Genomic DNA, 57671 nt, shown 5'->3' on the forward strand with positions numbered 1-57671 from the left:
GAGATTTCTGCCTGTCTCGTGGGCTCGGAGATGTGTATAAGAGACAGGTGTGCAGGGGTGCTGTACCGGGGGGGGAAGGACACGGTGCGCGGAAACGGAGTGCACGAGCACACCGGGTGCACGAGCACACCGGGTGCACGAGCACACCGGGTGCACGGAGACTCGGTGTGCGGGGCCCGACGCATGGGTCCCGGTATGTATATGGCCCCGGTGTGTGTATGGGGAGCCTCAGCCGCCGGTACGACCGCCCCGCCCGGCGCGCTCGGCCCGTTCGGCTTCGCCGGCACCGAAGGCGCCGTCGAGGGAGAGGCCACGGGCCGGGTCACGCCGCCCACGCTCGATCAACTGCCGTACGAGAGTGATGAGTTCGGAAGGCTCGAAGGGCTTGGCGAGAAACGCGTCGACCCCGACGTCGAGCCCGCTCTCGACCTCGTACTGAGTGCAGGCGCTGACGATGGCGAGGGGCAGATCACGGGTACGGGGATCGCTGCGGAGCCGAGCGGCAGTCCGCAGCCCGTCCAGCCGAGGCATGACGACATCCAGGGTCACCACATCGGGCCGCACCTGATGAATGACGTCCAGACACTCGGCACCATCGGCCGCGGTCACGACCTCGAGACCCTCCAGCTCGAGATTGACCCTGATCAACTGCCGGATGACCTTGTTGTCGTCCACAACAAGCACCCGACCCGACGCGCCTGGCACAACTCGAGAGTAGGTCCGGACCGGCCACCGCGTCCGGGTTTTCCCCACTTCCACCCCCTGCGAGCGACCCGGCACACTTCCCCGACCGCCTCCCTGACCACCGAGAAACCCGTTCATGAACACCGGTATGGAGCTGGTAGGGTTCTACCCGTCGCCGCGAACACCGCGACCGATACGCCCCCGTAGCTCAGGGGATAGAGCAACGGCCTCCGGAGCCGTGTGCGCAGGTTCGAATCCTGCCGGGGGCACCTTGGATTAGGTGCCTAAAGACCCCGCCATCAGCGCTTTAGCTGAAGACGGGGTCTTCGCGTGTGCGCAGGCGGATGCCGCCGAAAGCAGCCGTTTGCCAGTGATCACGTTGTAATAGCGTGTTGATCTTGAGGGGCTTCGCGGCAGGTCAGCGCGTGTTCGGCGCCCCTTCAACGTACCCCTGTAGACCAACCGTCCGCCGGTCGTGCGAGTCAGATCAGACGTTGTCGCCGTTGGGGTGGAGGACGGCCTCAGCGATCTCACGTACGCGGTCCTGGGTGATGCCGGCGCGCTGCTCGACGGCGAGGGAATGGTCGGTGGGTTCCAGCTCGACGAAGGGACGCCGACCGAGTGGACGGGTGTGTGCGTTCGTCTTCAGGTTGAGTGTGCTGGGCGAGTAAAGGCTCAACTCAGTGTTCAACCAGCCGAAGTACGGCTTCTCAGCTTCACGACCGGGGGTGTTCCACATGTCCAGAGCTCGGGCGAAATTGTCCCGGCTCAAGGAGACCCAGACGCCCCAGGAGAAGAGGTCTTCGCTGCCGATCACCGGTATCTCGATCAGGCCCTTGATGAAGTAATGCTGACCCTTGATGACGCACTGGTCGGAGGACAGCATGCTGTCGGCATCGTCTGCGAAGTTCTGGTCCCAGACGTCAGGAGCCATGGTGGAGTAGCTCATCGGAAGCTCCGCGTGGTACTCCCCGCAGCATGAGCATGTGAAGCCGAGATCGTTAGCCATGGCGGGGAGCTTAACCAGCCACTGATCACGCGCGATCGTCCACATATACGCAGACAGACCGGAGCCCCGGGCTAGGCAGCCCGGGGCTCCGGTTCGTCGGTCTTGCGGTCGTGTCAGTCAGTGAGGCCATCCACCTCCCCCAGGCCCTGCATGATGCGCTCGTTCATCTCCTGCTCTTGGCCGTCGATGCACTTGGCGTAGATCTTGAGCAGCACGTCGACCGAGTGGCCGGCGCGTGCCGCCACTTCCGGTGCGGGCACACCGGAGTTGAGCCACTGGGACACGCCCGCGTGCCGCAGGTCGTAGGGCCGGAAAGCGAGCGCTGAGGAGACCTGTTCGGGCAGGAACGCCAGCTCTCGCGTCTGCTTCCAAACGCGCGAGTACGACGAGGCCGCTACGACGTTGCCCCGCTCACTGGCGAAGAGCCGGCCGTCCTTGGCAGTACCGAACTCCTTCAGATGCTCACGGAGCAGGCGCACCAACGGAGGCGGGATGGGCACGATGCGCACGTCACCCTCCGCACGCTGCTTCAGGCCCCGCCGGTCGTGCGCCTCCCCGGAATCCGTCCACGCCTTGCCTGCCGTCGGACGTGTCTCGGCCAGCTCGATACGTCCCCAACCCGACGCCGGGAGCACGCAGTCCGACCGACGCAGGCCGAGCGCTTCACCGGGGCGCATGGCGGCGTAGTACAAGCACCCGAAGAAGGCGCGCAGCCGTCGACCGCTCGCCCGCTCGTAGCCGCCGACGTACGTCACCGCAGCCAGCAACTCCCGCGCCTGCCGCGGATTAACCACGACTCGGCGGTCGACCTCTTGCACCGCGCGCTTGCCACGCTTGCGGCGCACTCGGCTCAGCGGGTTGGACTGTAGAAGCTCCAACTCGACTGCGTACTCAAGCGAGTTGAACACAACTGCCCGCCGCCGCCGATACGTCTGCGTTGCCGCAGGCTTGCCGTCCAACTTGCGCCCGAGACCGTCGATCAGCTCATGCACGCGAGCGATCTCCAGCAACTCCGCCACGGGCAGAGAGGCCCGCTCGATCCAGCGCACCGCCGAAGCAATCTCCTCCGGCCGATCCTGCTTCCTCCGTGACAAAGGAAGGAGGTACGAGCGCAGCGCACGCCGCACTATCTGTGGAGTTGGCCGTCCCCGAACCGGCTTGACCAGTACAGGGACGACCGTCGCCAACGCGTCGGTCATGCTGTCACGTTGCTTCGCCGACGCCTCAGCCCAGCGCGCATCGATGTACTTGAGCGCCAACTCCAGGTACGTCAGCGCCGCCTTGCCACCACGCAGCGAGTCGGGCAGCCCCGACACCGTGTCGAAGGGCTCGCCCTTGTCGACGGCTCGCAACAGCTTGGCCCTGAAGCGGTCGGCGAGTGCCGTCGTCTTATAGGACTCGCTGAACGCCTGCCCATCAACGACCCAGCGGACAAGGTGAGTTGGCTTTTTGGTCGTCTTGTTGACCGAGAGCTTCCACACGGAGACCTTGTACGACTTCACGACGCGGCCCCCTCCGCACGCTCCGCCAACCAGTCGTTGAGTACGTCACGGCGAACCCTCAACTCCCCGTTGGGTAAACGGATGCAGGCCGGCGCGAGGCGCAGTTCGCGCCAGCGGTAGAAGGTGCGCCGGGAGATCCCGCCCAGCTCTTCGAGCACCTGCCGCACTGTGAGCAGTTCGGCCGTCTTCTCACGCGCCATGAAGACCACCGCCCTCCCGCACGGAGGCCGCCAGGAGAGCCGCCTCCGGCGAGTAACCACGCCCGGCGTAGCGCCACTGCCCGACGGTGACGGTTGTCCGCCCGCCGATACCGAGGGCGGTTCGCTGCTCCTCCGCACGGTGTTCTGCACGCGCCTCACGGAGAGCGGTCAGAGTCGTCGAGTAGCGCCGTGACTTGGTGGAGAAGTGGCCGCCGTAGCCGAGCATGTGGGCCCAACGGCGCAGCCCCAGAGACTCGAAGGGGGGTAGACCGCCGAGCCACCAGCACGTACTGATCATGCGGAGGACGTGGGCCCGTACCGGCAGCATGACCAGTTCTCGCGCCTGGTGAATCCGGCCGTCGACCGCGCCGGCGGACTCAGCTCCCTTCGTGGCGTACTTCGCGATGTAGCCCGCAACGGCCGCGGAGGTCAGCCGCTCCCCCGCTCCGAACGCCGCGATGGGCCGCACGTCGACCTGTTCGCCGAACCGCAGCACGCGAGTGCCGACGACATCCACGCCAGGAGCGATGAGCCGCACGCGACCGACGACCGCCTGTACCGCGTCCATCAGCAGAGCCGTTGTGGCCCAACCGGGCGGAGCCGAGGCCGGTCCATCCGGCCCGTCGAGGCGGACCACGGCATGGAAGTGGACCAGGCCCCGCCGCTGGTACTCGGCTACCTTCGCGTACGACAACCGGGCCACGTCCGCGAGTTCGGTACGGGACAGCCCAACGCGCCGGGCGATCTCGCGACGCAACTCCAGCGCGAACCGGTGCCAGAGTTGACCCGCGTACGCCTGCCAGAGGACAGCCCCGGCGTAGTCGTAGCAGCGCGGGCACAGGGGCTCGCCGAGACGGGGCTCACCCTCCAAGTGCCGCTCATGGCATCCGACGGGCGAGCCGTGCGGGCAGCACTCCCCCACCTTCCGGGGACGACATGCCCGTACATGGCCCGCACGCTCACGACTGGTATGAACTGGCCCGAAGCCGGGAGCGGTGAGGGTGGCGAACACCCGAGGGTGCCCGCTCACCGACTCCGTGACGTTCTTGCCGCCGACCAGTCCAGCCCGAATCAGTTGGTAGGTGTCGGCTCGATAGAGGCGGGAGCAGGACGGGCAGACCGTCGCACGCCGGTTGCCGCATGCGGTCAGGAGTCGACCGCCGTAGACGTCCGACGCGTACGAGAACAGGGCCTCGCCCGTGTTCGTGTCGACGACGGTTGCCCCGCCGACCAGGTGGATCGGGTTGGTGCAGCCGGCGAGGCTGACGATGTTGCGCCGCCAGGCTGCGAACTCCGGCTCTGCTGCCCTGGTGAGCAGGGCAGCAACGTTCTTCGGCATGGACGCGGTCATTGCCGACCACCGCCTCCGAACGCATGCCACATCACGGCAGCGATTGCTTCCGTACGGGTCTTGGCGCTGAACCGGAGCGTCGGGTCCGTGAGCCAGAGTGCGGCGGCATGCGCCGGGCACAGATGACGCTCGAAGCCGTCGAGCCCGACGAGGACGATCGGTTCCCGTCCGTCGCAGGTCGACACTTCGGAGTCGACGACCCTCAATTCGCACTCGGGCAGAGGGGATTTGCGCGATCGATGCGCGGTGGACAAAGTGTGAGTACTCCTTTCACTGCTCACGTGGCGGATGGAGTGGGTTCCTGACGGGGTCGGGTTTGGCGACTTCGCGCCCCGTCGGGAGCCCGTCATACGGGCGATCACTGCGGTTCCTTGGGCGGGATCGCGACGACGCTGTACGCGATCGGTCCGAAGGCGCGACGTGCGTCGTAGTAGCCCTCGCCGAGGTCCTCCACCGGGACGCCGAGCGGAGCAGCGACGTGTTCCGTGCCCTCCCTGCGAGCGGTGGAGTCGGCCGCGTCGACGAAGACGCCGAACGACGCATTGCGCGGTACGAGGACACTGGGGTTCGCGGCGAGGAAGTCCGCCAGCTCCCGCAGGCCGGCGATGAACGCAGCCCGGTCGCCAGAGCGGATTTCGTACGTGGACATGGCTCGCCCACCTCTCTGTTGAACGAACATCGGGTGAGGTCGCTTCAGAAGCGGAGTTGGCCGAGGAAGCCGCTGACCGCGACGAGGACCGCCTGAACCACCGGCGCGGCCACGGTCTTTGCCACCAGAAAGCCGAAGGTCCCGCAGAGCAATGTGTCCGCCCAGCGCAGGTAGCGGATGCGCAGCAGGAACCAGATGAACAGGCCGAGCAGCAACACGGCCGACATGGACACCAGCACGACAGCCCCCTCTCACTTGGCCGCGGTGAGCAATTCGGGCAGGACCGGGGCGAGGTGCGCGTACTCAGCCGCGATGGCTTCCGCGTCCACCTCGGTGACCAGGTGCGAGCGGGCCCGTTCCCAGCCGTCGCCGGAGGCCAGCACGGCCGTACCGGCCTGTTCCGGTGTGATGGCTTGTGCGGCCTTGAGCGCGTCGGGATTGAGATCCCCGAGCGCCATTTCCGCCGTACCGGGATCGGCCACCCGGTGGCACACGCGTCCGCCGAGTTGGGCACGCAGTGCCGTGACGCCCGGCCCCAAGTCGGAGCCCACCCGTTGGCCGGCCACGACGAGGAACACCCCAAGCGCGGCGCCGAGTTGGGCGAGTCGGATCAACGCCGTACCGGCCGCGTGTGCTTCGTCCTTCTCGTTGCGACTCGCGATGAGAAAGAGTTCTGCGATCTCGTCGACAATCACGACGACGGGGACCGGGCGTTCCTTCTCCGACAGACCCCAGATGTTGCGTACGCGAGCCGCCCGACAGACGGTCATGCGGTCGAGGGTCAGGTCGACGAGCGCCGTCAGGAGTCGAACCGCTTGTTCGCGGTTGGTCGCCAGGGCGGACAACCGGGGCTCGTAGAGCGATAGTTCCATGCCGCCCTTGCAGTCGATGCCGACCAGGGCGACCGGTTGCGGAGCCAGGCCCGCTACGAGTGCGTTGATCAACGTCGACTTGCCGGACCGTGTGGCACCGACGATCAGCCAGTGCGGCACACGCCGCAGGTCGATGACCCAACCGGCACCGGTTTCCAGAACGCCCACAGCGACCCGGAGCAGTTGAGCGGGCCCGCGCTGTTTCGGCAGTCGAGGAGCGGCGAGCGGATCGGCCACGGAGGCGGCGATCCGTACGACTCCCGGCCTCCAAGAGGTGACCCGCACCCCATGGACCTGCCAGTCCTCCGCCATGGCGGGCCCCGCCTTGACGAAGTCCTCGGGCACCTGCCCCGGCAACAGCCGTACCAGCAGCCAGAATCCGCCGCCCGTCGGGCGTATGAGCCCGTGCCGCGGGACACGCGGTTGAGGGGGAGGTGCCCCGTTGCCAACGAGCCCGGACACCACGGTCAGCGCCGGCCGACGGCTCACGGCGAGTCCGCACCCGGCCATCAACGGCCGCCAGGTGCGCACCACTTGGACGACCATGACCGGGAAGCCGAGTAACAGCCACCAGGCCACGGGGTAGCGGCGGCGCAGGGCCGGGCCTGCGAGGAGCAGGCCCGACACCAGCACTGCGGCCACCACCAGAACCCAACTCGGCCAGACCGTCCCGGCCGAGGAAGTGGAGGAGGCCAGGGTCATCACTGCCCAGCCCCCTTCCCCGCCGGAGCGCTCAGGGGCCGGATCTCCGCCGCACGGAATGCGATCCCGTGCCGCCCATCGTTCTCCCAGGGCGTGGCGACCAAGTCCCGTACGGCCACGGGCATACCGAGCTGCACGCTGGCCGGCTCACCGGCGACGCTCACGTTCACCACGTCCGCCGATGACCCGGCCATCAGGCAAAGACCGACCTGGAACACGGTCTTACCGGTGTCACGGTCAACACGAAGCTGACCGGTCTCACGATTCGCAACCCGCGGAGCCGGGGGTACGGCACAGATGATCCCCGTGAACTTCGCGGTGTCGATCGGAAGGCTTGCCACTGATCTGAACTCCTCATCCCTGGCACCCGGAGGCCGATCCTTCGGGTTGCTAGACCACCCGTAGTACGGGTGACCGGAGTCCAGAGTGCGACCCGTAGTACGGGTTGTCAACCGTCTTGTGATGAGAGAGGCTGTCTACGCACGTGGACGAACTGTCCACGCAGACGCACAGCCGAGAGACGATCACGGCCACGGAGGGCCCGCATGCCGCCGAAGAACACGCAGCCGAAGTATCGGCAGATCGCCGACTACCTGCGCGAAGGCATCCTGGACGGCACCTTCCCCGCCGGCCAACCGCTCCCCTCAGAGGAGACGTTGGCTAAGCAGTTCGGCGTGACGCGTCCCACAGTCCGTCAGGGCCTCACAGAGCTACGGGCATCCGGCCTGGTCGAGGTGATCATGGGCCGAGGCACATTCGCCCGCTCACCCCAGAGCCGCCCAAGCCTCACGCGCCCGCGCGGCGTCCGCCTGGCCCCCGACGGCCGGTACATGGAGGCCGACGGCATCCAGTGGACGAACTCCGAGCCACCGGTAGCCACTCGCACGGACGCCCCCTTGGCGTTGGCGGATCTCCTCCGCATCCCACCAGGCGAGCCGATGTTCACGTACGACGCCTTGCAGACCGCCGACCACGGCCGCCTCCGCCAACTCCACCGCACGTACGTGCCGTTCTCCGTCCTGGTCGACACGAAGTACGAGGAGGAAGCACCGCCGTCAGCGCCGGGACTCTACGTCGCGCTTGCTGCGCTGGGCCACGAACTTCACTTCACGGAGTACATCCGCACTCGCATGCCCCTACCGGACCAGGCCCAGGCCCTCCGCCTTCCCGAAGGCGTCCCGCTCCTTCATGTCATCCGCGTGACGCTTACCGAGGGAGACAAGCCGCTAGCCCTGGAGGAGTTCCACCTTCCCGGCGACGATCTGGAACTGTCCTTCAAGCTGTAGCCGAACCTCAGTTGGCTCAGATTTTCTCCACGTCATCAAGTGCCCGCGCAGGCGCGGGCTGGCCCCAGGGCTCCGGCCCCTCTGCGCCTTCGGCGCCGGGGCCAAGCCCTGGGGCCGCAGCAAGTTACGGCCCCGAGTAGAGACCTGGACATGCAGTAGCCACGGCCAGAACATGCCTCCGGCGGGGGATCAGCCGGCACCGGGATGGAGGGGGCGCCGTACGCGACTGCGGACCCGTAGGGGTGGGCGTGGGGTGCTTCCATCCCGACCACCATCGACCCAGGCAGAGCCGAGCAGACGCGGCCCATGGCGTCCAGGTCGTTCGTACAGTGGCGCGCTCCACCTGGACGCCATGAACCACGCCCGCTCCACGGTGTGTGGGTCGACGGCGGACGGGATGGAAGCTGGGGAGGCTGGTGGGAGGCGGCTGCGATGCGTCCTTGCTGAATAACTGAGGCTCGCCGATCCTGCATGCGAAGCAGTAGAGACGTTGGGGGGAACGGGGATGAAATCACAACGAGCACAGTGGTTGTCGTGGTGCATGGTGGCCATAGGTCTTCTGATACTGATCTTCCTGACGCCATTGGCCCTCGAACAAGTAGCTCCGACCCACAAGGATTGGGGTCGGCTGAGCGCTGTAAGCCAGACTTACGGAGCGCTATCAGTTCCCCTCTCGGCGATCGCTCTCCTAGGCGTAGCCGCTTCACTGGCCTACCAGGCACATCAGACGAAGATTGCTAACGAGGAAGCGGAGCGCTCATCACACCGGCAACTACTGATGTACACCTTGGACCACCCGGAGTTCCTAGTGTGTTGGGAGCCCGTGGCCAGCATGCCGTCGGCAGACGAGAGGCGTCACCTGATCTTCATAAACCTGATCATAAGTAACTGGCACGCAGACTACGTGCTGCGGAGGTGGAACGATCAACAGGCCCGAGCGGTACTGAACGTCCACTTCCAAGGAGCGCTCGCTCGCAAGCACTGGGAGCAGTCTGCCTCCGTCTGGCGACGAACCGCTGAGGCCGCAGGCGATCGTCGAAAGACTCGCTTCGTTGACCTGGCGGACGAGAGCTACGCGATAGCCGAGGCGACCGGGCCCGGTGTACCTCCTGAGGCCTACTTTGCTGATCCCTCGTGACGCTCGTAACCGTGTCAAGGGCGCCGGTTGAGCCTGGCATCAACAGTGGCGGTCGGTTTCAGACGATGGTGGACAACAGATCCAGTTAGGCATCGAGTTAACCAGCCTTACAGCGCAAGTCGCCGCCGAATTAGGCCAAATCGCGCCCTACTGAGATCCGGTCAGATTCGCTCACACTCGAACACATGGGGGCGATTCGGGATCGTGACCAGCTGGCATGCCATCGCTGCGGGGAGACCAGCCCCAGCGTGCGTGAGCGCGGACGGTTCGGCCTCATGGCGAGCTACTGCGAGAGGTGCTGGAACACCTACGCCAACGAGATGGCCGAAGCCGATGGCGCCACAGCCCCGCCCAGACCGAGCCCCGACCCCGACGACGTGACATGGATCGAGCCGCCACGTTGCCCGGAATGCGGTGCTTTGGTTCGCTTGTTCCCGACTAACTACGATCGATGGGTCAGCCTCGCCATGGTGGAGTTGCCCGCGAAAGACGTCCCAGCGGCCTTCAGGTGGCGTTTGACGAGGGTTCCGGACCGATCCCCCGTCCCCACGGATATCGTGGCCGTACGGGTCCGTGGAATCGATCCGCTACCGAGCGAACCCGTCGTGCCGGCTCATCGCATGATGTGCGTCCCCGAGTGAGGTGCGCCGTAGATCGCGCGGCAGCGAGCCGGAGGCCCGACCCGTGTCCTCCACGTGCCCGATCGAGCGGCGACCGGCGGGGAGTAGCGGGGAACGCCGGCGAGCGACCCGAGAACCGGCAGGTCAGGGTCTCAGCAGGTCAGCCTCGGTCCGCATACGCGATCTTCCAAACTGGGTGCTCCAGGGCTCCCCACGCAGCGGCGCTTGACTGGGTCATTGAGACTCAGTCGCTCTCAATCAACTAGTTCCCTAGAGCCACTTCATCACAGCTGCCCAAGTACCTTGAGGGTGGTCCAAATCCCGCACGTCTTCACCATCGTCCACCTTGGCATACTTCAGTGGGGTGGAAGAATCCAAAGCGCTCCGGCCACGACGCACACCGTCGAACTGAAAACAACGGGTCGAGCTCTCTGCGGTCCGCGCGATAAGCCAAGGTTCCAGAGACAGCGGCGAAACGCCAGGAGCAAATAGCACTACTTGACCAGTTACTTGCGGGCTATCCGACTGGAGAAGATCGGGAATCGGCTTACCGACACCCCTGAAAGCCAGAATCTCCACCCCATACTTGGCACCATCGAAAGTCATGGAGGTGGTCACTCCGACCGAGAATCTCCAAAACGCAAAAGCTCGATGGGCAAAGATGCGGAGAAGGCGGTCTACTCGCCGATGAGCAGAAGGATCAGGCATTGCTCTACCATGTGCAATATCATTCCGAAGATTAACGAGATCCTGCACTAGTTGACGATCGGCACGTTCCGGCGCCAACCATGAGAACAAGTCATTGAATGCGGGCACTGGATCCGAACCGCGAGCCAGAGCTACTGACAAGGCAAACCAAGTGCCCATACTTGGCTGCATGAGACGCTCAGCAGCGATCCCAGACAGTAGTGACGGCGCCGGATTACTCAATCCAATTTGAGCCGCCAAGCGCAAGATAGCCTCAAGCGCGTGCAGCCCTTCAATTACTTTCTTTTCCGGATCAATAGTCCGCGTGTAGCGAGCAAAACGTAGTGCCAGTGGAGTGGGAAGGCACCCACTTGCAGCATCCAGTGAGCTTTCTAGAGAATCGTCAAGTATTTGCTCACAGCGCGCTAGCAGCTCAGTGTCCGCCGCGTCCTTATCAATCCAGTCGGTCGCACCAAGACGCAGAGACTCGATAACCTGCTGTTTTGATCCTTCACCGGAGAGCACAAGCACGGGAACGCGCCAACCACAAGAGTTAAGCTGCCGCAGGAGCCATAGCCCTCCCCATTCATCAGGAGGCATCTTCATGTCGACCACTACGAGATCAAATGGCCAGGATGTCATATCCCGCATGGCAGCATTGCCGTCTGGAGCGAATCGCAATTTCGCTCCAGCCTTTCGCAGAGGACTACAGATTGTTCGAGCCACATCTACTTGATCGTCTGCAACCAGAATCCGAGCACCATTCAGAGGAGATGTCACGAGCCCTCCTGTGTCAGATCAGAAGATAGCGGGAGAGTAATGAGCCATGCTGTACCTGAGTTGGATGGCACGAGCGTAAGTTCCCCTCCAACACGACCCAGTAGAGAACGGACACCCAGAAGACCGAGGCCATTACCACCGGGTTTGGTACTGCGTACCCGCTCACCCGATGAGAGCGCCTCAATTACTTGCCCTGGAAGGCCCGGCCCGTCATCGGCTACTTCAATCACGGCTTCGTTGTCATCGGAGGTCCAATCAAGCATAATCGCTCCCCCCTCCGAGAGGGCTTCAATAGAGTTTCCCACTAGATTGTCCAAGACAGCTATGAGTCCGCGCTCGCTCAGCGCCACACGTACTGTCTGGCGCGCGTCTGGCACTGAGAGGGAGATGTGTCTCGGAAGTCGCGAAAGCATGGTAGACGCGTAGGAGCGAAGGAAGGATCCAAGCTCAGTATTTTCCGCGTCTACGGGTTTCAGAAGCGAAGTAGTTGCCCGAAGGCGGACAGCCAAAGCTTGCGCTTGGTCAAGGTGACGACTTGCCGCAAGTTGCTGTTCGAGTCTCGCGGTACGTGTATCCGCAGGAGAAGACGTCGCCAACCGAGCCGCAACCAGCTGATTCTTTAGATCATGTAGCAAGTCGGCTACTGCGGCTTGGTAGGGATGGGCGATCGGTTCCATCGCAGCCAGTGCCGCTCGAGTAATAGGGCCCGGTGAATCAGGAACAGTCGCACCGACTACCGTAGCTTGAATTCCGTTCTCAGTCGCTTCTACCTTAACTGTCCTGCTGACCCTTGACCACAACGAACACGTGTGTTCGAGAGTCGCACGATCCAATGGATGAGTAGTTGCGAAATCCAGACGCAAAGGCTGACTACTCGCGACTTCTACCACTACCTTGGAACGGGATGTCATAACCGAGTTCATCGCTGCATCCAAAATTGCCCGCTCTCGTCCGGTGACTCTTACGAGGGGCAAAGCTTGCGGAATCTCTAGCCGACCACGATGCAAGAGCTGCCAGTCAGCGGCCAGTTCTCCGACTGAGATGTCAGGGTCTCTACTTCCTAGACACCGGTAGACGTTACAAAGTTGCACAAGAACGTCTAACTGGTCGCGGCTTATGCTTTCAGCATTATCCACGCTTTCCAAGACATCAAGCGTGGCGGTTAGCTCCGACTCAATATCATCAACCGAGTCGGAAATCGCCTCGTTAGCAGCCCGGAATGCTTGTTCAAACCTACTAGCGCTAGGTCGAAAGTCGACTACGCGCGTAACAAGATCATCCGCATCTTGAGACCATTCGAGCAGCTTACGCGGCGATGAAGCCCAGTGAAGACCAAATAGCTTGGAATCGACCCAGCGCTGCACTGGTATGTGTTGCTCTGAAATGATTGCTGCTTGGTGAGTCAGGACAAATCTAGCCAGGGAGAGAGCACCCTTGCTTTTCGCCAATGATTGCTTAGGGTGCTCACTGGCAAGGTGTGCAATAACATCGAGAATGATCTGGGAAACGACTTGCCTGGCGTGCGTTTTTCCCGCGACATCAGCACCAGGTACCTTTGTTTGCACCCCCAGTTCCTGACTGCCTAGAACAGCTACAGCCTTGTATTTCCTGGCATGATCAGGACCCGAAGCAACGAAATCGAGATCAAAGTGCAGTTTCATCGCTGATGCTATTTGAGCAAGCAGGGTCGACGGGTCTGCATCTTGGCTTTCCTGTACCACCATTCGCCAGATGGGTTCCCACTCAATTGGCCATTCTGGACGCATGGCAGCCGGAAATGACTTACTGACGAAAACGGCTCCTATCACGGCTTGGAAAGTATTCGCTCCCAACTCCTGAGGTATGCCCAGTGACGCCTGCCCAGCGCCCAAAAGAAGGCCTTGAGCTAGTCCGGCGTATCGGAATGCCTTGTCAAGAACTCGGTTCGGAGGTGATGAAAGTGACAGCAGCTCTTGGAGTGGGTATTCTGCAGCCTGTCGAGCGCACGAAAGCGAGAACTCATAATTTAGAACTTGGGAGCCAATGTACCCCAATATTAGATTGTCTCGCTGACGACACTCTTTCATTTTTGGTCGGTTCTCATAGGCCCATGATGAGTGAATGAGCGCTTGCGATAGCAGCGGACGAGCTGCCGGCGACAAGCTGAACAGATCCTGCAGGCGCCCTACCATCCGCCCATGAGGCAGCTCTTCAGGAATCTCTACAGCGTTAGTCCCGAGTTCCGGATCTGGTTCCTTTCTGGAGACCTTCGGGACATACTTACGTAGAAATTCTTCAGCCGCTCCCCGGGATGCCGCCTTCTTATTCGGACCTTCACCCATTCCTTGGCGACCGTCTTGGCTTGTCACCGTTGCCTGAAACGCCGCAGCATGGTCGGGGCCACTTCGACGGTACTCGTAGGTAAGTGGCTGCTTTATTTGTTCCTGCAACAGGGTCTTGGGGTCTCGAATACCTGCAGATTGATCCGAGTACGCTAATACGTCACTGACGAGTGAAGCAGCTGTTTCATCCTCGCCAGCAAGGCAGAGAACACCTACCACCTGATAGAAAAAGTCAGCAACTACTCGCCAAGGTAGTGAATTCCTACTCAGGCTACGTCCGATTGAGCAAGAGCTCAGGATCCAGGCCTGCTGTGGCACCCAACGTTGAAGGGAACTGGAGACCTGGGCTACCTCTCCACTTAAAAAGCCGACGTTGGGTATTGACTCTCGACGAAATATTTCAACTGCGACTTGCTTCCTTAGGTAGGACTTGCCGAGCTCTTGCAATGGAGAAAATACACCACGAATAGCCGCAGGAAAGAGCGAGTCGTTCTCGTAAACATAAGAAGTGTGAGTAAGAGCAACTTGAAGGGCCTTGCGTAGCGGAGGGTTTGGATCGGATAGACCAAAGTCACGCAATCCCTGCAAGGCTTCGTCACTACCGAATCCCTCGGGACTGGCTACCTTGCCCAACAATCCTAGGCTGTGAATCTTCTGCTGGTGCATCAAGTCCGGCTCCACGCTCACCCGACCTTTCAGGTCCTCCTACGCAGTCCACGAGGGACTATATAGGCAGTTGTGGCCGCTGGTGAGGTCTATGGCCAATGCCAACCGACCTGCCAGTACTCGACCGTCAGCTGTAGCCGGGCCAGCCCAGCACCACAAGCGCACCAGATCGAGCGGGAGCAGGAAATCACGGCACCGGCAGCCAAGACTGCTGAGAGCACAACTCGGCTGTTCGTCTAGGTCAATCCGCAGCTTCCCAAGCTGATGGCCCACGGTCGGCCTTGACCCCCATCGGCCAGTCCTGATCGGCTGTGCCCATGGCCACGGACCCCGGCGAGTACGAGAAGGCAATGCCGATCGTGGCAGCGTACCTCGCGAAGATCGAGCGGGCGGTTGACCGAACCCGTGCCTCGCATGCCGGACAACCGTATGCAGCAGTCCATCAAGCACTTGTCGAAGCGCTGCAAGACGAGGACGTTCAGCGTGTCGTGCCCCAGGTCGTCGAGGAGTTGGCGCGCCAAATCTCTGGGACACCGACCATGCACCGAGGGGCGGCGGGGTGAGTGTCTAACTGCGTGACAACGCCGACGAACACCAGCGGACACCCACGCACTCCTACGGACCGTACCGGCAGTTCAGAGCCACACCACCCCAAGGCAGCGCCCCCACCCCAGTTGCTTCGGGACGAAGAGGTCATGGGTTCAAGTCCCGCAACCTCAAGGGCGAAGTAGCCGGCTCAGGGCGATGGGGCAGCTGGTCTACGAAGTGGGCTGGCTCTCCAGCAGAGTTTCCACCGTCAGGGTTCCTGCCAGCGTGCCCGTCAGCCATTCCGCGAGATTCACGCCCTGGGGCCAGCACGCGCCTTCATGGTTGCACCACATGTCGCCCGCAGGATCGCGGAAGTCGACCAGCGACCAGATAGTGCAGCCCCAGTCGTAGATCAGCACCAGGCCGGCCGGGATGCGGCCGGACGGATCCGGTCCGTCCTGGTACAAGTCGGCGATGTCCGCGAAGTTGCCCTGTGCGGCCCCACCGCGCACGCCCAGGATCCCTTGCCTCGGGCCGAATCCGCCGTTGGCGACCTCGACGTACAAGCGCCGCAGGAGAGGAGGCAACGAGAACCCGATCACCTCTTCCGCCGAGGTGACAGCCTCCGGTGTTGCGGGCGGCGGCAAAGTCCCCGCCGACGCTACGACCCGCAGCGCCTCAACAACCTCATCATCAGTCACGGACCGAGACTCTCAGTCCAGAGCGGTCGGACGTGCCAGATGCGTGCCAGATCCTAGGGGGAACCACGGGGAACAAGTCTGCGATCGTCTGCGCACCGTTCAAGGTCCACCGCAGGTCAGCGGAGCACTCGCCGCCGAAGGCCTCAAGCTTCCCAAGCTGATGGTCGTGCAGCTCAGTACGGCCGCGGAATCTCGTGTTCGTTCACCTCAGCCTCATACCGCGCCAACAGCGCATCCAGGTCGGCCAGGAGAAGGCCGGCGGAGCCCCGAGCTTCATCCAAGTCGCCACGCTCACAGGCCTCTACTACCTCAGCCACGTCGCTGCGGAGGACGTGAAAGGAGTCGCCTCCTCGTACTTCGTGTCGATCAGCACCGAGAACGGCACGTACGTCCGGTGGAGTTGGCGGAGGCGGCCGTGGTCTGCCGTCTGTAGGGCGTCGGACGGGGCCGCGATTACATCCGCTGCCAGTCCTCGCCGGGTTGCTATCCGTCGCGGTTGTCGTCCGTAAGCATGGTCAGGCTACGCAGAGCACGCGCAGTGATCTGAGTGCTGGTGTGGTCGCTGCCCAACACCCTCTCCCGTACTTGGAGGACCTCGCGGTAGAGGCGTTCGGCCTCGGCCGTATCCCCCCGCTCGGCCACCACCCAGGCAATGTCATTCCGGGTGTTTAGGGTGTTGGGGTGGTCGCTACCCAGCACCCGCTCCTTCGCTGGGAGGACCTCGCGGTAGAGGCGTTCGGCCTCGGTCAGATTCCCCCGCTTGGCCACCACCCAGGCAAAGTCATGCCGGGTGTTTAGGGTATGGGGGTGGTCACTGCCCAGCACCCGCTCCCGTGCTTGGAGGACCCCGCGGAAGAGGCGTTCGGCCTCGGCCATATTCCCCCGCTCGGCCACCACCCGAGCGATGTCATGCCGGGTGGTCAGGGTGTCGGGGTGGTCGCTACCCAGCACCCGCTCCCGCACTAGGAGAAGCTCGCGGTGAAGGCGTTCGGAGTCGGCCGTATGCCCCCGTCTGGCCACCATCCGGGCGATCTCATGCCGAGTGGAAAGGGTGTTGGGGTGGTCGCTACCCAGCACCCGCTCCCGTACCTGGAGGACCTCGCGGTAGAGGCGTTCGGCCTCGGCCGTATCCCCCCGCTCGGCCACCGCCCGAGCGATGTCATGTCGGGTGGTCAGGGTGTCGGGGTGGTCGCTACCCAGCACCCGCTCCCGCACTAGGAGGACCTCGCGGAAGAGGGGTTCGGCCTCGGCGACGTTGCCCAGGAACCGATGGGCCGCTGCCTGCCAGTACCGCAGGTCGAAAGCTGCGATGTGATCATGATCCAGGCGTTGCGTGTGACGTTCGCCAGCCTGCGCGAGCTCCAGAGCTGCAGGGTACGAGCCAGCCCAGGTCAGCGCGGCCACCGCATTCCTTGACGAGGTGGCAAGCGTCGCAAGCGAGGAATCCTCCAGGAGCGGCGACGCGTGGATCAGGAGCTCGTCCAGGTGCGGCATCCACACGGTCCACACCGGCCAGTCCTGGGGCCGCTCCATGTCTAGCTCGTCGGTCGCGGCTGCCAGTAGCTCCACGGCCACCGCAGCCGCCGCACCCGCCCTGCCACTGATCTTTATACGGTGGCGGGTGGTCTCGGCGACCAGCGGGTGCACCATCACCGAGCCCCCCGCTGCCTGTCCAGCCGGTGTCTCGCCGGGGGTGAGACGGTTCTCGATCAGCCCGGCCGACAGCAATGCCTCCAGCCCCACCCCCACGCCCGCAGGGCCGTGCTCACCGCACACCTGGCCGAGCACCTGGTGATCCAGCCCCGCCACCGGGATCGGTACCGCGCCGGCGAACCACACCAGCACCCCCAGCAACCCGCGCGCCTGTTCAACTCCCGCATCCGCCAGCTGGTCCAGCGACAACGCCCACGTGCTGGTCACCACCTCACGGTCATCCAAACCGCCAGAGGCCAGCAATGCCGGGAATCCTGTCTCCAACGCCCGCAGGTAGCCGGTGAAGGTGCGTTCTTGGGAGAACGGGGAAGCCAGCTGCGACCCCGCGTGGTGCAACGCCAGCGCCAGCCCGCCCAGCCGAGCCGACAACCCCTGGGCCTCCGCAGGGGTACCGGCCTCGGGTGCCAGGTCCAGCAGCACACGCGCACCGTCCGCGTCTGGCAGCCACCCCACCGGATGCAACTCCGCTCCCCGGCCCCAATGCCGCGGATAAGCGTCGCGGGTGGTCACCATCACCAACCCCGCCCGCGTGGACCGCACCCACCCGTTACCGTCCCGCACCGGCCGGCCTCCCACCGCCAACGCCCGCACATCATCGGCATTGTCGATCACCAGGACCCAGCCCGGATCAGCCTCCAGCACCGGCCACAGCACATCAGACGGATCCACACGCCCCGCACGCGCCGCCTCCACCTGCGCGGTATCAGCCCCCAACGCCTGCGCCAACCCCAACAGGGCCGACGTCAGCGACGACGCATCCACCCCCGGCACCCACCACACCCGTCGGCCCAGCCCCACAGCCACCTCAACGACCCGCAACGCCACCGTCGACTTGCCCGTACCTCCCAGCCCCGCCAGCACATGCGCTCGCCCATCCGGCTCCTGGATCAGAGCCTCCAACCGGGCCAGCAACAGATCACGGCCCCGCACCTGCTCAGGCAACCTGCCCATCGGAGGCCACAACACCCCCCGACCCCCCAAGCGCGCCCCTCCCGGCCCAAGCGCATTGAAGGTGACGGTCAAGTCCCGGGCGGCGGCGTAGGCATCCCGGCCCGCATCAGATCGCTGCCCTGCACCGGGCACCAGTGCATCTTCCCCGTGGGGCGACATCACGCACTCACTCCGAGGCTGGATCGGTCTCCGGCCGCTGCTGCACCGTCATATCCCGGCCCGCCGTATAGGCGTCCCGGCCCGCATGAATGTTCTGCACCACTCCCGCAGCAGGCCCGTACTGCTGCGCCCACCCCACCACCTCGGCCGCGAACTCCTCATCCCGCTCGGCATACCACGCCAACGCGGCCGCCAACTCCCGCACCCGCCACGCATCACCCGGATCCGCCACCGCCCGATCCAACGCATCCACCGACCGGACATCACCACCAAAGAGCCCCCGCACCCGCTCCCGGATCCGCGCCACCACCCCACGCACCGCATCCTCCCCCAACCCCGATGCCCCACCAGTAGCGGCGATCAACGCCACAGCCTCCACCGCACCAGCCACATCCACCGCAGACCACCCCTCCCCGACGCCAACACCCCGGCCCCCGAACGGCCTGCGCCAGCAAACCCCGAACCGACCATAAACCGGCCCCGCGCCGCCCACCAGTGCGTGCCTGTTGCGTGCCCGTCAGAGAGGGCGACTGGGGTTTTCTTCGGTCGTCAGCGGGGAGAATGGCGCCGCGACACAGGTCAGACGTAATCTCTGGAAGCGAATTCCCAAGCTCAGAGCTTCAGTCGGATGTCTGCCGTATGGTCACTTGCCTGCCGTCCAGCGCGTTGCTGATCTCCCGAAGCCGTCCCTCGGGCAGCCCAAAGGCGTTGTCAGGATTTCGGTATGAGTGTCCACCGTCGTTGATCCAGACGCCGTCTGCCAGTCTCCAGTGAGCAGGAGCCCACTGGCCCTGGTTCTCCAGGAGCAAGCCCGCCACTTCGGCAGGCTCTTCGATCGAGGTGAGAGCCGCGAGAGCGGCGGTGAGGGTTGCGGCTGCGTGGTCGGGAAGTCGCGCATCGCCGAGTGTCGGGAAGAGCAGCAAGAGACGCGCGTCAGGGTCGTCAATGCCCTCTGCGGCCAACTGTCGGGCGGCAGACAGCAACTCTGGCCAGGCCATGCCGGGTCCCATGAAGTGGCCGTCATCCACAGCAAGGGTTTCCGCTGCGGACCACGTTGGGTGATGTATCAGATAGTCCACGCCGCGGTCGCCCTCAATGTTGCGGTAGACGACGTGAATGGTGTGCCCCGAGGAGAGAGGCACGCTGAACACCGGCCACTCACGCTCGGAGGACAGCGCGCGATACAGCTCCATGGCCGCGTCCCAGTCGGCCCCGAACGCGGCTCGCTGCACGTCCTCACCCTGCAAGGAAGTGCCGAGGTGCACGGGCCAGAACAGCGGATCATCCAGGTAGGTACTGTCCTGGATCAGAGGACCGTCTTCGTATCCCGGGATCTTGAGCACACGAGGATGATGGCACTAGGGACAGACACTGCCTCCGGGCTCGCGGTTCGGACGCCCCGTCTCAGTTTCCGTCTCATTCACCACCGTTCGCCGACGTTCAGCTGAAACCAGAAGGCCGCTCCCGTCCACGGGCTAGCCGCCCCTGAACCCAGATGAACACCCCCGCACACACCCCAACACCCCAGTTGGAAAGCGTGCGTCTGCTCCTGCGGCCGGTGTCCTGCTCGGCGCGCGGCCGGCGCTGGCAGGTCTCTCCTTAGCCATCGACGAAGCCCGGCCGTTGGTTAGGTCCCGGGTCGTACCCGGGCCGCCCCCAGACAGAACCGGGGATGCAACTGCTCTACAGAGTTGGACACCTCGGAAGCCGGCCGCGCGTCTGAGACCTTAACCGTGCCCACTGACAACGCGTCCCCGAACGTGTCCCGACGCCGTGCGCCGTGCACCACAACCGCACCAGATCGAGCGGGGAACAGCGGGGAACCACGGTGAAAGCCACCGAGTCCGGCGGGGCCACCGTCCGACCTTTCGCACAGCTCAGTCCCTAGACCGCCTCCAAATGCCCGCAGCTTCCTAAGCTGATGGCATGAGGCGGGAGAAGCCAAGAACGAGGTGGGGAACCGACGCGGATGATTCAGGCGTTTGGCTTCACAACCGGGGCGGTGTTTCTACCCTGGGTTCTTTCGGAGCCGCGTAGTTCGGGGGATCAGGTGGGCGCTGAATTCGTGCAGTTGGTCGAGCAGGCGGGCCCGGCGGTGACAGCCGCGGTGGGCGCCTATGGGGTGGCAGTGCTGACCCGGGCGCAGGATGCTGCTGCCGAGGCGACAGTCGACCTAGGGCAGCGGATCCTGCAACTGGTCTGGCGACGCCGAGACGAGGCGGGCCAGACAGAACTAGAACGAGTCGTGGGCGAGGCCGCCGACGAGCAGAACGACGCCTACACCACGGCGGTACTGGGCCGACTCCTCAGGCGAGCGTTGCAGGACGATCCCGGACTAGGGGAGGAACTTTGGGCCCTGCTGCCCGCCCCGGCCACAGGCACGGTCACCATCACGGCGTCCGGTGAGCGGTCGATCGCCGCGCAGTACATCGGCACCGCAGCCACTGGTGACGGTCATACCCCACCCCAGCCGTGAGCACGGACGAGGCCGCCGCTGAGCCGCGAATCGAGGCGCCGGGGCAGCGATCGATCGCGGCACATGAGATCAGAGATGCCTACACCGGTGACCTCGTGCTGCCAGCCGAGGCGTTGCACACACCGGAGCGAGTCACTGCGGCGCCAGGCACCTCAAACCTGCCTCCGTCGCCGCTGTGCCTAGGCCGCCAGGAAGAACTGACCTGGCTGCGGCGCGCCCTAACCGACCAGCGCGGGGGCGCGATCACGCAAAGCGGGACCGTGCACGGGCTGGGCGGGATCGGCAAGAGCACACTCGCCCTGCACTACGCCCACCGTCACCGTGGCGACTACACGGTGATCTGGTGGATCAACGCCGCCTCCCCCGACGAGATCGAGACCTCTCTAACCACCCTCACCCAGACCCTGGTCCCCGGCTGGGCCGCCACGGCCGGACGCCGGGCGCAGGTGGCATGGGCAATGCAGTGGCTGGCCTGGCATCCCGGCTGGCTACTGGTCTACGACAACGTCGACAACCCCGCCGACCTCGACCTCTATACAGGCGCACTCCATCAAGGGCACCACCTGGCCACCAGCCGCCGCACCACAGGCTGGCCCGACACCGCCCCCATCCTGCCCCTGGGCAACCTCCACCCGGACGACGCCTGCGTCCTGTTGTGCCGTCTCGTTTTCAAGGACACCACCCCCACTCCGCGCCAGCAGGCCGATGCCCGCACTCTTACCACTGAACTGGGACACCTTCCTCTGGCGATCAAACAGGCTGGCGCCTACCTCGCCCAGAACCGCGGCATCAGCCTCGACGCCTACCGCCGACGCCTGGACACCAAACTCGCCAAGACCGCCCACGGCCTCGACGCCAAACGCACCCTCGCTCGTGTCTGGAACGTCACTCTCCACATCCTGGAACAAGTGGATCCCCTGGCCGTTCAGGTCCTGCACACCGCCGCCTGGCTCGCCCCCGACGACATCCCCCACACCCTGCTCACCCTGCCCGGCACCGACCCGGACGACATCACAGAGGCCATCGGCACGCTTGCCGCCTACAGCATGATCACCACTACCGAAACCACCCTCAGCATCCACCGCCTGGTCCAAACCGTCCTCCGCACACCCCAAACCAGCGACCCGCAGCAGCCCCAGCAATTTCAAGGACGCGACCGCGCCGAACAGGCCGTCCTCCTCAGCCTGACCCCGCCTCCAAGCCAGGACAGCACCACCGACGGCCAGTGGGACACCCTCACTCCGCACCTCATCGCCCTTGCTGCCACAACCCCACAGGGGCACCACAACGTCCCACTCACCGACGCTTACAACACCACTGCCAACCGCCTCCATCACCAGGGTCACACCGCCCGCACCATCCCCCTGCTGGAGGCCGTCCTCGCCCGGTACGAGCAGGCCCTGGGCGACACCCACCCCGACACCCTGGCCAGCCGCAACAACCTCGCCAGCGCCTACGAGTCGGCGGGGGACCTGGAACGGGCCATCCCTCTACTGGAGGCCGTCCTCACCCAGCGCGAGCGGGTCCTGGGCGACACCCACCCCGACACCCTGGCCAGCCGCGACAATCTGGCCAGCACCTACCAGTCAGCGGGGGACCTGGGACGGGCCATCCCCTTGCATGAGGCAACCCTCACCCAGCGCGAGCAGGCCCTAGGCGACACCCACCCCGACACCCTCATCAGCCGCAACAACCTCGCCGGCGCCTACGAGTCGGCGGGGGACCTGGGACGGGCCATCCCTCTACTGGAGGCCGTCCTCACCCAGCGCGAGCAGGCCCTGGGCCACACCCACCCCGACACCCTGGCCAGCCGCCACAACCTCGCCCACACCTACCAGTCAGCGGGGGACCTGGAACGGGCCATCCCCTTGCATGAGGCAACCCTCACCCAGCGCGAGCAGGCCCTAGGCGACACCCACCCCGACACCCTGAACAGTCGCCACAACCTCGCCAGCGCGTACCAGGCAGCGGGGGACCTGCGACAGGCAATTCCGCTGTTCGAGGTGACCCTCGCCCAGCGCGAGCAGGCCCTGGGCGACACCCACCCGAGCACCCTGATCAGTCGCAACAACCTCGCCAGCGCCAGGCAGCGGGGGACCTGCGACAGGCGATCCCCTTGCACGAGGCGACCCTCACCCAGCGCGAGCAGGCCCTGGGCGACACCCACCCCGACACCCTGTCCAGCCGCAACAACCTCGCCAGCGCCTACGAGTCGGCGGGGGACCTGGAACGGGCGATTCCCCTGTACGAGGCGACCCTCACCCAGTGCGAGCGGGTACTGGGAGACACCCACCCGCACACCCTGATCAGCCGCAACAACCTCGCCTACGCGTATCTAGCCGCGGGGGACGTGGGACGGGCGATTTCCTTGCACGAGGCGACCCTCACCCAGTGCGAGCGGGTACTGGGAGACACCCACCCGCACACCCTGATCAGCCGCAACAACCTCGCTGCCGCCCGCGCTGTACAACAGATAAACCCAGCAACCTCGGCAACCGACCATGTTCGACAACCGCCCTCAGGGGTTGAGTAGCAGCCTTTATGGCCCTGGTTGACCGACCTCTGTGGAGCTACAAGTCAGGTGCTCCTTCGCCGCAAAACGCTGGCAGGATGCAGTAGCAGTGAGTGTCTAACTGGGTGCCAACGCCCACGAACAACGGCGGACAAGCGCGGACGTCTGTGGACTGTTAGCGCAGGTGAGAACTACACCAGGCCAAGGCTGCGCCCCCACCCAAGTTGCTTCGGGACGAAGAGGTCGTGCGTTCAAGCGGTCAGAGGCCACATGCAAGATTGGTATATGGCCTCTGACGCGATCGGAGACTGTCTCCGAGTTTTCATTCGCTCAGAAGGCGGGGGCCGTCGGGATCAAAGTAGCCATCCGCGGCCACAGCGGGCCCACCGTTGATCGCAGCTTGATACCGCTCCTCCGCGATCTCAGCAAACTTCGCAGCTTTCGTCCGCCGGCCTCCGATGGTGGTGTAGAGCCAGCTACGGTGTCCGTGACTCCAATGCAATCGTCCTATTTCACCCCGGAAATGCTGATCGAGGATTCGCCGAAGAGTGGCAGAGTCAACATCTCCAAGTTGATACGCAGCATGCCATCTCCCCATGATCAGGTTAGTGAAGCTAACCTGACGGTATTGCTCGAATGTCATGGGGATGTCTGGCGGCTCCCAACATGCAGCCAAAGCGCGATCTTCCATCGCCCGATAGACCATTTCCCGATGTGTAGCCCTGTCCCTCTCATCTCTGATGACCCTCGTCTGTTGGGATTGGTACACGAGCGAGATCGCAACACCAGTCAGAGCAATACCAGATAACAACACCGATGCCGCGCTGTAGGCCTGGTTGAGATCACTGAGCAACACGAACGGTGTAGCCAGAAGGACTGTTAGCAACACCGCTGATATTGCCACGAAGGTCACTAGCCGACGAGAGGCTCTGAAGCCGAGACCCACGAACCCTCCCCTGATTCGGTCTGCATGGTCGACGCTGACCCTACGAAGGGTCCGGAACAAGGGGTGGTTTGGCTGGACAGTGCCGCCCATCCCTTGCTCTGGCCCAGCCGCCCCGGCTCGTTTGGCAAAAAGGGACCCAGACAACGCGGCCGGCGCAGATGACGTGGTTCTCGGAGACGATGTCACGGCGGCGAAGGGCTGCCGGTTCTTCCGGGCGCATCGGGTCATAGCAGACGAGGTCGACCATGAGGCGCGAGTGAGTACGGATCGCATCTGCGCGGGCGTATGCATCCTGCTCTCTGATGTCCCGCTACCGTGACGCCTGCTCGACGATGTCAACCCACCTATGAGCTCCGGAGGAATCGTCGACCTAGCTTTGCTCCCATCTTTGTGTCGTTGGACTCCGCGGGCCAGTCATCCCGAACCCTTTGAACGATATCTCGGCATTTCGTGATGTTCTTGAAGAGGCTCGTCACGTAACTGCTCGGATAAACGTCATCGACGTGCATCACGAGGGAAGAGAGAGACTTTTCCGTTAGTACAGGAACTCGCCTCAGCTCTGAAGACCAATCGAACTCAGCGTCATCAATTCTTTGCAAGTCAAGTTCTCGAAAAACCAAGTGAAGCACGAGGCGGTTACCTTGCAAGCAGACCGACCGCGGCCGCCCATCAAGTTGCTTCTTCAGGCCAGATAACGTGAGATCCACTGTGCGCATAACCTCGACGCACCTCCACACGCGATACGGTCCCACAGTTGGATTGAATAGCGTGCGGTAAGGAGGCTTTTCCGTTGACTCCCAAAGACTTCCGACCTTGCTCTTTGCAAGAACGGCAAGACTCGGTTCACGATTCGCGCAAGCGAGAGCAACGGTGGCATCCACCACTGTGCATCCATTATCAGGACTAGGTACAGGTTCTCCACGCTTGATCGCATACGTCTTCTTCAGCGAGAGTACTAATTCGGTGCGTAGGCGATCCTGCTGTGGGTCCAAAGCCACAAAGTCGCGCGTCTCTACGCTGTTTTGCGTATTCGTTGCCCTCGTGACCGCCGTCGCGAACCCGTCAGGACAGGATTCGAGATTAATAAATCGAACCCACACCATTGCACCGTCGAGGGAGCTCCCATTCCGATGGGAGGCCTTATGGATGCTGGCCACGGTCTGGGCACCATTGACAATACTCACCCCAGTCAGCGAAAAATCACCGAAAGTGCGGGTTGTCGCGCCGCGAGCCGTCTTCTTGATGCTCTCACAGAGAGCTGTCACACCATTATTAAAGTACCAAAAATGATGAGGGGAATCCACGATAGTATTCGCCAGTGCATCATTCACACTGGTGTTACCAAGAGCCTTTCTAATATTCTGCGAGAACAACCGATCGCCAAAACGCTCATACCACTCGGCCACCCTAGATGCCGCGACGACACCATAATAGGCTTCATACGGCTCGCTTACAGTTCCCCAATTTTCCAACTGAGCATGAAAATCGATGCGCGAGCCGCCCAGCCCCTCGGAAACAAAAGAATGGAACTCGGTCAACCCCAGCATCTCGACCGAAACTAGCTGTTGGGTCTCATTCATCTCGTCAAGTACGTCCTGAAAAACCGCAGCAGACGGTTTCGCCAATTCAACTCGACCGGTAGTGGCAACAACAAGGATAAATGTCACGTCGACATCGTCGAGTGCTGCCGTGATCTGCTCCTCTCGTTCTCTAAGCCGAGGGGTAAAGCGATCAAACTTCGTGTCGAGGAGATCCTTGAATCCCGCAATAAAGTTCCGTGAATCACCTAGTCCAAGACTGCCGTCTCCGGAGCCATCCCACTTGGACTGCACAAGAATCACTTTGTGCTGTGCAGGATCGATCGCAATGGCGTCAATTCCATTATCGTGACTGCCATCCACAACGGTGGCGGCCGCTTGGTCGGCCGATAGTTCAGTGAACCTTTGAACCGCGAGGGCCGCTAAGGACCTGCTCAAGAATGCCTTCTCCCGGACGGAAGAGCTGGCTTTCTCGTAATCACTCATATCGATGTGACCAGCGAAACCTGTGTGCAGTGCATCCTTGATGTGCCTGACCCACAGCTTCTTCATGCCCCCCCCCGCATCCGAGATCAGCAGGCTCGCCCCTAGGAGGGCACGGTACCGATCGCACACGGTCATAGGGAAGAGGCAGGCTGTGATCGCCAGTCGGGTGGGAACGCACCTGGGCCGAGCGAGGACAAGCGCCGCGTGGCCTGCGTTCTAGTGTGCTCGCCTGGAACGCATCGTTGTCGCCCGCTGTCTGGATCGGCGCAGCGAGCTCAGCACCAGGGATCCACTACGCCGACCTATAGCGCGCAGCAAAGGGACCGCCCAGCAACCGAGCACGGCATCGACATCGTCGCACTGGCCTCCCGGCATGGACTCGGCCGGTGCCAGATCACGGACACATGGCGGAAGTGGTAAGGCCGCTCGCTGACGCTGCCCGCTGGGCATCCGCTCCCTGACACAGCACCGCTGCCGCACCACAAGCGCACCAGATCGAGCGGGGAACAGCGGGGAATCACGGTAGAAGCAGTCGGCCACGGCGAGGCCATGCCATGGCCGTTCGGCCAAGCCAGCGCCCGAACCACCCGTAAACGCCCGCAGCTTGCCAAGCCGATGTAGCAAGTTGTCCTGCCGTTCGTCCGGGCTGCGGCGCTGGGGCGCCGGTCCCGGCCGAGCGGCAGGACAACCAACCGCCACCGAGCAGCGGTTCATGCCACAGGCGCTTCTCGAGGTGAGAGCAGAGGCGCCTTCGTCGTCATGTCACTCGACTCCGCAGCAAGTCCGGCCGCAATCAGCCTCGCCAGCAGCTCGGCCGCTTCAGGCCGAACGGTCCCGAGCTGCACGATCCCGTCACCGAAGACGTTCACATCGGCCACTAGGCCAGCGAAGTCGGAGTCCAGGCCAAGCAACACGAGCTGATCAGCCAGGGTGCCGGCGCCTCGCCGTGCGCGGTTCCAACCGCGTACGTAGGGCACGCCAAGGGACAAGTCCTCGGCTCGTTTGGCCACCACTCCGCGCCGGTCGGTCATGGCGTCAGGCCCTTCCCTCGTGTTCTTCGGCAATGGACGATCCGTGACTTCCGTCGTTTCCGTCTCGGCGGTATCCGCTTGCCAGCGCCAGGCGAAGGAGTTCTGCGAGGCGCTCGGCCGTGGCGGGGGACACTCGGCCCAAGTCGACGAGACCGTGTCCGAAGGCGTTCACGTCCGCGCGCAGGTAGGGGAAGTCCTTTTCCAGGCCAGCGCGAACGAGGACGTCTCGCAATGCTGTGGTCGCGTCTCGGGCCGCGTACCAGCCGTCGCTGTCGAGCGGCGACCATGCGGCGGCATCGTGCCCGTGGGTCGGCTCATCCGGCATCTGCGGGCGTCTCCTCGGGGAGGGCAACGACCGCGGAGTAGGGCGTCGGGTACTGCTCGTCGAAGCGGTCCATCCTCGCCAGGAGTTCTGCGGAGGCGACCAGGACTGTGGCGAGCGCGACCGGGCGCAGCGGATTGGCTTCCGGTCGACGGGTAGGTGCGCGAAGCCACTGATAGCGGTCTTCGGACAGAGGGATGGCTCCGGGGACGACGATGGCGCAGCCGTGGTCGAGGTACCGGTACGGCGGTGGCGATGACGTTTCGCGTTCGAGGTAGTACGTGAAGACCTCGCGGCCATCCGAGCCCAGAAAGAACCCGACTCGCTGTGCCCTGCGGTCGATGACCGCCGGCCCGAGCAGCAGGCCATTTCGTCGAAGACGGTCGAACATCTCCAACCCGAGTCGCAGGTCCACGCTCAGCACGTCGAAGAAGCGGCCGGTCGACAGCGCGCAGGGCCTACGGGGATCGTCCGCCCAGACTTGCCGACACTCGGCGGGATCGTCGGCTGCGGCGGAGAGCCACTCCATGCCACTTCTGGTCATCCTCTGCACGTCATCTCACCTCGGTCAGAACCCAGTTGCGGCCGCAATGCCGCCTGGTGTCCAGACTCAGGGGCACCACCCTGGTGAAGGCAGATGACGAGAGGTGACGGGGGATGACACGTCCCGAGTGCACGCGTCGTCCCCCGTCACGGGTCAACAACCCGCGAACTCCGGTTACTTGCAGCGCGCACCGGTGAACAGCGCGTACATTCGGTCGAGAAGCTAAAGAATCGCGTGCCCCAGAAGTCGCACCCATGTACAAGTGGGGAGGGAACGGTCACGTCCTCGCTGGAGCCGATCAGCGTTCACTTACGGCAAGCCCGTCTAGGTCGCGGCTGGAGTCAGCCGCGGTTGGTACGGGAGTTGCGTCAGGTTGCGCTCCGCCGTGGCCATCAACTTCCGTCGGACGCCAGCGTCAAGCGTCGTATTGCCAGTTGGGAGAACGGGCACAGCACGCCAGACGACTTCTACGGTCCGCTTCTGTGTGAGGCGTACGGCCTCAGCGCCGCCGAGTTAGGGCTGAACCATGAGGGCCAGCGAGACACCGGACTCCTCGACGCAAGTTATCCGGCGAGCCCAGAAGGGGCAATCGAGACCGTCGGCCTGCTGTGGCGCGCTGATCTGAACCGGTACGAGCCCCTGTTACAGGCCGAGCCGTCCGAGCCCGCGTGGAACGAAGCCTCGCTTCGGTGGCTGGTCGCACCCGAACCGACCGTTCCTCGGCAACACCGAGATGGAATGCGCGTCGGTTTCGGAGACGTAGCCGCCATCAAGACGACCGCGGACATGTTCGCCGAGTTGGACGACCGTTTCGGTGGCGACCACGCTCGGCATGCTGCTGTCCAATACCTGAGCACCGAAGTGACTCCGCTCCTGCGCGGGCAGTACACCGAGCAGGTCGGGCGGGCCCTGTTCTCGACCGTGGCGGAGGCAACTCTCCTGGCCGGTTGGATGTCGTACGACGCCTGCCGTCATGGCTTGGCGCAGCGGTACTTCCTCCAGGCCCTCCGACTGGCCCAGGACGCCAACGACCGCCGGCTTGCCGGAAGCATCCTGTCCGCCATGAGTCATCAGGCCACGTTCCTCGGCCGCTACACCCAGGCCGCGACACTCGCCCGTGCCGCCCTGATGGGCATCTCCCCCGTGGCTACTCCGACACTGCGCGCCCAGTTCCACGTAATGGAAGCCCGCGCTCTTGCCCGGACTGGCGACGTAGGGGCCTGCGAAGCCGCTCTGAGCGCAGCCACCAGGGCGTTGGAGAGCCGCAACAGCGACGACGAGCCCGAATGGATCAGCTACTTCGACGAGACGGAACTTGCCGCCGAGGCTGCGCACTGCTTCCGTGACGTCAACAGCGCACGGCAGGCCGTTGCTCACGCCGAGAACGCCATGAGCGGCAGTCACGTACGGAGCGACTTCTTCGCGACCATGGTTCTCGCCGATGCGCACCTACGTGCCGGCGATGTTGAGGAGGCATGCAGAGTGGCCCTCGATGCACTCGACCTCGGCGAGCAGCTCAAGTCAGCCCGATGTGTCAGCTACCTCGCTGAGTTTCGGCAGGGCCTCGCAGCCGTCGGCAACACCACGGAAGCGCGAGCCTTCACGGAGCAAGTCAGAGAACACAGACTCTGGGTGGCCTCCGAAGCTCACGTCAGTGTCTGACTCCCGCACGTGGGGGCGCCGCTCAGAACGGGCCCCATGCATCTCGTCCCTCGCCAGTACGCAGTGACCGCACGCGCCGCGCGAACTCCGCCGCGGAACGCTCGCTGCCAGCGACCTGGTGGCCGAGCCAGGACACCATCATCAGTTCACGGAGATCCGCCAACGTCTCGTAGCCCGGCCAGTTCATGACGTCGAAGCCGTACCGGTGAACGAACTCGGCGTACTCAGCCTTCGTGTGCCAGCCGTACCGGTCGTAGAACATCGCCGTCTGGATCAGATCCCACTCGCGCGGGGCCAGCGCGAAGCCGTCGAGGTCGATGAGCACCGCGTGACCATCCCGGTGGCGGAGCACGTTGCCGATGCTCGCGTCCCCGTGGATCATCCCGAAGGGGAGGACGAAGTCCAGCCGGTCGTAGTCCTTGTGGAGCTTTGCGGCACGGTCCTCCAGGAACGTGCGGTCTTCCTCCGGGACGCCGTCCATCTGCCTCAGAGAGCCCGACAGCTTCGCGAACGGGTCGAAGTACGGCAGCCTCAGGGTCTCGGGCTCCTCAAGCCAATGAAGTCGGCGCAGCAGGTCGGCCAACTCGCCCACCGTGGCGTACTCTTCGCGGTCCTGGACGCTCTCCCAGACGGTCACGACCCTGCCGCCGATCACCAGCGGTTGCGTGACGCCCGCCGGCACCCGCATAGCCGGAAGCTCTTCCGCCTCCAGCCACCGCGCAACCCGTACCGCCCGCTCCATGTCCTCCAGGACGTCGAGGTCACGAGCAACGCGAACGATGATCGGCGACTTCGATAAGCGGTACACGGCGTTGGAGCCGAGCCGCAGCAACTCAGCGCCGTCCGGGTCGAGTTGGGCTGTCGCGCACGCCTCGCGCAGGACAGCCCCGAGGCCCTCCTCTGTGAACTCCGTGCCGCCGTCCTGGTCCCCGCCGCTGCCCGAGATCATGCCTTCGACCATACGGCGCCGCCCTGCCGCTCGACAGGCCGCCCACGTAATAGGGGCGTAATGACCTTGGTCAGCAGGCCTCTTGGATGCCACTCCCCCGCAGGTCAGGCCCACAAAAGCGTCACGGTCTCACCTGGGCTCCGGAGCCGTGTGCGCAGGTTCGAATCCTGCCGGGGGCACTCGCCAGTCAGAGACTTGAAACCAGGGTCTGACCTGCGCGGATGCCGACATGAAAGAGCGGGAGTCAGTCTCACTGACTCCCGCTCTTTCTCGTTGTCTCTCACTGTTCGCGCACTATCTGCGATACACGCGACACACCTCCGACACGCTGGCACCCACCGCCAGATCATGGGCCCGGCGACGCTCGCCCGTGTCTGCCCGCTCCCCCTTGGGAAGGCCGCGGTGGCGGTCTTCGGTGGCACGAACTCACACCGCCGGCCGTCCTCGCGGCTTGACGGACCGCATTAGGAATCGATGCCGAAGGACAGCATGACCGAGTACACCCGTTGCCCACCGCGAACAGCGCAGCAAGTCCGTACGTAGCCACTCTCATTCGACACGTATTGAATATCGTAGTCGATACATGCTCTACTGGTCGCATGCCGAACATCCGGCTCACCAAGCCGACGATTGCCGTCCTGGAGACGCTGCTCTCCGCGACGAGTGACAAGCAGGCATGGGGTCTCAGCATCTGCCGCGACGCCGACCTTGGCCCCGGCACCGTCTACCCCATCCTTGACCGGCTCACCGAACGCGGTTGGGTCACCAGTTACGAGGAGACCGGCCCCCACCCTGGCCGTCCCGCTCGCCGCTTCTACGAACTCACTGGCGTCGGCCGTGCGCAAGCCAGCGAAGCCCTGGAAGCACGGCAAGCCCGGCAGCTCAGGTTCCGGCTGGCGGGAGGCTCAGCATGAGCACACCCCCTCGGGTGGAGAGTGAACCTCCCGACCGAATCGCTACAGGCGCCCTCGTTCGGAGCGCAATAGATGGAGATGCGCCTAGCTGGAAGGCACTCGTAGAACAGCTCAGTCCTCTGGTGTGGTCCATAGCGCGCACGTACCCCCTCTCCGAAGCCGACGCGAACGAGGCCTACCAGACGACCTGGTTTCACTTCGCCCAGCACCTGAGGCGCATCGAGCCAGAAGAGGATGCAGTGGAATGGCTAGCGAGCACTGCTGGGAATCAATGCCGCAGAGTTCTTACGGATCACCTTCGCCTTGACGATACGGATCTTTCATCGGTTGCCGCGACTTTCCTCGCAGAAGAAATGGACGTTGAGCTTCCCGGACGCACCCGTCAAATCCTTCCGTCTAGAAGGTCTCCCTCGGCGTGGGGTATGACGTCCTGGGCCTCACGAATAGCAGGCAGGGACCGAGACACCAGCGAGTGGCGCGCACACCTTGCTGGGGCACCGGAAGAGGGCGTCACCCTGAACCTCGGCGAGCAACGGCGAGCAGCGTTTGGCTTCATCATCGCCGCAGCGCGATATCGGCTTCATGATCTTCTCGGTGGATTGTGGCGGCCCGTGGATTGGCTGCTGCGCACGCCAGGCCGCAGCAATACCTGCATCACCGCAGCGATCGGCATCCAGGCGATCTATATCGTCGGCGCTGGTGGCCTGCCAGCACTCGTGACAGACGTATGGGATCCCTGTGGCATCGCAGGCGCTTCCCTGTACGCCTTGGTCCGCTGGCTTCGCCGTATCCGCGGCATCGAGCTGGCCGCGCCCGAGCGAGAGCCTGCTGACGAGTAAGCCAAGGTTTCCCACACGCTTCAATGGGCCTCGTCGTAGCCGAGTAGCACTGCGAATGACCACCCATCGCCGACCGTCCTCACGGCTTGATAGACCGCATTAGGAATCGATGGCACGCGGTCAAAGTTCGGTGGCCTCGGACAGCCGGCAGAAGTGTGACGGCCGGGTGTGGGGTGTCCCGTTTCCATGGATCTGGTCCATCTGCCCGAAGCAGGCCAGATCCATTGAGTCGCGCAGTCATCGCCGGGACCTCCACGTACTCTCGCTCGCCGGGCCGAGGCAGGGGCGTCACACTCATATCCACGCCCGCTCGCCGCTCAACACACCGGCCGTGAAGGTCCCTCCAGACAGTGCCGCGGGGTGGTGGGGCCCGGGTCTTGCTCCTCGTTCTGGCCAGCGATCCATACGCCCATGATCAGTGCGCACAGCAGCAGTGCCAGTGCAGTACACGCCCGATTGATCATCGGGAGACCATCCCACCACGAGCGCCACTCCGTCGCGTTCTGCGGCCGGTATGGCTCAACAGCCGCGCGATGCCCAGCCCTTCGGGCGTGTTCGAGCTGCGCTCGCGGCCGTTGGTCCCCTTCTCTGCCCCTGATCAGGGTGCCGCACGTTCGGCATCTCCACATGTCCCTGTGCGTCAGCCCCACCTCTACGCGTCTCCCCTGCCGTGACCTTCGTTGAGGCGCCTATTCTCTCGCGGTCATGACCAGCGATCGTGCGCGCCAGAACACAATTCGAAGACCAGGTCACTTGAGACTCCCGGGCTCCCTGCTGTCCGTTGCCACTGAACCTTGACGGTCTGCCACCGAAGATTGACCGCCAGAGCTGGGGCGATGGAGTCCTGGCAGCCCTACGTGCGGGGGACGTCGGTCATCGCCGTGCCTGGCTTCCGGTACTTCTCCGGGAGGCTGACCACCCTCAGGCCCATCTGGTTCGCACGCAATCGCATACCAACGTCATCGGTTAGGACTCGGGATCCCCTCTCCGGGTGAAGGTGGTCGACCTCGTCCCACACGAGACGAATTCTGGGAGCGTGCAAGATGTCCAAGTCAGCGGCGCAGCGCAGGATCGCGAGGTCGGCGTCAGTTCCTCGTTCGTCGGTGTCGCTCCAAACCTCCAGAGTGGCGTCTTCTCGAAGCCGGGTCGGGGTCCCTGGGTTGCAGCCCTTCAGGACATGATCGAGGTAGCGGATTGCGGTGGCGGCCCTCTTCGCAAGCTGACCTTGCCCGTACTTCTGCCGGTCCAGTTCGTCGATGACGGTCAGCGGGACAATGAGACGGCAGAGCCGCGTCTCCTCGCCCGGGGCCTTGAGGACCTCTCGCCAGTCAACGTCGCCGGGTTGGCTCCAGTGGTTGAGCATGTTGGTGTCGTAGACCACGGGCAGGCCCGGACGACCTCCAAGCCGTTTCAGCCCGGCCAGCTCACTGTGGGCATCTTCCACGGCTACCAACTGCACGTCGATCTCGGTGAGAAGTGGCATCATCTCCGCCCTGGCGATGCGCTCCGAAGGCGCTCTGCTGGGAACTGAGTTGCCAGGTCCAGAACGATTGAGAGCCAGGAGATTCCAGTAAGCCGCGTTGTAGAGACCAGCGGCAAGGTCCGGCGAGACGAATGCCTCCCTATACCGATACAGAAGGAGGCCCACAGTTCGAAGGTACTCGGTGAAGCAGTCGTGGACGGTTGGAGCCTCTCGTGCAGCCCGCCACTGCCGCTCGGCGAAGTTAAGCAAGCCCTCAGCGAAATCGGTGGTCACTCCGGGTTTCAGCCGCATGTGTGCCATCTTCTCGTTTGTTCTGACGCAATCTACGGCGGCATGAACCATGCGGTCGTCAAGGTTCAGCGGCAACGGACACCTGCGTCTCGGTCGAGCTGATCGTCGCAGGTCGTAGGTTTGGGCTGGGACCAGATCATCTGAGACGAGACACGAGGGGGTGTGACGGGCCGCTATTAGGGCGGGTCACACCTGGTCTGCCTAGGGGTTTGGGTGTGATGCGCCGTCACACCGTTACGGGTGTTAGCCTCGATCGTTCATGAGTCCTCGCTGGTTCGCTGACGGAGATTCTGTGCTTGCGTGGTGCGGATTTTCGTGGGCTGGGGCAGGTTGGTGGCCCGACTGTCGCGTCGGGTGGGCGCCGGGTTCCACGGCTCCGGGATGTTGCTTTGGTTCGTCGGGACGGTCGGAGTCGCTGGTCAGCCGGGGTTCGGCAGGGCTGCGAGTCGCTGGATCGCGTGGGTGATTACATCCGTCCAGGGCCATCGAGCGGTGAAGCGGAGCCGGCGGCGACGGCTGGTGGTGACCAGTTGGGCGGCGACGGAGAACAGCCGTAGGCGAAGCCGTTTGGGCTCCCAGCGGCGGGTTTCTGCAGTCAGGGCGAGCATCGGCATCCAGGCGAGGAGGTCGAGTGCGATCTGGACGATCTCCAGCCAGATCCGGTTCTGGGCGGTGTCGTGCAGGGGCAGGTTGCGCAGTCCGGTGGCGCGGGCGTTTCGGATGCGGTCTTCGCAGCGGGCCCGGCGTCGGTGACGCAGCTCCAGGTCGGCGAGCTGGCCGCCTTTGGTGTTGGTCGCGAAACAGGTGAGTCGCAGTCCGTCGAGGTCGGTGAAGCGCAACTGGGCGCCGGGGTGCTGGCGTTCCTTGCGGACGACCAGCCGCATCCCTTTCGGCCAGGTGCTCAGGTCGGGCATGTCGGTGATCTCCGCGATCCAGGCGCCGGGCCGCTCGGTGGCGCCGGCGTCGTAGGCCGGTGTCCACGCTTTCTTCGGGATCTTCAGGACGGCTTGGTGGATGGTGTCGGTGATGGTCATTCCGACGGAATACGCCAGCCACCGGCCCCGGCGGGAGAGCCAGTTGATGAAGGCGTGGGTGCCGCCGGCGGAGTCGGTGCGGATCAGTGTCTGGCGGCCCCGCCGCAAGTGTTTCGGCAGTTGGGCCAGAGCGAGCTGGGCGGTTTCGATGTGGTCGGCGGCGGTGTTGGAGCCCGCGTTGCCGGGTCGCAGCAGCGCGGCCACCGGTTCTCCGGAACCGGCCTCGCCGTGGTCGACGAACGCGACGAGCGGGTGATGGCCGAAGGTCTTCTTCCAGGTCGCGGTGGCATCCTGCTTCTCGGAGTGCGCCAGGACCAGCACGCCGTCGATGTCCACGACCACGTTGCCATCGGCGGCCGGACCGTCCGCACCGGCCAACTCCCAGACCCGGGTGCGTACTTCGGCCCGCGCCGACCGGATCGTGGTGAGAGCCTTCGGGCCGGCTGCAGCGAGAGCGTCGATGAGACGGGAGACCGTCGGATCGGAGGCCACGGGGCCGAACATGTCGGGCTCGGCCCGCAGCATGCCGACGTCGGCCAGGCAGTCCCCGCCGAGCGCGACGGCCAGGGCGACATCCAGCAGGATCTTCCCCGGATCGTGCACTGCCCGCGGCTTGCGCCACGGCGCCAGCGCAGCCGATATCGCGGTGTCCAGCCCGGACTTGCGGACCGTCTCGACCAGCAGTACCGCCCCGGCCTGCGAGACCACCCCACGGTCGCCGGCCTCGACACGAACATGCGGATACGACCCGCTACGCTTCTTCACCTGGAGAGTGCTTCTTTCCTTGCAGCTGACAGGACCCTCGACAAGTCCCATCGTTGCAGGTCAGTCGCACTCTCCATCTATTTGATCAAGGGTCGGGCGACCTCGGTCCCGGCAGCGTGTCACTCGGTGAGGCGTCTGGGCTCCGGCGACCAGGACGGCGGCAACGGGATCTCCTCGTCGTGGTCGATCAGCAGCGGGAAGCGGTCGTGCCACCACCTGCCCTGCGTCGACAACCGGCCGGTCTGAGGGCTCTGCGGTTTGATCAGCCCTGTCGCCGCGAGATACCGGGCATCCCACCTCTCGATCACGGGCTGACACAGCGCCCGCAGGGTGGGAGTGAGCAGAGGCAATGCCTCGTCCAGCCAATCACGGCAGCTGAGATCGCTGTAGTACTCCCAGATCCATGTCGTATCGAAACCTGCCTCAACGCCGACGACGAAATCCTGCCAGGACCTCATCTGACGGAAGAAAGTCGGGGAGGAACCGAACGAGCCTGCAAGCAGCCGTTGGGCACGATCGGCGGACGCATAGTCCTCGGCCCTGAGTAGAGAGACGTCCACATTGCGCAGCATTGCAGACGCATCCCCCCGCGTCACGGCGTCTTGCCTTGTCCACCATCGGCCGACTCCGCACCCACCAGGCGCAGAGTAAGAAACGACCGCCACCGAAAAGCAGAAGCACATCTTGCCTGGTGAGCGGCAGACGCCAGCCCTTCAACTACAAGCCTCCTGCCCCCTCGTGAAAGCCCGAGGTTAGGCCACTGTGACGGCGCCCCTCAGGCCACGTCGCCCTCTTCTTCCAGAGCCTTTGTAATCTTCTCGTTGGCGGCTTCCTCGTGTCCGTCGATGCATCCGTGGTATCGGCGGTGGATCACCTCCGGGGAGTTGCCGACGCGCCGGGCTATTTCAGCGATCGGGACTCCCGCGTTGAGCCACCGCGTGATGCACGCGTGCCTCAGGTCGTACGGCCGTCCGGCCAACGGTGAATCGACGCGCTCCGGCGGGAGAGCAAACACCCGCGCTTCCTCCCACACGCGCCAGTACGTGGACGAACCGACGACTCCCCCGCGCTCGTTGCCGAACACCCGCCCTTCCTTGGCGGTCCCGAACTCCTTCAGGTGGGCCCGCAGGATGGCGACCAGGACGGGCGGGATGGGGACCGGGCGGTCCGTGTCCGCCTCGCGCGCCTTCAGGCCCCGGCGGTCGTGCCGCTCCCCCGAATCGGTCCACTGCTTGCCGGAGACGGGACGCGTCTCCCGAAGCGTCAGCGTGCCCCAACCCGCGTCCGGCAGGTGGCAATCGGAGAGCCTCAGCCCGACCGCCTCAGCGGGCCTTAGGCCCGCCGTAGTACAGGACCGCGTAGAAGGCCGCCAGGCGCCGCCCACGGTTGCGGTCCCACGAACCGACGTAGGAGACCGCAGTGAGCAACTGGCGCCCCTGTATGGCGTTCACGAGGACGCGTCGGTCCACCACGGCGCCGGAACCCACGCGCTTCTTGTGGGCTCCCTGGAGAGGGTTCTCCGGGAGCTCTTTCGCGGCCACCGCGTGTTCGAGGGCCGTGTTCAGAACCCGGCGCCGCCGCTTGTGCGTCTCCCCCGCCGCCGGGGTGCCATCCAGTCGATAGCTGAGGCGATATAGCACGTCCTCGAACACCACAGGGTCGACCAGGTCGACAACCGGACGGTCCTCCTTCATCAGCCACTCGTACGCGGCCTTCAGTTCGGCCGGCGGCTCCTGTCCCGCGTTCGCGGGGACGATCGCCCACCGGAACGCCAGGCGCAGGGACTTGTCCTCAGGGGTGTTCTCGCCTCGCTTCACCATGGCGAGCGACACGGCCGCGAGACCGTCCGCTATGCCCTCACGGGTCTTGGCGGCGCTCATGCGCCACCGCCCGGCGATGTACTTCCGGCAGAACTCGAACCACCGCAACGACGGCTTGGCCTCAGTCGCCGTTGCCGCCGCTTCAGCCGCGCGGACTTCGGACTCTGGCTGTCCGCTTGCGATCTCGAACGCTTCGCCCCGGCGCATGGCCTGCCGCAACTCCGAGCGCCGGTTTTCGGCGAGTGCCGACGTGGCGAACGTCGCGCTGCTCACCTTCCCGCCTACGACCCAACGGAGTTGATACGGGAGTGCCTTGCGGTCGACCTTCGTGACCTTCCACAGCCGGACGTCGAGGGAGTAGCCCGGCCTTGCCTCCCCGTGCGAGCGGAGAGGCAAGGCGTCATCGGTCGTGCTCACGCGGCGTCCTCCCGCTCGGCAAGCCACCGCTCGTATTCGGATCGGCGGATGCGTACGTCACCGTTCGGCAGCTTGATCGAACGAGGGGCCTTCCCGAGTTGGCGCCACCGGTAGAACGTCGACGGAGCCACCTTCAGATCGGTGATGACCTCCGCGACGGTCAACTTCTCGTCCAGCGCGCGGGCGCTCATACCGCCGTCCCTTCGGCTTCGGTCGACCCGGACAGTCCGGACAGCTCCAATTCCGACTGTCCGGGTTGTTCGTGCTGGTCAGAGGGGGCAACCGGACAGCCGGACAGTGCGGACACCTCTTGGGCGCCCTGTGTCCGGGTCTCTGTGTCCGGGAAGTACCGGCCGCCGGCGTCCTTGGTGAGCTGTCCCGCTTCGGCCATGCGCGAGCACGTCCGGCGGATCGTGTCCATGTCGACGTGCGGCAGCTCGCCCGCCATGTCCTTGGGCTTGGCACCGGGGTGGGCGCGGACGTAGCGGAGGATGGCGGCGCGCGTGTCGCCGACGGTGTGGTCGGTGGCGGGGCCGTCCAGCAAGTGCCAGGCTCCGGAGGCGGGTTGGAAGGTGAGCGCGTACTCGGCTTCGTCCACGTCGCGGCCGGTGACGTGCAAGATGCCGTCTGCCTGCCCGCGGGCACGCTTCAGTACGAGCGTGGCGTCAGCGGCGCCCGCGATGCCGTTGGTCCCGGAGACCTCGGTCAGGAAGTCGTCCGAGCCTGCCTTGAGGACGTGGTGGACCAGGACGACGGCGATGCCGTAGTGATCCGCGAGCCGCTTCGCGTAGCCGACGGAGACGTAATCCGCGTCGTACGCGGACACCCCTTGCGGGGCCCGTCCACGCATCTTGGCGAACACGTCGATGACGACCAGGCGCGCGTCCGGGTTGCGGTCCAACCACTGCACGATGACCTCGGTCCCGCCCGCGGGGAAGGGCGGGCACTCGGTCACGAGAGTGAGCCCCGCGGGCGCCAGCTACCCTCCCAGCAGCTTGCCAATACACGTCTGGAGACGGCGCGGAGTGTCTTCCAGCGCGAAGTAGAGGACCGGTCCGCCGTCGACGGGCACGGAGTCAAACGCCTTGCCCCCGGCGATGACACGACGGGCGTGAGCACCACCCTCCCACTCGAGAAGGCGCGTGAGCTCATGGCCAAGTTGGTGCGCGAAACACCCTGGCTTCAACATGCACTGGCTATACAGCGGGTCGACCAGCTGATGTCAGAAGGAACAGATCCAGACGGCTGGTGACATCTGATCTGTGACAGATGATCGCAGCTGATTGACAAATGATCTTGATCGATTCAAAAGACCGCCTGGTCATAGACAGACGCCATGCCTGAAGGACCCCCTGCCCTCCCCGCCGCACTGCGCCGCCAAGTCCTCGTCGAAGCTGGCCACCGCTGCGCTGCCCCCACATGCCGCCAGGACCCCGTCGATATCGAGCACGTCGTCGACTGGGCGAAGGTGAAGAAGCACGAGTTTCGAGAACCTCATTGCTCTGTGCCCGACATGCCACCGACGCAAAGGGGACGGGCCGATCAGATCGACCGCAAGGCGTTGCGCCAGTACAAGGCGAACCTCGCTGCCCTCAATAGCCGCTACAGCGGTCTCGAGCGGCGCCCGGTCGAGCTCTACGCAAACTCTTTCCGCACTGGGAAGGCCGCCCCGGCCAACCCTCCCGTCGTCCCGCTCAGCACCGACTCGTGGCTGCACCTGATGTACCTCGTACAGGACGGCTACCTGGCGCAGGTGCCGTGGCGCGGCGCAACTATCCAGCTCGGCCCAATCCCTGCTCTGGAGGCCTACCAGCTCACCCCTGCCGGCGCAGAGTTTGTCCAGCGGCGGACTGCGGCGCAACCGCTGGATCCGCCGATCGAAGACGAGGCGTAACACGCGTCACCTGTCACCTAAGCCGCCCGCTGTCAAGATCGGCTGTCACTAGTGTCCCAGCTGTCGAACTGTCCGACTAAGGCCCTCACCTGCACAAACAGACCGGACAGCTCCAAGTCCCGCTGTCCTGGCTGTCCGGTTACAGAAAGGCTGCAGCACTGGGGGGTTGCAATCTGTCGGCGCCTGTATGCTTCCTGCCTCGCAACCACGGGCACGACGTGCGGGTGGCCGAATTTTTGGTGGCGTTACAAACGCTTTCCAAAATACTCAGTAAACAGCCAAGCTATCCCTCGATGGGGAAAATGTGAGGGCGCTATGAATCTACACGAATGGCCCCACCTGGCGGCCGGGGTTGTTTTGCTTTGCGTCGTCACTCCCATATATTTATACTTTTGCATGTATGTCTTGAGGAAGCTTGTCACGATCACGAAGCCTTGGAGGTCACCCAAGCTACTCCCGTTTTTGCCAATTCCTATGCCCAGAAAGCGCAAGCATGTCAGTAGAATAACAAGAAGAGCGATAGCTACCGCTCGCGTTTTAGGGGAACCCCCGTCTAGAGGCGTGGCAGATTACATAGCAGCATACGCCAAGGTCAATGCGGCCAATTCCTGGTTCAGAAGAAATACGCGCCTTCTGCTTGCATTTCAGGCCCTCTGCGCCGTCCTCACGTTCGCCACCGCAGCTTATTCTTTGCCTACCGAAGATAAAGCCATGACGATAGCGGGGATTTGGATATCTTTCACAGTAATCGTTATTGCTTTTCGTAGGACGATGTCTCATTTGGTGCAGGTAGTAGCCGACCTGGGCGCCATTCGTCAAATTTTCATCGCCTTGAACGAATGTTATTCTTCCCTCAAGGGAGAGGGTGGAGTTCTAGCCATAGATGATCGAGTTCGGCGAATATGTGGGGAGTTGGCGGATTTCTCCCAGGAGAAATGGGCTGTTGCTGACCCGGAACGCTTCGAACTTGTAGCTCGCCATGTCGGCGCGGTGCAAAAGGAGCTTAGGGCGGTAGCGGCAGAACTTCTTCGCGGGAGTCCTGGTGCCATGCCGAAGTTTGTGCGCCTCCAGTTCGTCCTGTTGGACCGTCTAATCGATGAGAGGTGGATGGCGCTGCTCGATGTTTTCGAGGAACCGGCTTCAGAGCTAATCTCATCACCTGAAGTCCGAGAGAATCGGCGTGACACGTGGATCATTATTGCGGGAGCGACTGTGGCCGCCATCGGGATTGGTGCAGCTGCGACTCTGGGCGTACCAACAGCGGCAGCTGTACCAGCCGCCTTGGTGTTCCTGTTGGGTCCCGCGACGCTATGGGGAAGTAAGCGGCTAAATCTTACCCCTGGGGCCTTTATCGGTACGCTCAGAGGCGCGGTGACAAACCAGCAGCAGGGAGAGGTTCCGAAACAGAATACTTCTGAAGCTACCAATGGTTCAAGCGATGCGCCTTAACTCAAGCCAACCGGCGGGTAGGCACCTCCTGGCGCACCGTATAGGGCACATCATGCCCGAGCCGAACCCCAACTCCTGCGGCAGGCACTCCCACTGAATCCCTGTGTGCAGCACGTACAAGATCCCGCACAGCACTTCCCGGTCCAGCAACGGCTTGCGGCCTGAGTACCGGAACCTGCGCTCACGCTGCGGAAGCAGCGGCTCCAGGCGGTCCCACAGCTCATCCGACACGATCCACGGCGACGTCCCCACACCAGACCGAACGCTCAACTCCCGCACCAGCCACGGCAGCCAGGACCGATCCACCTCTTTGTGTTAGCCGTTGTAAGCCCATCACCTGCACGAACAGCCCGGACAGCTAAAGTGCCGGCATTCGGACTGTCCGATTACCGACGGGCTGCAACACACCGGGGTGTTGCAGCCCGTCGGCGAAGCCGACCTCTCCAATGGTCGCAGGAGCCAGAGGCGAATTCCGGTTTCGCACTATCTGCGATACAGGAGGGCACCACATCCTCCGAGGATCAAAGAACCTGCGAGCTCATTCGCAAGCCGAACTCTGATTGTGCTCTGGGGCCGTGTACGCAGATTCGAATCCTGCCAGGGGCACCTTGGATTTGCTACCCAAAGACCCCGCCATCAGCGCGTTAGCTGAGGACGGGGTCTTCGCGTTTGTGCAGGCGGATGCCGCCGGAAGCAGCTGATTGTCAGTGATCACGTAATGGTGACGTAATGATCTTGGCGAAGCTTCCGGCAGGTCAACGGCCGTTTGCTGTCTTCCTGTCCAGTCTCTACGCAGGCGGCCAAGTCTCTCCGTCTGACCGCGCTCAAGTGAAGATCCCGGGCATGTGGCCACGCGGCTCGTCGTCAGCCTTCACGCTGGCCACATGTGAGGTCCCGCAGCACGAGACCCTGGGTGCGGAGCACCAGCCCCACGCCCATTTGACGCAACCGCCGCTGTCCGCATGTGTCTTAGGTTCGGCCGCTCAGGACTCCGCCAGGGGCCTGCCGTCTCATACGGCCAGCACGTTGGATCAAGGAGGAGAGATGCTGGCGAACCTATTGCCTGGCCTTCGTGACGTCCGGGCACCATTGTCGGCGGGGTGCATCTGGCTCTTGACGCTCTGGCTGATCATGGAGGATCGGGTCCCGACGCGGGAGCAAGCACAAGGGGTGTGGGCGTCGTTGTACCGCCTCGGTGGCTTGATGGGCCCCGCCGCATTGCTGGCGTCCGCAGCCTTCGCCGCGTACCTCATCGGCGCAATGTTGATGGTCCGCGTCGCCACGGTGAACGTACAAGAAGCACGGAAAACGGCGAGACTCAGGAACATTCAGATGGCTCTCACGCCTCGCGTGTCGAAGCTCGCGTTCGATGACCTGGTCAGCTTCCTGCAAGCGCAAGGGCGAGTACCTGTACCGAAGCCAAATGAGATCAGAGATCCTCGTCGTGAGCAGGGCGAGCGTGGTCTGGTCAATCTGGTAGCACGCGACGTGCTTGGCGAGACCAGACAGCTTCGTATCAAACTCCTGATCGCCAACTACGACTTGTTCAACGAGTACGACCGAGCCGTGGGCGAGGCAGAGTTCCGCAAGAACGTCGCCTACTCCCTCGTAGGCCTCGCGGCAACGCTCAGCTGGCTCTACTCCCCTTGGTGGGCTCTCATGCTGGTCGTGCCTTTCCGGCTCTACATCGCCGGGGTGGGGAGCGAGCGAATAGCCAACGACGTCATCATCCAGGCTGTAGTCGCGGGACTCCTGGAACCCGCCACCTTGACCGGAGCCGCGGGTCTGCCGGCAGTTCCCGCGAAGCGGAGCCCATAGCGTCGCGAGCGTCCGATACGCCTCCGACACGACGAGCCCCGGATTTCTCCCGGGCTCGTGTGAGGGGCGTGTGGGCTGTGTCAGTCAGTCTTCCGCGTCGCCCTCCTCCCCCGGACCCCTCAGGATCCGGTCGTTCATCTCCTGCTCCTGGCCTTCGACGCACTTGGCATAGATCCTCAGCAAGACGTCGGCCGAGTGACCGGCACGGGCCACCACCTCCGAGGCGGGCACACCGGAGTCGAGCCACGGGGACACGCCCGCGCGACGGAGGTCGTACGGAGGGAAGGCCGGCGCCGAGGACAACAGTGCGGAATCTGAGGTGTGGTTCTCCTTCTGGCCGGGCCGACTGTCCGTTGTGCCTGGTCGATCAGCACGCTCGCCGTCGTCAGCCGCGGTAGCCGTCAGAGCGCTTCGTCCAGCTTCCAGGACTTGCAACTTTCGACAGCTTCCGCCCTTCATGCTGTTGAGGTGGCCATCTCCGTCCGTCGTAGTCGATCGGCTCCTCGGGGCCGCTGCACCCCTAGCCTCTGGCCCGTGTGGTTGGTCGCGCCTGTGGCACTGACAGCCGTCGGCCTGCTCGGATAGGCGATCTACCACCAGGCCTACGCCTGCTTCGCCCACGCCGCCGCTCACCGGACACCGGTCAAGCCGGTCAACGACGTCCTCAAGGCCACTGTCACCGTTCTGACGATGATCGGTGCTGTCTTGGCCAGCCTGTACGCCTACCGCAAGCAGTTACTCGCCGAGAGCGACGCCCACCGCGCGGACGCATCGCAGCTCGCCGAACGCCGGGTAGCGCACTCCCGCACGGCAGTTCCCAGCCTGCTCCCTCGTGAGGTCCGTGCCATAGGCGTGCCAGATCCTGTGAAGAACCGCGGGGAACGGCGGGAGAACCGGCCTCGATGCCAACGCGTAGGTCCGGCCCCGCACCGCCTGCCCCCTTCGCAACGCCCGCCCCAAGAGCCGTACAACTTCTCCCCAACAACAGATGTCTGGTACGGCAACAGCACCTGTCCCGGGGGGGATATTTTGATCAAGGTAAGCGTTGTCGTGCCTGTGTTCAACGCCGGTTCCTACATTGAGCGTTGTGCTCCGTCGCTGGTCAACCAGAGTTTGGGGGCGGATGCGTACGAGGTTCTGTATGTCGACGACGGGTCTACGGACGACTCGGCCGAGCGGCTGGGGCGGCTGGCCGAGATGCATGCGCATGTGCGGGTCCATCGGCAGGACAACTCGGGGTGGCCGGGGAAGCCGCGGAACGTGGGGATCGATCGGGCCAGGGGGAAGTACGTCCAATTCGTGGACCAGGACGACGAGTTGTCGTACGAGGCGTTGGAGCGGTTGTACGCGCTGGCGGAGCGGAACGGGTCGGACATCGTGCTGGGGAAGGTGCACGGGACGATGCAGGGGCCCAGCAATGTGTTCAAGCGGACCGTCGAGCGGTGTACGGCGGCCGACGCGCCGCTGTTCGAGAGTCTGACGCCGCACAAGATGTTCCGGCGGGAGTTCCTGCGGGAGCACGGGATCCGGTTCCCGGAGGGGCGGGTCAGGCTGGAGGACCAGTTGTTCATGGCGCGCACCTACGTGCGGGCCAAGACGGTGTCGATACTCGGCAACTACCCCTGCTACCAATGGAATCGGCGTGAGGACGGCGGCAACAACAGCAGTCGCCGGATCACCGCCGACGACTACTACGGCCACCTGGGCAACGTCGTGGAGGCGATCAAGGAGGGCACGCAGCCGGGCGATCTGCAGGACCGGCTGCTGCGCCGGTCCTACCGGGTGGAGTTGTTGCGGCCGGTGAGTGAGCCTCGGGTGCTGCGGCGCAGTGGGAAGGATCTGGAGGAGTACTTCACCACCGTTCGGCGGATGGCCATGACCAGTTATCCGCCGGGGGTGCGGGAAGGGCTTCCGGCGATCAGTGGGCTGCGGGCGGAGTTGCTCGTGCAGGGGCGGCTGGAGTCCCTGGTCGAACTCGCCCGGCGTACCGAGCAGATCAGGGCGCACGTCGAGGTGGACGACATGCGGTGGCGGAACGGCAAGTTGGTGATCCGGTCCCGGGTCGGCATGGTCCGGGGCGATGGGGAGCCGTTGACCGTCGTGGAGCGTGGCGGGCGGATGTTGCTCGATCCCGAACTTCTCGACGGCATCGAGGGAGCTGAGGGGTGGGAGGTGCCCGATCCCTTCTCGTACGCGTACGGGGAACTCATCGTGCACGACACCGCCGGCAACCACTGGTGGTACCCGGACGGGGAGTTGGCGCCGGCGTTGGAAGCGATCGGCGGTGGTCGCCATCGGGTTGTCGTCGTCGGTGAGAGTGTCGTCGATCCGTTGACGGTCGCCGGCGGCGAGGCCCTGGACCCCGGCACCTATCAAGTCTGGGCCAGCGCCCAGCTGTTGGGCGTCGGTCGGCGGCCCCGGCTGACACCCGCCGCGGGGCGCGGCCGTATCGCTCTCGGCACCGTTGCCGTCGGTTCGCCCGGGCGCCTTGTCTCCCCCACCTGGGCCGGTCCCAGCGGCCAACTCCGGCTCGGCGTCGGCGGACCCGGCCGGATCGGCACCACCCGCCGGCTCGTGCTGCGCACCGCCGCCGACCATCGCCTCCGTCACGCTGTCCGCGAGATGTTGCGGCGCCTCCCGCGCGGCGCCAGCCGGAACATCCGTGCCGCCGCGCGCAACGCCGAACGCTGGATGCTGCGGTAGCGGCAAGAGTAACTCTGGTGATTTGTACAGGAGTTGGGTGGCTGCGGCGCCGGATACGGGGGACGCGAGCGGGACGGCGGCGGTGTCGCGCCACGCCACGTCACGTCACGTCACGTCACGTCACGCGACCAACAGCGCTCGATGGACCTCGCGGGCGGCCCCGGAGTCAGTGGCCCTCGGTAGCGAAATCGTCCGTGCCCAGCACCTTGAGCAGGGCCAGTTTCTGCTGACTTTCCGTGCCCGGAGTGGCCGTGAAGATGAGGAGGGACTGGCCCTGGTCCGGTTCCAGGAGGAGTTGGCAGTAGAGGTCCAGGCGTCCGACCTGGGGGTGGACGAAGCTCTTGGTCTCGCTCCAGCGCAGGCCCACCTCGTGGCGCTCCCACAAGCGTGCGAACTCGGCGCTGGTGCGCAGCAGTTCGTCCGCCAGGTCGGTCGCCGGGGAGCCGGGTCCGTCCCGGGCGACGGCCGCGCGCAGCAGGGCGGCGTTGGTGCGACTGCTGTCGTCGTGCTGCTCGGGGTCGTAGCGCTCGCGGGCGGCCGGATCGGTGAACCAACGGTACGTCGCGCTGCGGGAGTTGCCGGTGTACTGGGTCTGGTCGCCGAGCAGTGCCACGGCGGACGGCGTCTGGAGGAGTGTCTCGCCCAGGGGGCCCATGACCTGTGCGGTGGTGTCGGCCAGGCCGTCCATGACCCGCATCAGGCCGGGGCTGACGTGCTCAACGCGCAGGTCTCGGCGGGCTGTTCGGTAGCCGGCGAGCAGGAACAGGTGATCGCGTTCGTCGGGGGTCAGCCGTAGGCCGCGGGCGATGGCCGCGATCATCTGCTCCGACGGTTGCGGGCCGTCGCCGCGTTCCAGTCGGGCGAAGTAGTCGGCGGACATGGTGCACAGCTCCGCGACCTCCTCGCGGCGCAGGCCCGGAGCGCGTCGGCGTTGGCCGCGGCGCAGCCCGACGTCCTCCGGTTGCAGCGCCGTGCGGCGGGTGCGGAGGAAGGCGCCGAGGGACGAGCGGTCGAACGTGTGGTCCATGGTCCCCATCGTTGGTCATCCGGCGCGGCTTAGCCACGACCTGCCAGTCAGTGGTTGCGCATGTCCTTCCAGCGCCCGTGGTGCGGCGAGTTCACTGGCGATGCGATCACCGGTCACCGGTCGCGGTGAATCCGTAGCAGCGCACCACTCACACCACGGAGCCAACTCCCATGACCCGCATGACCAGTTGGACAGCGAACGACCTTCCCGACTTGAGCGGCCGTACGGTCGTGATCACCGGGGCCGGGCGTGGCCTCGGGCTGATCACCGCACGCGAACTCGCCCGTGCCGGTGCCCGTGTCGTGCTGGGGGTGCGCGACACCGGCAAGGCCCGCGCCGCCGTCTCCGGTCTGCCCGGCACCTTCGACATCCGGCCGCTCGACGTGTCGGACCTGGCTTCGGTGCGCGCCTTCGCCGACTCGTGGTCTGGCGACATCGACATCCTGATCAACAACGCCGGTGTGATGGACATCCCCGCCGCGCGCACCGCCGACGGCCTCGATCTCCAGACGGCCACCAACTACACCGGACCCTTCCTGCTGACCACCCTGCTGCTGGAGCACATCACCGACCGCGTCGTGCACGTCACCAGCGAGCTGCACAAGCAGGGCCGGATCGACCTGGACGACCTCGACTGGCGGACGCGCAAGCACAACGGGATGCAGGCCTACCAGGCGTCGAAGCTCGCCGTGGTCCTGTTCTCGCTGGAGTTGCAGCGCCGGCTGAGCGACGCCGGCAGCCCGGTGCGCTCGGTACTCGCGAGCCCCGGCATCGCCCGCACCTCGCTCGCGGCCCACTCCCGGTCGAACGTCGTCAACCGGTTCACGTTCCTCACCAACTCCCCGGAGAGCGGGGCGCTTTCGCTGCTCTATGCCGCGACCCAGGACGTCCCCGGCAACTCCTACATCGGGCCGGACGGGCTGGGCGGCTTCCGGGGCTCCCCCGCCCTCCGCCGACCGGGCAGGGCCGGCCTCGATCCGGCCCTGGCCCGCCGGCTGTGGGACGCGACCGCCGACCTCGTCGGGGCGGTCGCCCGATGAGTTGTCTGAAGGCGCCTCTCGAGGCCGCCGACCACGCCGAGATCTACGTACCGCACGGCTACCCGGAACAGACCGTCGATCTCGGCGAGATCCGGATGAACTACGCCGTGGCCGGCGACCCCGAACTCCCCGCCATGCTGCTCATCCCGGCGCAGACGGAGTCCTGGTGGGGCTACGAGGCCGCGATGCGCCTGCTGGCCGACCGCTACCAGGTGTACGCGGTCGACCTGCGCGGCCAGGGCCGGTCCACGTGGACGCCGGGGCGCTACAGCCTGGACATCTTCGGCGGTGACCTGGTCCGCTTCCTCGACCGGGTCGTCCAACGGCCCGTCGTGGTCTGCGGGTTGTCGTCCGGCGGCGTGATCGCGGCCTGGCTGTCCGCCTTCGCGGCGCCCGGCCAGATCCGTGCCGCGGTCTACGAGGACGCCCCGCTGTTCGCCTCAGAGACCGACCCCGCGGTCGGGCCGTCCATCCGGCAGGGGGTCGCCCCGATGTTCCGGCTGTGGCACAAGTGGCTCGGACCTCAGTGGAGCATCGGCGACTTCGCCGGGATGCGGGCGGCGACGGTCCGCGAGATCCCCGCCTGGATGCTCGCCGCGCTGGAGAAGATGGCACCGGCCGGCACGGGAGGCCCGCCGACCGCCGTACCGCAGGATCTTCGGGAGTACGACCCCGAGTGGGGTGACGCGTTCGTCTCCGGGCGGGCCACCCTCAACTGCGACCACGAAGTGATGCTGCGTCAGGTCAAGGTACCGGTGCTGTTCACCCATCACTTCCGTCAAGTGGACCCGGACACCGGGCAGTTGCTCGGCGCGATCACCGACCTCCAGGTGCGTCGGGTACGCCAGTTGATCGAGGCCGGCGGCAACACCTTCACCTACCGCGCGTTCCCGGACATGCCGCACTCCCTGCACGGCCACGACCCGGCCGCCTACGTCGACACGATCACCGCGTGGGACGACGGCCCGGCCGCCGGCCCCGCATAGACAACACCCCTACGACGACTTGGACTTGGTGGAGAAATGACGCTACAGACACACACAGTCGGCGGACGCGGCCTGGTCGCCTCCGTCGAGGGACTCGGCACCATGGGCATGACCGCGATGTACGGCACCCCTGACGAGGACGAGGCGATCAGGACCGTGCACCGGGCGGTCGAACTGGGCGTCACGATGTTCGACACCGCGGACATGTACGGCCCCTTCACCGGTGAGGAACTGCTCGGCCGGGCGCTGAAAGGTCACCGTGACGAACTCGTCGTGGCGACGAAGGGCGGCGGCGTCACGCTCGACGGGACCGGGAAGATCGTCGGCGGCCCCAACGGACGCCCCGCCTATCTACGGGCGTGCGTGGAGGGCTCGTTGAGCCGGTTGGGCACCGACCACATCGACCTGTACTACCTGCACCGGGTCGACCCCGGTGTGCCCGTCGAGGAGACCTTCGGCGCCCTCGGTGATCTGGTGACGGAGGGAAAGCTGCGGTACCTCGGTGTCAGCGAGGCGTCCCCGGCGAGCATCCGGGCGGCGCACGCGGTGGCCCCTCTGTCGGCGGTGCAGACCGAGTACTCGCTGTTCAGCCGTAACGTCGAGGTCAACGGTGTGCTCGACACGGTCCGTGAACTGGGGATCGGTTTCGTCGCGTACGCGCCGCTCGGCCGCGGCTTCCTCACCGGGGCCGTGCGATCGGTGCGCGACCTGCCGGCCCATGACTTCCGCCGCACCTCGCCGCGCTTCGCCGACGCGCACCTGGAGCAGAACCTCTCGCTCCTCGACCGGATCGTCGCGACGGCGGACCGCCTCGGCGTGAGCACCGGTCAACTCGCCCTCGCCTGGGTGCTCGCCCAGGACGGCGTCACGGCCGTCCCGGGAACGAAGCGGCGCACCTGGCTCGACCAGAACGTCGCCGCCGCCGGCATCGAACTCGACCCCGCGGTCATCGCCGGACTGAGCGCCGCGATTCCGGTCGGAGCCGCGGCAGGAGACCGCTACACACCCCTGGGCATGGCCTCGATCCAGGAGTGATCCCCAGGACCCGGATCAGGTCTGCTGCTCGTACTGAAGGCCGGCATACCGTCGGGCGGCAATGTCCTCCCGGGTGCCGACGATCAGGTTCATGGTGTACACCGTGTAGTCGATCGCCTGCCCGGCTATTTGCGCGAAGAGTACGAGATCGCCCTCGTCCGGAGCCATGTCCCAGGGGTCGGAGAGCCCGCCGATCTGTACGCAGGCGCCGGGGCGTCGTCCACCGAAGGCCAGGTCGCGGACGGCTTCCTCGAAACTCTCCAGAACGTCCACCGCTCCGTCGCCGTCCAGGAACTCGCCGGTCCGCGGGCCCCCTTGCCATTCGCTGTCGAGGGTCAGCCCGGGCACGGGATAGAGGGTGCGCGGTTCATAGACCCTCGCCTCCATGGCCTCACCTCTGAAGTCGTACGACGCGGCGCGCTCCGTGGTGGGTGCTCCGGCGGGGACATGGAGCACCGCGGACGACTCGGGCGGGTACGAGATCTCGGTGAAGAACAACAGGTGCCCGTCGGCGGGGAGTTCGATGTCCAGGACGTCGTGGGGCAGGGCCGCGCAGTCGACGCTCAGCACGAGCGGCTCCCTCCCCTCGGGCCACTCCACCCCGTCCGGCAGTGCGGGGAGCCCGCCCGTTCGTGCGGCCGGGCGGGCGTTCTCCCGCAGGGACTCGGGCACTTCCTTGTGCTGCACCAGGTAGAGGCACGGCCGGGTCCCGGCCATCAACTCCCGTGCGACGGGACCGGGTACGCCGTATTCGGCGGCCGTCTTTAGGAGGAGCCGTTCGTCGATCGATGTCATGCCGGCGATCGTGCCACGGGCCACTGACATGTCTCGGAAGCTCAACTACCTCGCTGGGGTGCGCTACTTGTCCGCCCGGTAGAGCTTGATGTCCTTGTTGACGAAGAGGTGGACGTAGCCGCAGCGCCAGCAGATCAGGCCGGTGGCGTTCTCGTCGGCCCAGGCCATTCTCATGAACTCCATGCCGGTGCTGTTGAGCAGGACACCCCGCTCCCGGAACAGATCTCCTTTGCAGACCTGGCACTTGAGCCAGACATCTCCCAGTGCCGCCCGTACCGGCTTCTTCGCCATCGCGTGAACTCCCCCGTCGTGCCGTGCTGTTGGACAGAGGTTACCCACACGTACCGAAGCGGCGCGCCGCCCCTGGAGGGGTGGCGCGCCGCGGGGTGCTACGTCACTGCTCGGTGGTCATGGTGCGGGTGGTCAGTGGTGACCGCCACCACCGTGGCCGCCACCCTCCTGACCGCCACCACCGTTGTGGCCACCACCCTCGTGGCCGCCACCACCCTCGTGGCCGCCGCCACCGTGTCCGCCACCGTTGTGGCCGCCGCCACCGTGGCCGCCGCCGCGGTGCTCACCCCAGGACTTGTCGTCCACGAGGCGTCGGTGGTCGTTGCGCAGGGTGGCGGTGTCGGAACGGTTGTCCCAGACGTAGTCGCGACGGTCCTGGTAGACGTCATGGCTGTCGTCGCGGCCCACGCCGGTGTGGACACGCACGGTGGCGTGGCCGTCGAGGCGGTAGTGGCGGAAGGTGTAGGTCTTGCCGTCCTTGTTCGACAGCTTCCAGCCGTCGAGGTTGACGCCGTGGCGGGACTGGTTGGTGATCTCGATCCACTCGTTGTTCAGGGAACGGGCGGAGCGGTCCTCCGGTCCCGGAGAGTCGTACTGCACGCGGCTGATCTCCACGCTCGGCCGGGCCGCGTGGTCGGCCGCGGTCGCCGGCAGTGCCGCCGCGCCGACGAGAGCACCGGCCGCCAGAGCGGCTGCGGCCAGACGGCGGACGGACACGGAAGGTGAAGAGGTCACGGGTTCCCCCTGCATGGTGCGGGCACATCCTTGGATACGGCAATTGCCGGACCCCGGGCTGTGCGGTGTGCGGGTGGCGGCCTGTTGGCCGCACACCCACACCTTCTCCACCGTGCCAGCGGGATATGAGCGATACGAGAATCACGTTACGGGTCAGTCGCATTTCCGTGACTCTCGCCTGCACTGTCCATTTATGCGCGTGATGCACCAGGTTGACGCCCCGATTTCTTGCGGGCACTGATCCGAGGTCGGTGATCGCCAGGGTGCGCCACCCCAGGTCCGCCGAGGTCGTCACCCGAAAGTGAGTAACGGTGAACCTCCCACCTGCGAACTGTTACTGGTAGTAACAGTTCTTCACCGATCCTGACGCCGGGTCACCGAAGACGGTGTTGGTGCACGTGGTGCCGCCGCTGAAGGAGCCGTAGAAGTACTGGCCGTTGGCCCCGTACGCCACCTCGTGGGTGCCGGAGAAGGAGCAGGTGCCGTTCTCCGCCGCGCAGTTGGTCCAGGTCGTGAAGGTCGGCGGCGGGGCCATGAGGTAGCAGGACTTGGCGGTGCCGGAGATCGGGTCGCCGAAGACCGTGTTGGTGCAGGGGGTGCCGCCGGGGAGGGTGGCGTAGCGGTACGAACCGGCGGCGCCGTACGCGACCGTCATCACGCCGGTGAAGGCGCAGGTGTTGTTCTCGGCAGCGCACGGGGACCAGATGTTCGTCGCGGGGGGTGCTGCTTCGGAGTAGCAGGATTTCACCACCCCACTGGCCGGGTCGCCGAAGACTCCGGTGGTGCACGGGGTCGAGCCGGTGGCGGTGGTGTAGTTGAAGCGGCCGTTCGCGCCGAAGGCGACGGCCGAGGTGCCGTTGACCGCGCAGGTCGCGTTCTCGGCCGCGCACGGGGTCCAAGTGCCGGGCAGGGCTTGGCTGGTGGAGCCTGTGCCGCCGGTCGTGGTGTACGCGGCCACGTAGTCGACGCTCAGGGTTCCGCCCGAGGAGGTCGAGGCGGTCGGGGTGGTGCAGCCGCAGGCCGCGTCGGGGAAGGTGCCGCCCATGGCCAGGTCGAGGATGATCGACTGGTTGTGGTCGAAGGCGGCCTGCCAGGTGGCGGTGCCGACTTGGGCCTCGGTGACCGTGTAGTAGGCGCTGCCGTCCAGGTAGAAGGTGATCGTCTCAGCCGACGTGTTCGTACGGTCGAGGATCATCGCGTACGTGTGGAAGCCGCTCTGGCAGCCGGAACAGGCGCGCAGGCCGCTGCTTATCCCGGTGCCCTCGTTGCAAGGGCCGCCCGGTGAGGTGCCGCAGTGGATCGTGCCGGCCACGTCGGACAGGGCGTTGACGTCCTCCATGATGTCGATCTCGCCGTTCTCCGGCCACTGGCCGGGGCCCAGCATCCAGAACGCGGGCCAGTAGCCCAACCCGCTTGCGGGGCTGGGCTGTTGGATGGACGCGGTGACTTCCAGCTTGCCGCCGGCCGGTGCGCCCACGTTCGCGGTCGGGGTCTGGATCCTGCCCGAGGTCCACGAACTCCCGGAGCCCAGCGCGGTGATGTTCAGATTGCCGTTGCCGTCGAGGTGGGTGTTGGCGGTCGAGTCGGTCATCGTCTCGATCTCACCGGTCCCGAAACCGGAACCCGGGCCGGTGTCGAACTTCCAGTTGCCCGACGAAGGGGCCGATCCCGCCGCCCCGTTGAAGTCGTCACTGAAGACGGTGGACCAGCCGGAGGGGGCTCCGGGGGCGGCGGCCATCGCGGGTGGGGCGGTCGTGGTGCCGTAGAGCAGGGCCACGACCGAGGTCAGGGCCGCCAGCCAGACCAGTTGTCTCGTGCGGAGCGAGTGTCCGGTAGTTCCCCTTGCCTTCGATACCTTCGATCTGAACATCGTCCGGCCTTCCTCGGGAGACGAGCGCTACTGGACGTAGCAGGACTTGGCGGTACCGGACACGGGGTCACCGAAGACCGCGTTGCTGCAGCCGGTGGACCCGGACACGGACCGGTAGACGTAGCGTCCGGCCGCGCCGTACGCCACCTCGTGGGTGCCGGAGATGGTGCAAGTCCCGTCTTCCGCCGCGCAGTTGGTCCAGGTGGCGAAGGACGGCGGCGCGCCGATCAGGTAGCAGGACTTGGCGGTGCCGGCGGCCGGGTCGCCGAACACGGCGTTGGAGCACGCGGTGCCGCCGGGCAGCGTCGCGTAGCTGAACGAACTTCCGGCGCCGTACGCCACCGTCATCACGCCGGAGAAGGCGCAGGTGCCGCCCTCGGCGGCGCAGGAGGTCCACACGTCGGTCGCGGGCGGGGCGGTCTGGCCGTAGCAGGACTTGGCGGTGCCGGAGATGGGGTCGCCGAAGACCGCGTTGGTGCACGGCGTGGAGCCGGTCTCCGTCGCGTAGTTGAACCTGCCGCTCGCGCCGTAGGCGACGGCCGTCGTCCCGCTGACCGCGCAGGTGCCGTTCTCGCTCGCGCACTGGGCCCAAGTCCCGGGCAGCGCCTGCACAGTTGAGCCGGTGCCGCCGCTGCTCCCGGAGGTGAACGCCTGGAAGATCCGCGCGAAGTCACCGGAGTTCTGGCTGACGCCGCTGCACGTGCTCTGGGCCGAAGTCGATCCCGCACAGCCGCCGTTGTCGCGGTTCTGCGACCAGTACGACGTCAGGGCGATCCCCCGCGAGGCGTCGAAGGCCTCGACGCTGCGGGCGTTGTCGAGGGTGAAGATCTCGCCGGCGCTGTCGTTCTGGCCGATCATCGGGGTGTTGCCGAGCTTGGCGTAGGCGGCGGACGTGGAGATGCCGAACGCGTTCGCGACCTGGCTCGCCGCCGCGTCCACGGCCGTGTTGGCCGCGTTGCCCATGTCGGTGCCCGAGGTGCCGTAGTCCATGGTCATGAGGTTGACGACGTCCGGGGTGAAGCCGTTGGAGCGGGCGTTGTTGAGGACGTTCACGCCGTCGCCCGACAGGCCGCTGGGGAGGGCGGGGAGGGTGACGGAGATCGACAGCGAGCGGCCGTTGTTGGCGGCCCAAGTGCGCACCTGGGCAAGGGCCTTGTCGCGGCGGTCGATGCCGGACGAGTTGGTGAGGGACGCCGACTCGATGTCGAAGTCGACGTGCGAGAGGTTGAAGGTGGTGATGACGCTCTCGATCTGCGCTGCCGCCGCCTCCGGGCTGGAACAGGAGTCGCCGATCTCGGTGAGCGCGGTGTCGGAGGTGTAGCCGCCGAAGGACACGGAGACGTCGCCGCCCAGGCCGCGGATGCCGTCGATCTGCGACTGGAGGGCGGACTGGCCCGGCACCTGCCACTGACAGCCGGGGCCGTCGACGAACGCGGCGGTGAAGAACTTGGTGCCGTAGTTGTTGGCCACATCGGTGAGGGAAACGTTTCCCGAGCCCGCGTCGAAGTAGGGCGCGAAGACATGAGCGGGCCAGGCGTTCGGGGCGGAGGCCGCCGACGCGGGTGCCGCCGAGGTGAGACCGGCGGCGGCGAGGGCTCCGGTCAGCAGGGCGGCGGAGAGGACGGAACAGGTGCGAGTGCGAGTGCGGGAGCTGGATCTCGATCGGGTGCGCATACAGCTTCCTCCAAGTGGGGGGTGAATCGATTCAATTCCTGATCGATATTGGTGCAGACCAATGCGCCGTGTGGGCCCAGGGAAGCAGCGTTGACAGGGGCGAGTCAAGGCAAGGGCGGGTCAAGAGACCCCCGGGGGCGAGCGTTGAGCGAGCGCGGGTGTCGTGACGGGCACGGATCGGTTGCGGGTCGACGCACCTCCGCCCCAACTGCCGTACGCCCACGGCACCATGGCGTCCCATGGGGGACTTGAGCGGGGGCCGGGATCGCTACGTCGACTTTCTGCGGGCGTGGGCGATCGTGCTGGTGGTGTTCGGGCACTGGCTGATCACCGGGTTGGTGCGGGAGCCCAACGGGGCAATCAGCGCACCGGAGTTGCTGGCCACCGTGCCCTGGACCCAGTGGCTCACCCTGGCGTTCCAGATCATGCCGCTGTTCTTCCTGGCCGGCGGGCACGCGGCCGGCGGCTCCTGGGCACGGGCGCGGAACGAGGGCCGCACGGCGGCGGGTTGGGTGGGGCAGCGGGCGCTACGGCTGCTGCTGCCGGCCGGGGTGTACAGCGGGCTGGTGCTGGTCGCGGTGGCGATCTGCTCGGCGGTCGGGGTGGATCCCGGCATCCTCGCGCTCGTCGGGTGGGCGATGGCCATGCAGTTCTGGTTCCTGCCGGTGTATCTGCTGCTCAGTGCGGCAACTCCGGTGCTGCACGCGGCGCATCGGCGGTGGGGGCTTCGGGTGCCGGTGGTGATGGGCGGGGTCGCGGTCGTCGCCGATCTGCTGGTGGTCGCCGTGCACGCGCCCGTCGTGGGACTGCTGAACTACGTGCTCGTGTGGGGCGTCGCCTATCAACTGGGCTTCTGCTGGCGGGACGGACTCCTCGCGGAACGGTCCGTCCTCCCGGCCTGCATGGCCGTGGGCGGCGCGGTCGCCTTCGCCGGGCTCGTCGTCCTCGGGCCCTTCCCGGTGAGTCTGATCCTGGTGACCGGACAGCATCCCAGCAACACCAATCCCCCGTCAGCGGCCATGCTGGCGTGGGCAGTTGGGCAGGTCGGCCTCGCGCTGCTCCTCGCGCCCGTCCTGCGACGGCTGCTGGCACGCGAGCAACTGTGGCGGCTGGTACGGCCGTTGGGCGGCGCCAGTATGACGCTCTACCTCTGGCACATGCTGCCGGTGCTGATCGTGGCCGGTGCCTTCTATCTCACCGGGCTCGCTCCCGAACCGGCCTATGGGTCCGGGAGTTGGTGGGCGCTGCGCGTGCCCTGGCTGGTCGTGCTCGGGGTCGTGCTGGTGGGGGTCGTAGGGGCGCTGCGGCCGTTGGAGCGGGCGCTCTCCATGGTCTACGAGCGGACGCGGCCCGGCGATCTCCCGCGTCGGCCTTGGGCGTTGGGGGGCGGGCTGGCGGCGAGTGTGAGTGCGCTGATTTGGTTCGCGGGGCATGGGTTCGCCTACGGCGGGCGGTTTCCGGTGCTGCCTGCGGTGGGGTTGGCTGTGGGGGTGGGGCTGGTCATGGTGACGGGGCGGAGTGTGGTGGACCGGGGTGTGCGCCTGCGCCTTGGCGTCTGAGGGGCTTGTGTTGTCTTGCGAGTGCGGGTCCGCTGTGGCTGGTCGCGCAGTTCCCCGCGCCCCTTAGGCGGTTGCCCTGGCCGGGATCGAGAGGGCACGCCTCTTAGGGGGTTGCGCTGGCCGGGGTCGAGAGGGCACGCCTCTTAGGGGTTGCCCTGGGCGGGACCGGGAGGGCACGCCCCGTGAAGGGGTGCCCTGCCCGGCCTTCAACGGTGTTAGTGCCTACCGCACTTCGAAAGGTCGATCC

General features: G+C 65.3%; 53 protein-coding genes, 1 tRNA gene and 3 pseudogenes (1 of these 57 running past the window's edge). 19 read left to right on the forward strand and 38 right to left on the reverse strand.

Annotated features, from left to right (window positions below):
* Window positions 1-228: 228 nt before the first annotated feature.
* On the reverse strand, window positions 229-822 hold the full coding sequence (locus tag OO70_RS22060) for a response regulator (protein ID WP_078651524.1): 594 nt from the start codon (window positions 820-822) through the stop codon (window positions 229-231).
* A 59-nt stretch (window positions 823-881) separates the two neighbouring features.
* Here OO70_RS22060 and OO70_RS22065 point away from each other — a divergent pair.
* Window positions 882-953 (forward strand) — tRNA-Arg (locus OO70_RS22065).
* A gap of 218 nt (window positions 954-1171) precedes the next feature.
* Here the strand turns inward: OO70_RS22065 and OO70_RS22070 are convergent.
* The 9 genes from OO70_RS22070 to OO70_RS56080 form a co-directional block, all read right to left on the reverse strand.
* Window positions 1172-1633 (reverse strand): DUF2199 domain-containing protein, encoded by a 462-nt coding sequence (locus OO70_RS22070; RefSeq protein WP_043674167.1) that lies wholly within the window; start codon window positions 1631-1633, stop codon window positions 1172-1174.
* A 173-nt stretch (window positions 1634-1806) separates the two neighbouring features.
* Window positions 1807-3195, reverse strand: coding sequence for a tyrosine-type recombinase/integrase (locus OO70_RS22075; RefSeq protein ID WP_043674171.1), 1389 nt, complete (start codon window positions 3193-3195; stop codon window positions 1807-1809).
* The gene (locus OO70_RS22080) at window positions 3192-3395 is read right to left on the reverse strand and encodes a helix-turn-helix transcriptional regulator (protein WP_019060844.1); all 204 of its coding nucleotides are present in this window, start codon (window positions 3393-3395) and stop codon (window positions 3192-3194) included. Before OO70_RS22080 ends, OO70_RS22075 begins: the two co-directional genes overlap by 4 nt.
* Window positions 3385-4746, reverse strand: a complete 1362-nt coding sequence (locus tag OO70_RS22085) for a replication initiator (protein WP_043674178.1) — start codon at window positions 4744-4746, stop codon at window positions 3385-3387. The genes OO70_RS22080 and OO70_RS22085 overlap by 11 nt, the downstream gene beginning before the upstream one ends.
* A complete protein-coding gene (locus OO70_RS22090; protein WP_043674181.1) occupies window positions 4743-5000 on the reverse strand; it encodes a hypothetical protein in 258 nt (85 codons plus the stop codon). The genes OO70_RS22085 and OO70_RS22090 overlap by 4 nt, the downstream gene beginning before the upstream one ends.
* A gap of 104 nt (window positions 5001-5104) precedes the next feature.
* A complete protein-coding gene (locus OO70_RS22095) occupies window positions 5105-5395 on the reverse strand; it encodes a hypothetical protein (RefSeq protein WP_043674185.1) in 291 nt (96 codons plus the stop codon).
* Window positions 5396-5439: 44 nt separating this feature from the next.
* A complete protein-coding gene (locus tag OO70_RS22100) occupies window positions 5440-5634 on the reverse strand; it encodes a hypothetical protein (RefSeq protein WP_019060840.1) in 195 nt (64 codons plus the stop codon).
* Between the two features lie 12 nt (window positions 5635-5646).
* Window positions 5647-6969, reverse strand: coding sequence for an FtsK/SpoIIIE domain-containing protein (locus OO70_RS22105; protein ID WP_043674189.1), 1323 nt, complete (start codon window positions 6967-6969; stop codon window positions 5647-5649).
* Window positions 6969-7310, reverse strand: coding sequence for an SCO3933 family regulatory protein (locus OO70_RS56080; RefSeq protein WP_043674193.1), 342 nt, complete (start codon window positions 7308-7310; stop codon window positions 6969-6971). The genes OO70_RS22105 and OO70_RS56080 overlap by 1 nt, the downstream gene beginning before the upstream one ends.
* A gap of 204 nt (window positions 7311-7514) precedes the next feature.
* Here OO70_RS56080 and OO70_RS22115 point away from each other — a divergent pair, with 204 nt between their 5' ends.
* The 3 genes from OO70_RS22115 to OO70_RS56085 all read left to right on the forward strand — a co-directional run bounded on the left by OO70_RS22115 (window position 7515) and on the right by OO70_RS56085 (window position 10034).
* Window positions 7515-8255, forward strand: coding sequence for a GntR family transcriptional regulator (locus tag OO70_RS22115; RefSeq protein ID WP_043674196.1), 741 nt, complete (start codon window positions 7515-7517; stop codon window positions 8253-8255).
* Between the two features lie 541 nt (window positions 8256-8796).
* The gene (locus tag OO70_RS57060) at window positions 8797-9393 is read left to right on the forward strand and encodes a DUF6082 family protein (protein WP_407702817.1); all 597 of its coding nucleotides are present in this window, start codon (window positions 8797-8799) and stop codon (window positions 9391-9393) included.
* 320 nt (window positions 9394-9713) lie between these two features.
* Complete coding sequence (locus OO70_RS56085; RefSeq protein WP_234336902.1) at window positions 9714-10034, forward strand: DUF6083 domain-containing protein; 321 nt, start codon at window positions 9714-9716, stop codon at window positions 10032-10034.
* A 249-nt stretch (window positions 10035-10283) separates the two neighbouring features.
* On the opposite strand, the gene OO70_RS52560 is transcribed toward OO70_RS56085, so the two are convergent.
* The 7 genes from OO70_RS52560 to OO70_RS22150 form a co-directional block, all read right to left on the reverse strand.
* Window positions 10284-11480, reverse strand: coding sequence for a response regulator transcription factor (locus OO70_RS52560; RefSeq protein ID WP_078651508.1), 1197 nt, complete (start codon window positions 11478-11480; stop codon window positions 10284-10286).
* Entirely contained in the window at window positions 11477-14467 is a 2991-nt protein-coding gene (locus OO70_RS52565; protein WP_158711500.1) for an ATP-binding protein, read from the reverse strand. Before OO70_RS52565 ends, OO70_RS52560 begins: the two co-directional genes overlap by 4 nt.
* Window positions 14468-15225: 758 nt before the next feature.
* Window positions 15226-15696 carry an SMI1/KNR4 family protein gene (locus OO70_RS22135; RefSeq protein WP_158711501.1) on the reverse strand — a complete coding sequence of 157 codons (471 nt, stop codon included), beginning with the start codon at window positions 15694-15696 and terminating at the stop codon, window positions 15226-15228.
* Between the two features lie 173 nt (window positions 15697-15869).
* Entirely contained in the window at window positions 15870-16013 is a 144-nt protein-coding gene (locus tag OO70_RS57065; RefSeq protein WP_407702818.1) for a DUF6959 family protein, read from the reverse strand.
* A gap of 166 nt (window positions 16014-16179) precedes the next feature.
* Entirely contained in the window at window positions 16180-18351 is a 2172-nt protein-coding gene (locus OO70_RS22140) for a tetratricopeptide repeat protein (protein ID WP_158711502.1), read from the reverse strand.
* Window positions 18352-18526: 175 nt separating this feature from the next.
* Window positions 18527-18889, reverse strand: coding sequence for a hypothetical protein (locus OO70_RS22145; protein WP_158711503.1), 363 nt, complete (start codon window positions 18887-18889; stop codon window positions 18527-18529).
* A 250-nt stretch (window positions 18890-19139) separates the two neighbouring features.
* On the reverse strand, window positions 19140-19862 hold the full coding sequence (locus OO70_RS22150; protein WP_043674215.1) for a hypothetical protein: 723 nt from the start codon (window positions 19860-19862) through the stop codon (window positions 19140-19142).
* A gap of 707 nt (window positions 19863-20569) precedes the next feature.
* Between OO70_RS22150 and OO70_RS22155 the strand changes: the two genes are divergently transcribed.
* The 3 genes and pseudogenes from OO70_RS22155 (at window position 20570) to OO70_RS56090 (ending at window position 23528) form a co-directional block, all read left to right on the forward strand.
* The gene (locus OO70_RS22155) at window positions 20570-20995 is read left to right on the forward strand and encodes a hypothetical protein (protein ID WP_051741519.1); all 426 of its coding nucleotides are present in this window, start codon (window positions 20570-20572) and stop codon (window positions 20993-20995) included.
* A 260-nt stretch (window positions 20996-21255) separates the two neighbouring features.
* Window positions 21256-22986: pseudogene (locus OO70_RS22160) on the forward strand (tetratricopeptide repeat protein); the annotation flags it as partial.
* Between the two features lie 125 nt (window positions 22987-23111).
* The gene (locus OO70_RS56090; protein WP_078651509.1) at window positions 23112-23528 is read left to right on the forward strand and encodes a tetratricopeptide repeat protein; all 417 of its coding nucleotides are present in this window, start codon (window positions 23112-23114) and stop codon (window positions 23526-23528) included.
* A gap of 301 nt (window positions 23529-23829) precedes the next feature.
* Here the strand turns inward: OO70_RS56090 and OO70_RS54670 are convergent, their stop codons facing one another.
* The 5 genes from OO70_RS54670 to OO70_RS22175 all read right to left on the reverse strand — a co-directional run bounded on the left by OO70_RS54670 (window position 23830) and on the right by OO70_RS22175 (window position 28374).
* Window positions 23830-24420 carry a DUF6082 family protein gene (locus tag OO70_RS54670; protein ID WP_158711505.1) on the reverse strand — a complete coding sequence of 197 codons (591 nt, stop codon included), beginning with the start codon at window positions 24418-24420 and terminating at the stop codon, window positions 23830-23832.
* Window positions 24421-24797: 377 nt separating this feature from the next.
* Window positions 24798-26543 carry an AIPR family protein gene (locus tag OO70_RS52575; RefSeq protein WP_078651526.1) on the reverse strand — a complete coding sequence of 582 codons (1746 nt, stop codon included), beginning with the start codon at window positions 26541-26543 and terminating at the stop codon, window positions 24798-24800.
* Between the two features lie 644 nt (window positions 26544-27187).
* Window positions 27188-27508, reverse strand: coding sequence for a hypothetical protein (locus tag OO70_RS22165; protein WP_078651511.1), 321 nt, complete (start codon window positions 27506-27508; stop codon window positions 27188-27190).
* A gap of 4 nt (window positions 27509-27512) precedes the next feature.
* A complete protein-coding gene (locus OO70_RS22170) occupies window positions 27513-27833 on the reverse strand; it encodes a hypothetical protein (RefSeq protein ID WP_043674218.1) in 321 nt (106 codons plus the stop codon).
* Window positions 27823-28374: a bifunctional DNA primase/polymerase gene (locus OO70_RS22175; RefSeq protein ID WP_199827384.1), complete on the reverse strand. Its 552-nt coding sequence runs from the start codon at window positions 28372-28374 to the stop codon at window positions 27823-27825. Before OO70_RS22175 ends, OO70_RS22170 begins: the two co-directional genes overlap by 11 nt.
* A gap of 363 nt (window positions 28375-28737) precedes the next feature.
* On the opposite strand from OO70_RS22175, the gene OO70_RS22180 reads away from it, so the two are divergent.
* On the forward strand, window positions 28738-30036 hold the full coding sequence (locus OO70_RS22180) for a hypothetical protein (RefSeq protein WP_199827385.1): 1299 nt from the start codon (window positions 28738-28740) through the stop codon (window positions 30034-30036).
* Window positions 30037-30058: 22 nt separating this feature from the next.
* On the opposite strand, the gene OO70_RS22185 is transcribed toward OO70_RS22180, so the two are convergent.
* Window positions 30059-30985 carry a phosphotransferase family protein gene (locus tag OO70_RS22185; RefSeq protein ID WP_043674855.1) on the reverse strand — a complete coding sequence of 309 codons (927 nt, stop codon included), beginning with the start codon at window positions 30983-30985 and terminating at the stop codon, window positions 30059-30061.
* A 599-nt stretch (window positions 30986-31584) separates the two neighbouring features.
* Between OO70_RS22185 and OO70_RS22190 the strand changes: the two genes are divergently transcribed.
* The 3 genes and pseudogenes from OO70_RS22190 (at window position 31585) to OO70_RS56100 (ending at window position 32738) form a co-directional block, all read left to right on the forward strand.
* The gene (locus OO70_RS22190; RefSeq protein WP_043674224.1) at window positions 31585-31899 is read left to right on the forward strand and encodes a PadR family transcriptional regulator; all 315 of its coding nucleotides are present in this window, start codon (window positions 31585-31587) and stop codon (window positions 31897-31899) included.
* Window positions 31896-32183, forward strand: a pseudogene (locus OO70_RS56095) (RNA polymerase sigma factor); the annotation flags it as partial. The gene OO70_RS22190 and the pseudogene OO70_RS56095, both read left to right, overlap by 4 nt.
* A 327-nt stretch (window positions 32184-32510) precedes the next feature.
* Window positions 32511-32738, forward strand: a complete 228-nt coding sequence (locus OO70_RS56100) for a hypothetical protein (RefSeq protein ID WP_234336914.1) — start codon at window positions 32511-32513, stop codon at window positions 32736-32738.
* An 853-nt stretch (window positions 32739-33591) separates the two neighbouring features.
* Here OO70_RS56100 and OO70_RS22195 read toward each other — a convergent pair.
* The 7 genes from OO70_RS22195 to OO70_RS22220 form a co-directional block, all read right to left on the reverse strand.
* Entirely contained in the window at window positions 33592-34512 is a 921-nt protein-coding gene (locus OO70_RS22195) for a PIN domain-containing protein (protein WP_158711506.1), read from the reverse strand.
* Window positions 34513-34931: 419 nt separating this feature from the next.
* Complete coding sequence (locus OO70_RS22200; protein WP_078651515.1) at window positions 34932-36311, reverse strand: IS1380 family transposase; 1380 nt, start codon at window positions 36309-36311, stop codon at window positions 34932-34934.
* A 119-nt stretch (window positions 36312-36430) separates the two neighbouring features.
* The gene (locus OO70_RS22205) at window positions 36431-36883 is read right to left on the reverse strand and encodes a hypothetical protein (RefSeq protein ID WP_043674228.1); all 453 of its coding nucleotides are present in this window, start codon (window positions 36881-36883) and stop codon (window positions 36431-36433) included.
* Between the two features lie 203 nt (window positions 36884-37086).
* The gene (locus OO70_RS56870; protein WP_324604867.1) at window positions 37087-37695 is read right to left on the reverse strand and encodes a tyrosine-type recombinase/integrase; all 609 of its coding nucleotides are present in this window, start codon (window positions 37693-37695) and stop codon (window positions 37087-37089) included.
* Window positions 37634-38548, reverse strand: a complete 915-nt coding sequence (locus OO70_RS56875) for a hypothetical protein (protein ID WP_324604868.1) — start codon at window positions 38546-38548, stop codon at window positions 37634-37636. The genes OO70_RS56870 and OO70_RS56875 overlap by 62 nt, the downstream gene beginning before the upstream one ends.
* Window positions 38545-38739 (reverse strand): helix-turn-helix transcriptional regulator, encoded by a 195-nt coding sequence (locus OO70_RS22215; RefSeq protein WP_043674231.1) that lies wholly within the window; start codon window positions 38737-38739, stop codon window positions 38545-38547. Before OO70_RS22215 ends, OO70_RS56875 begins: the two co-directional genes overlap by 4 nt.
* Window positions 38736-39503, reverse strand: coding sequence for an AAA family ATPase (locus tag OO70_RS22220; RefSeq protein WP_234336903.1), 768 nt, complete (start codon window positions 39501-39503; stop codon window positions 38736-38738). The genes OO70_RS22215 and OO70_RS22220 overlap by 4 nt, the downstream gene beginning before the upstream one ends.
* 381 nt (window positions 39504-39884) lie before the next feature.
* On the opposite strand from OO70_RS22220, the gene OO70_RS57230 reads away from it, so the two are divergent.
* Entirely contained in the window at window positions 39885-40442 is a 558-nt protein-coding gene (locus OO70_RS57230; protein ID WP_234336904.1) for a hypothetical protein, read from the forward strand.
* Window positions 40443-41003: 561 nt separating this feature from the next.
* On the forward strand, window positions 41004-41891 hold the full coding sequence (locus tag OO70_RS54675) for a hypothetical protein (RefSeq protein ID WP_158711507.1): 888 nt from the start codon (window positions 41004-41006) through the stop codon (window positions 41889-41891).
* A gap of 45 nt (window positions 41892-41936) precedes the next feature.
* Here the strand turns inward: OO70_RS54675 and OO70_RS22230 are convergent.
* Window positions 41937-42182 (reverse strand): annotated as a pseudogene (locus OO70_RS22230) (transposase); the annotation flags it as partial.
* 753 nt (window positions 42183-42935) lie between these two features.
* Between OO70_RS22230 and OO70_RS22235 the strand changes: the two are divergent.
* A complete protein-coding gene (locus OO70_RS22235; RefSeq protein ID WP_043674239.1) occupies window positions 42936-43709 on the forward strand; it encodes a hypothetical protein in 774 nt (257 codons plus the stop codon).
* 1050 nt (window positions 43710-44759) lie between these two features.
* The gene (locus OO70_RS22250) at window positions 44760-46412 is read left to right on the forward strand and encodes a glycosyltransferase family A protein (RefSeq protein WP_043674245.1); all 1653 of its coding nucleotides are present in this window, start codon (window positions 44760-44762) and stop codon (window positions 46410-46412) included.
* 166 nt (window positions 46413-46578) lie between these two features.
* Here the strand turns inward: OO70_RS22250 and OO70_RS22255 are convergent, their stop codons facing one another.
* Window positions 46579-47439 carry a helix-turn-helix transcriptional regulator gene (locus OO70_RS22255; protein ID WP_043674867.1) on the reverse strand — a complete coding sequence of 287 codons (861 nt, stop codon included), beginning with the start codon at window positions 47437-47439 and terminating at the stop codon, window positions 46579-46581.
* A gap of 170 nt (window positions 47440-47609) precedes the next feature.
* Between OO70_RS22255 and OO70_RS22260 the strand changes: the two genes are divergently transcribed.
* Genes OO70_RS22260 through OO70_RS22270 form a run of 3 tightly spaced genes read left to right on the forward strand, consistent with a single transcriptional unit; the run spans window position 47610 to window position 50500 of the window.
* Window positions 47610-48479: an SDR family NAD(P)-dependent oxidoreductase gene (locus tag OO70_RS22260; RefSeq protein WP_106971739.1), complete on the forward strand. Its 870-nt coding sequence runs from the start codon at window positions 47610-47612 to the stop codon at window positions 48477-48479.
* Window positions 48476-49465 (forward strand): alpha/beta hydrolase, encoded by a 990-nt coding sequence (locus OO70_RS22265; protein WP_051741499.1) that lies wholly within the window; start codon window positions 48476-48478, stop codon window positions 49463-49465. Before OO70_RS22260 ends, OO70_RS22265 begins: the two co-directional genes overlap by 4 nt.
* 36 nt (window positions 49466-49501) lie before the next feature.
* Complete coding sequence (locus OO70_RS22270) at window positions 49502-50500, forward strand: aldo/keto reductase (RefSeq protein ID WP_043674248.1); 999 nt, start codon at window positions 49502-49504, stop codon at window positions 50498-50500.
* 15 nt (window positions 50501-50515) lie between these two features.
* Here OO70_RS22270 and OO70_RS22275 read toward each other — a convergent pair whose 3' ends face one another.
* The 5 genes from OO70_RS22275 to OO70_RS22295 form a co-directional block, all read right to left on the reverse strand.
* A complete protein-coding gene (locus tag OO70_RS22275) occupies window positions 50516-51295 on the reverse strand; it encodes a DUF1963 domain-containing protein (protein ID WP_234336905.1) in 780 nt (259 codons plus the stop codon).
* Window positions 51296-51358: 63 nt separating this feature from the next.
* A complete protein-coding gene (locus OO70_RS22280; RefSeq protein WP_043674251.1) occupies window positions 51359-51586 on the reverse strand; it encodes a hypothetical protein in 228 nt (75 codons plus the stop codon).
* 132 nt (window positions 51587-51718) lie between these two features.
* On the reverse strand, window positions 51719-52321 hold the full coding sequence (locus OO70_RS22285) for a lamin tail domain-containing protein (RefSeq protein ID WP_407702819.1): 603 nt from the start codon (window positions 52319-52321) through the stop codon (window positions 51719-51721).
* Window positions 52322-52655: 334 nt separating this feature from the next.
* Entirely contained in the window at window positions 52656-54191 is a 1536-nt protein-coding gene (locus tag OO70_RS22290; protein WP_043674258.1) for a glycoside hydrolase family 16 protein, read from the reverse strand.
* A gap of 27 nt (window positions 54192-54218) precedes the next feature.
* Complete coding sequence (locus tag OO70_RS22295; RefSeq protein ID WP_043674261.1) at window positions 54219-55865, reverse strand: chitinase; 1647 nt, start codon at window positions 55863-55865, stop codon at window positions 54219-54221.
* Between the two features lie 239 nt (window positions 55866-56104).
* Between OO70_RS22295 and OO70_RS22300 the strand changes: the two genes are divergently transcribed.
* On the forward strand, window positions 56105-57424 hold the full coding sequence (locus OO70_RS22300) for an acyltransferase family protein (RefSeq protein ID WP_043674264.1): 1320 nt from the start codon (window positions 56105-56107) through the stop codon (window positions 57422-57424).
* Between the two features lie 215 nt (window positions 57425-57639).
* Here OO70_RS22300 and OO70_RS22305 read toward each other — a convergent pair whose 3' ends face one another.
* Window positions 57640-57671 carry the end of an endonuclease/exonuclease/phosphatase family protein gene (locus OO70_RS22305; protein WP_078651529.1) on the reverse strand. It continues 2347 nt past the right edge of the window, so 32 of the gene's 2379 nt are visible here — the last part of the coding sequence; its start codon lies off the right edge, out of view; the stop codon is at window positions 57640-57642.

It is taken from the genome of Streptomyces xylophagus (assembly GCF_000716435.1).
In the GTDB taxonomy this organism is placed as follows: domain Bacteria; phylum Actinomycetota; class Actinomycetes; order Streptomycetales; family Streptomycetaceae; genus Streptomyces; species Streptomyces xylophagus.

Excerpts from the sequence above, each read along its gene's own strand:
- OO70_RS22095 (WP_043674185.1), bottom strand. The coding sequence starts at position 5,395 with ATGTCCACGTACGAAATCCGCTCTGGCGACCGGGCTGCGTTCATCGCC.
- OO70_RS22105 (WP_043674189.1), bottom strand. The coding sequence starts at position 6,969 with ATGACCCTGGCCTCCTCCACTTCCTCGGCCGGGACGGTCTGGCCGAGT.
- OO70_RS22195 (WP_158711506.1), bottom strand. The coding sequence starts at position 34,512 with ATGCGGCTGAAACCCGGAGTGACCACCGATTTCGCTGAGGGCTTGCTT.
- OO70_RS22170 (WP_043674218.1), bottom strand. The coding sequence starts at position 27,833 with ATGCCGGATGAGCCGACCCACGGGCACGATGCCGCCGCATGGTCGCCG.
- OO70_RS56085 (WP_234336902.1), top strand. The coding sequence starts at position 9,714 with ATGGCCGAAGCCGATGGCGCCACAGCCCCGCCCAGACCGAGCCCCGAC.
- OO70_RS57060 (WP_407702817.1), top strand. The coding sequence starts at position 8,797 with ATGGTGGCCATAGGTCTTCTGATACTGATCTTCCTGACGCCATTGGCC.
- OO70_RS22255 (WP_043674867.1), bottom strand. The coding sequence starts at position 47,439 with ATGGACCACACGTTCGACCGCTCGTCCCTCGGCGCCTTCCTCCGCACC.
- OO70_RS22280 (WP_043674251.1), bottom strand. The coding sequence starts at position 51,586 with ATGGCGAAGAAGCCGGTACGGGCGGCACTGGGAGATGTCTGGCTCAAG.
- OO70_RS22290 (WP_043674258.1), bottom strand. The coding sequence starts at position 54,191 with ATGTTCAGATCGAAGGTATCGAAGGCAAGGGGAACTACCGGACACTCG.
- OO70_RS22275 (WP_234336905.1), bottom strand. The coding sequence starts at position 51,295 with ATGACATCGATCGACGAACGGCTCCTCCTAAAGACGGCCGCCGAATAC.
- OO70_RS22270 (WP_043674248.1), top strand. The coding sequence starts at position 49,502 with ATGACGCTACAGACACACACAGTCGGCGGACGCGGCCTGGTCGCCTCC.
- OO70_RS52565 (WP_158711500.1), bottom strand. The coding sequence starts at position 14,467 with ATGCACCAGCAGAAGATTCACAGCCTAGGATTGTTGGGCAAGGTAGCC.
- OO70_RS22060 (WP_078651524.1), bottom strand. The coding sequence starts at position 822 with ATGAACGGGTTTCTCGGTGGTCAGGGAGGCGGTCGGGGAAGTGTGCCG.
- OO70_RS22265 (WP_051741499.1), top strand. The coding sequence starts at position 48,476 with ATGAGTTGTCTGAAGGCGCCTCTCGAGGCCGCCGACCACGCCGAGATC.
- OO70_RS22115 (WP_043674196.1), top strand. The coding sequence starts at position 7,515 with ATGCCGCCGAAGAACACGCAGCCGAAGTATCGGCAGATCGCCGACTAC.
- OO70_RS22185 (WP_043674855.1), bottom strand. The coding sequence starts at position 30,985 with ATGATCTCGGGCAGCGGCGGGGACCAGGACGGCGGCACGGAGTTCACA.
- OO70_RS57230 (WP_234336904.1), top strand. The coding sequence starts at position 39,885 with ATGCCTGAAGGACCCCCTGCCCTCCCCGCCGCACTGCGCCGCCAAGTC.
- OO70_RS22260 (WP_106971739.1), top strand. The coding sequence starts at position 47,610 with ATGACCCGCATGACCAGTTGGACAGCGAACGACCTTCCCGACTTGAGC.
- OO70_RS22295 (WP_043674261.1), bottom strand. The coding sequence starts at position 55,865 with ATGCGCACCCGATCGAGATCCAGCTCCCGCACTCGCACTCGCACCTGT.
- OO70_RS22085 (WP_043674178.1), bottom strand. The coding sequence starts at position 4,746 with ATGACCGCGTCCATGCCGAAGAACGTTGCTGCCCTGCTCACCAGGGCA.
- OO70_RS22190 (WP_043674224.1), top strand. The coding sequence starts at position 31,585 with ATGCCGAACATCCGGCTCACCAAGCCGACGATTGCCGTCCTGGAGACG.
- OO70_RS22205 (WP_043674228.1), bottom strand. The coding sequence starts at position 36,883 with ATGCTGCGCAATGTGGACGTCTCTCTACTCAGGGCCGAGGACTATGCG.
- OO70_RS22235 (WP_043674239.1), top strand. The coding sequence starts at position 42,936 with ATGCTGGCGAACCTATTGCCTGGCCTTCGTGACGTCCGGGCACCATTG.
- OO70_RS22080 (WP_019060844.1), bottom strand. The coding sequence starts at position 3,395 with ATGGCGCGTGAGAAGACGGCCGAACTGCTCACAGTGCGGCAGGTGCTC.
- OO70_RS22175 (WP_199827384.1), bottom strand. The coding sequence starts at position 28,374 with ATGACCAGAAGTGGCATGGAGTGGCTCTCCGCCGCAGCCGACGATCCC.
- OO70_RS22215 (WP_043674231.1), bottom strand. The coding sequence starts at position 38,739 with ATGAGCGCCCGCGCGCTGGACGAGAAGTTGACCGTCGCGGAGGTCATC.
- OO70_RS52575 (WP_078651526.1), bottom strand. The coding sequence starts at position 26,543 with ATGAAGAAGCTGTGGGTCAGGCACATCAAGGATGCACTGCACACAGGT.
- OO70_RS22300 (WP_043674264.1), top strand. The coding sequence starts at position 56,105 with ATGGGGGACTTGAGCGGGGGCCGGGATCGCTACGTCGACTTTCTGCGG.
- OO70_RS22165 (WP_078651511.1), bottom strand. The coding sequence starts at position 27,508 with ATGACCGACCGGCGCGGAGTGGTGGCCAAACGAGCCGAGGACTTGTCC.
- OO70_RS22070 (WP_043674167.1), bottom strand. The coding sequence starts at position 1,633 with ATGAGCTACTCCACCATGGCTCCTGACGTCTGGGACCAGAACTTCGCA.